Source organism: Paenibacillus sp. FSL H8-0259, from assembly GCF_037963255.1.
GTDB lineage: Bacteria > Bacillota > Bacilli > Paenibacillales > Paenibacillaceae > Paenibacillus_AQ > Paenibacillus_AQ phytohabitans.
In genome coordinates this window covers 3,286,538-3,344,208 of the sequence record NZ_CP150147.1, presented here as the reverse complement: position 1 = coordinate 3,344,208, position 57,671 = coordinate 3,286,538, and the positions used below count along the sequence as shown (strand labels likewise).

49 protein-coding genes and 2 pseudogenes (2 of these 51 running past the window's edge) are annotated in these 57,671 nt (G+C 49.7%); 12 read left to right on the top strand and 39 right to left on the bottom strand.

Translation table 11 applies throughout. The features are described 5' to 3' along the window. The 3 genes from NSU01_RS13915 to NSU01_RS13905 form a co-directional block, all read right to left on the bottom strand. Positions 1–162 carry the start of a hypothetical protein gene (locus NSU01_RS13915; protein ID WP_339303258.1) on the bottom strand. Its footprint begins 648 nt before the window's first position, so only the first 162 of its 810 coding nucleotides appear in the window; the start codon lies at positions 160–162; its stop codon lies off the left edge, out of view. 6 nt (positions 163–168) lie between these two features. Next, positions 169–432 carry a hypothetical protein gene (locus tag NSU01_RS13910; RefSeq protein WP_339303256.1) on the bottom strand — a complete coding sequence of 88 codons (264 nt, stop codon included), beginning with the start codon at positions 430–432 and terminating at the stop codon, positions 169–171. A gap of 83 nt (positions 433–515) precedes the next feature. Next, entirely contained in the window at positions 516–1,094 is a 579-nt protein-coding gene (locus tag NSU01_RS13905) for a hypothetical protein (protein ID WP_076245269.1), read from the bottom strand. Positions 1,095–1,573: 479 nt separating this feature from the next. Between NSU01_RS13905 and NSU01_RS13900 the strand changes: the two genes are divergently transcribed. Further along, positions 1,574–2,140, top strand: a complete 567-nt coding sequence (locus NSU01_RS13900) for a serine hydrolase (protein WP_339303254.1) — start codon at positions 1,574–1,576, stop codon at positions 2,138–2,140. A gap of 747 nt (positions 2,141–2,887) precedes the next feature. Here NSU01_RS13900 and NSU01_RS13895 read toward each other — a convergent pair. From NSU01_RS13895 to NSU01_RS13885, 3 genes and pseudogenes are all read right to left on the bottom strand, one after another. Then, positions 2,888–3,541 carry a YcnI family protein gene (locus NSU01_RS13895; RefSeq protein WP_179093547.1) on the bottom strand — a complete coding sequence of 218 codons (654 nt, stop codon included), beginning with the start codon at positions 3,539–3,541 and terminating at the stop codon, positions 2,888–2,890. Positions 3,542–3,590: 49 nt separating this feature from the next. After that, complete coding sequence (locus NSU01_RS13890; protein ID WP_039297122.1) at positions 3,591–4,256, bottom strand: response regulator transcription factor; 666 nt, start codon at positions 4,254–4,256, stop codon at positions 3,591–3,593. 420 nt (positions 4,257–4,676) lie between these two features. Beyond that, positions 4,677–4,865: pseudogene (locus NSU01_RS13885) on the bottom strand (histidine kinase); the annotation flags it as partial. Between the two features lie 470 nt (positions 4,866–5,335). On the opposite strand from NSU01_RS13885, the gene NSU01_RS13880 reads away from it, so the two are divergent. From NSU01_RS13880 to NSU01_RS13865, 4 genes are all read left to right on the top strand, one after another. Continuing rightward, a complete protein-coding gene (locus tag NSU01_RS13880) occupies positions 5,336–6,031 on the top strand; it encodes a response regulator transcription factor (RefSeq protein WP_076245264.1) in 696 nt (231 codons plus the stop codon). After that, positions 6,024–7,121 carry a HAMP domain-containing sensor histidine kinase gene (locus tag NSU01_RS13875; protein WP_042136201.1) on the top strand — a complete coding sequence of 366 codons (1,098 nt, stop codon included), beginning with the start codon at positions 6,024–6,026 and terminating at the stop codon, positions 7,119–7,121. Before NSU01_RS13880 ends, NSU01_RS13875 begins: the two co-directional genes overlap by 8 nt. Before the next feature lie 89 nt (positions 7,122–7,210). Beyond that, positions 7,211–8,068: a M15 family metallopeptidase gene (locus NSU01_RS13870; protein ID WP_076245262.1), complete on the top strand. Its 858-nt coding sequence runs from the start codon at positions 7,211–7,213 to the stop codon at positions 8,066–8,068. 47 nt (positions 8,069–8,115) lie between these two features. Then, a complete protein-coding gene (locus NSU01_RS13865; protein ID WP_076245259.1) occupies positions 8,116–8,724 on the top strand; it encodes a VanZ family protein in 609 nt (202 codons plus the stop codon). A gap of 39 nt (positions 8,725–8,763) precedes the next feature. On the opposite strand, the gene NSU01_RS13860 is transcribed toward NSU01_RS13865, so the two are convergent. From NSU01_RS13860 to NSU01_RS13850, 3 genes are all read right to left on the bottom strand, one after another. After that, positions 8,764–9,786, bottom strand: coding sequence for a hypothetical protein (locus NSU01_RS13860; protein WP_076245257.1), 1,023 nt, complete (start codon positions 9,784–9,786; stop codon positions 8,764–8,766). Positions 9,787–9,805: 19 nt separating this feature from the next. Continuing rightward, a complete protein-coding gene (cysK, locus tag NSU01_RS13855) occupies positions 9,806–10,729 on the bottom strand; it encodes a cysteine synthase A (protein ID WP_042136199.1) in 924 nt (307 codons plus the stop codon). A gap of 849 nt (positions 10,730–11,578) precedes the next feature. Further along, the gene (locus NSU01_RS13850; protein ID WP_076248984.1) at positions 11,579–15,508 is read right to left on the bottom strand and encodes a discoidin domain-containing protein; all 3,930 of its coding nucleotides are present in this window, start codon (positions 15,506–15,508) and stop codon (positions 11,579–11,581) included. A 511-nt stretch (positions 15,509–16,019) separates the two neighbouring features. Here NSU01_RS13850 and NSU01_RS13845 point away from each other — a divergent pair. Both NSU01_RS13845 and NSU01_RS13840 read left to right on the top strand, forming a co-directional pair. Next, entirely contained in the window at positions 16,020–17,102 is a 1,083-nt protein-coding gene (locus NSU01_RS13845; protein ID WP_076248982.1) for a nucleotidyltransferase domain-containing protein, read from the top strand. A gap of 46 nt (positions 17,103–17,148) precedes the next feature. Next, complete coding sequence (locus tag NSU01_RS13840) at positions 17,149–17,904, top strand: creatininase family protein (RefSeq protein ID WP_076248979.1); 756 nt, start codon at positions 17,149–17,151, stop codon at positions 17,902–17,904. 158 nt (positions 17,905–18,062) lie between these two features. On the opposite strand, the gene NSU01_RS13835 is transcribed toward NSU01_RS13840, so the two are convergent. The 4 genes from NSU01_RS13835 to NSU01_RS13820 all read right to left on the bottom strand — a co-directional run bounded on the left by NSU01_RS13835 (position 18,063) and on the right by NSU01_RS13820 (position 23,551). Further along, positions 18,063–19,769 (bottom strand): methyl-accepting chemotaxis protein, encoded by a 1,707-nt coding sequence (locus NSU01_RS13835; protein WP_083705783.1) that lies wholly within the window; start codon positions 19,767–19,769, stop codon positions 18,063–18,065. Between the two features lie 934 nt (positions 19,770–20,703). Then, positions 20,704–21,402 carry a cyclic nucleotide-binding domain-containing protein gene (locus NSU01_RS13830; protein ID WP_076246586.1) on the bottom strand — a complete coding sequence of 233 codons (699 nt, stop codon included), beginning with the start codon at positions 21,400–21,402 and terminating at the stop codon, positions 20,704–20,706. 81 nt (positions 21,403–21,483) lie between these two features. Further along, entirely contained in the window at positions 21,484–22,017 is a 534-nt protein-coding gene (locus NSU01_RS13825) for a hypothetical protein (protein WP_076246588.1), read from the bottom strand. Between the two features lies 1 nt (position 22,018). Next, positions 22,019–23,551, bottom strand: coding sequence for a DUF4173 domain-containing protein (locus tag NSU01_RS13820; protein WP_083705663.1), 1,533 nt, complete (start codon positions 23,549–23,551; stop codon positions 22,019–22,021). Between the two features lie 114 nt (positions 23,552–23,665). Between NSU01_RS13820 and NSU01_RS13815 the strand changes: the two genes are divergently transcribed. Beyond that, entirely contained in the window at positions 23,666–25,342 is a 1,677-nt protein-coding gene (locus NSU01_RS13815; protein WP_042136189.1) for an ABC transporter substrate-binding protein, read from the top strand. A 115-nt stretch (positions 25,343–25,457) separates the two neighbouring features. Here the strand turns inward: NSU01_RS13815 and NSU01_RS13810 are convergent, their stop codons facing one another. From NSU01_RS13810 to NSU01_RS13740, 15 genes are all read right to left on the bottom strand, one after another. Further along, a complete protein-coding gene (locus NSU01_RS13810) occupies positions 25,458–25,949 on the bottom strand; it encodes a DinB family protein (protein ID WP_042136186.1) in 492 nt (163 codons plus the stop codon). A 63-nt stretch (positions 25,950–26,012) separates the two neighbouring features. Further along, on the bottom strand, positions 26,013–27,089 hold the full coding sequence (locus NSU01_RS13805; protein ID WP_256703973.1) for a DUF1835 domain-containing protein: 1,077 nt from the start codon (positions 27,087–27,089) through the stop codon (positions 26,013–26,015). Between the two features lie 24 nt (positions 27,090–27,113). Beyond that, on the bottom strand, positions 27,114–27,944 hold the full coding sequence (locus tag NSU01_RS13800) for a stalk domain-containing protein (protein ID WP_076246592.1): 831 nt from the start codon (positions 27,942–27,944) through the stop codon (positions 27,114–27,116). Between the two features lie 760 nt (positions 27,945–28,704). Next, entirely contained in the window at positions 28,705–29,529 is an 825-nt protein-coding gene (locus tag NSU01_RS13795; protein ID WP_042136184.1) for a carbohydrate ABC transporter permease, read from the bottom strand. Continuing rightward, positions 29,522–30,418, bottom strand: coding sequence for a sugar ABC transporter permease (locus NSU01_RS13790; RefSeq protein WP_042136182.1), 897 nt, complete (start codon positions 30,416–30,418; stop codon positions 29,522–29,524). Before NSU01_RS13790 ends, NSU01_RS13795 begins: the two co-directional genes overlap by 8 nt. Before the next feature lie 210 nt (positions 30,419–30,628). Further along, positions 30,629–31,969 (bottom strand): extracellular solute-binding protein, encoded by a 1,341-nt coding sequence (locus NSU01_RS13785; RefSeq protein ID WP_039297147.1) that lies wholly within the window; start codon positions 31,967–31,969, stop codon positions 30,629–30,631. 187 nt (positions 31,970–32,156) lie between these two features. Further along, positions 32,157–33,938 carry a sensor histidine kinase gene (locus NSU01_RS13780; protein WP_076246594.1) on the bottom strand — a complete coding sequence of 594 codons (1,782 nt, stop codon included), beginning with the start codon at positions 33,936–33,938 and terminating at the stop codon, positions 32,157–32,159. Between the two features lie 5 nt (positions 33,939–33,943). Then, positions 33,944–35,575, bottom strand: a complete 1,632-nt coding sequence (locus tag NSU01_RS13775; RefSeq protein ID WP_042136179.1) for a response regulator transcription factor — start codon at positions 35,573–35,575, stop codon at positions 33,944–33,946. A gap of 425 nt (positions 35,576–36,000) precedes the next feature. Continuing rightward, positions 36,001–36,876 (bottom strand): alpha/beta hydrolase, encoded by an 876-nt coding sequence (locus NSU01_RS13770; protein ID WP_076246596.1) that lies wholly within the window; start codon positions 36,874–36,876, stop codon positions 36,001–36,003. A gap of 54 nt (positions 36,877–36,930) precedes the next feature. Beyond that, positions 36,931–37,374 (bottom strand): GNAT family N-acetyltransferase, encoded by a 444-nt coding sequence (locus tag NSU01_RS13765; protein WP_076246598.1) that lies wholly within the window; start codon positions 37,372–37,374, stop codon positions 36,931–36,933. Between the two features lie 37 nt (positions 37,375–37,411). After that, positions 37,412–37,981, bottom strand: a complete 570-nt coding sequence (locus NSU01_RS13760) for a histidine phosphatase family protein (protein ID WP_076246600.1) — start codon at positions 37,979–37,981, stop codon at positions 37,412–37,414. 68 nt (positions 37,982–38,049) lie between these two features. Beyond that, positions 38,050–38,499 (bottom strand): hypothetical protein, encoded by a 450-nt coding sequence (locus NSU01_RS13755; RefSeq protein WP_076246602.1) that lies wholly within the window; start codon positions 38,497–38,499, stop codon positions 38,050–38,052. Positions 38,500–38,563: 64 nt separating this feature from the next. Next, positions 38,564–39,097, bottom strand: coding sequence for an AAA family ATPase (locus tag NSU01_RS13750; RefSeq protein ID WP_076246603.1), 534 nt, complete (start codon positions 39,095–39,097; stop codon positions 38,564–38,566). Then, entirely contained in the window at positions 39,094–40,026 is a 933-nt protein-coding gene (locus tag NSU01_RS13745; protein WP_144026158.1) for a hypothetical protein, read from the bottom strand. Before NSU01_RS13745 ends, NSU01_RS13750 begins: the two co-directional genes overlap by 4 nt. 198 nt (positions 40,027–40,224) lie before the next feature. Further along, positions 40,225–41,631 (bottom strand): NAD-dependent malic enzyme, encoded by a 1,407-nt coding sequence (locus tag NSU01_RS13740; RefSeq protein WP_042136165.1) that lies wholly within the window; start codon positions 41,629–41,631, stop codon positions 40,225–40,227. Positions 41,632–41,861: 230 nt separating this feature from the next. On the opposite strand from NSU01_RS13740, the gene NSU01_RS13735 reads away from it, so the two are divergent. After that, complete coding sequence (locus tag NSU01_RS13735; RefSeq protein WP_042136163.1) at positions 41,862–42,806, top strand: tyrosine-type recombinase/integrase; 945 nt, start codon at positions 41,862–41,864, stop codon at positions 42,804–42,806. A 23-nt stretch (positions 42,807–42,829) separates the two neighbouring features. Beyond that, on the top strand, positions 42,830–43,840 hold the full coding sequence (locus NSU01_RS13730) for an ATP-grasp domain-containing protein (RefSeq protein WP_042136161.1): 1,011 nt from the start codon (positions 42,830–42,832) through the stop codon (positions 43,838–43,840). Here NSU01_RS13730 and NSU01_RS13725 read toward each other — a convergent pair. The 3 genes from NSU01_RS13725 to NSU01_RS13715 form a co-directional block, all read right to left on the bottom strand. Further along, positions 43,837–46,236 (bottom strand): hypothetical protein, encoded by a 2,400-nt coding sequence (locus NSU01_RS13725; RefSeq protein WP_042136159.1) that lies wholly within the window; start codon positions 46,234–46,236, stop codon positions 43,837–43,839. The two genes, NSU01_RS13730 and NSU01_RS13725, sit on opposite strands and share 4 nt — an antisense overlap. Before the next feature lie 292 nt (positions 46,237–46,528). Further along, a complete protein-coding gene (locus NSU01_RS13720) occupies positions 46,529–47,020 on the bottom strand; it encodes a hypothetical protein (protein ID WP_144026159.1) in 492 nt (163 codons plus the stop codon). Positions 47,021–47,058: 38 nt separating this feature from the next. Further along, entirely contained in the window at positions 47,059–47,655 is a 597-nt protein-coding gene (locus tag NSU01_RS13715; RefSeq protein WP_042136155.1) for a TetR/AcrR family transcriptional regulator, read from the bottom strand. Between the two features lie 120 nt (positions 47,656–47,775). Between NSU01_RS13715 and NSU01_RS13710 the strand changes: the two genes are divergently transcribed. Further along, a complete protein-coding gene (locus NSU01_RS13710; protein WP_076246605.1) occupies positions 47,776–48,768 on the top strand; it encodes an acryloyl-CoA reductase in 993 nt (330 codons plus the stop codon). A 398-nt stretch (positions 48,769–49,166) separates the two neighbouring features. Here NSU01_RS13710 and NSU01_RS13705 read toward each other — a convergent pair. Continuing rightward, positions 49,167–49,694, bottom strand: a pseudogene (locus NSU01_RS13705) (cupin domain-containing protein); the annotation flags it as partial. Between the two features lie 139 nt (positions 49,695–49,833). After that, positions 49,834–51,426 (bottom strand): sensor domain-containing diguanylate cyclase, encoded by a 1,593-nt coding sequence (locus tag NSU01_RS13700; RefSeq protein WP_076246608.1) that lies wholly within the window; start codon positions 51,424–51,426, stop codon positions 49,834–49,836. A 171-nt stretch (positions 51,427–51,597) separates the two neighbouring features. Between NSU01_RS13700 and NSU01_RS13695 the strand changes: the two genes are divergently transcribed. Further along, on the top strand, positions 51,598–52,455 hold the full coding sequence (locus NSU01_RS13695) for an alpha/beta hydrolase (protein ID WP_076246610.1): 858 nt from the start codon (positions 51,598–51,600) through the stop codon (positions 52,453–52,455). 109 nt (positions 52,456–52,564) lie between these two features. Here the strand turns inward: NSU01_RS13695 and NSU01_RS13690 are convergent, their stop codons facing one another. The 6 genes from NSU01_RS13690 to NSU01_RS13665 form a co-directional block, all read right to left on the bottom strand. Continuing rightward, positions 52,565–53,116, bottom strand: a complete 552-nt coding sequence (locus tag NSU01_RS13690) for a YfiT family bacillithiol transferase (protein WP_042136146.1) — start codon at positions 53,114–53,116, stop codon at positions 52,565–52,567. A gap of 21 nt (positions 53,117–53,137) precedes the next feature. Beyond that, positions 53,138–53,842, bottom strand: a complete 705-nt coding sequence (locus NSU01_RS13685) for an HAD family hydrolase (protein WP_076246612.1) — start codon at positions 53,840–53,842, stop codon at positions 53,138–53,140. A 20-nt stretch (positions 53,843–53,862) separates the two neighbouring features. After that, positions 53,863–55,488 carry a glycoside hydrolase family 9 protein gene (locus NSU01_RS13680; RefSeq protein WP_076246614.1) on the bottom strand — a complete coding sequence of 542 codons (1,626 nt, stop codon included), beginning with the start codon at positions 55,486–55,488 and terminating at the stop codon, positions 53,863–53,865. Next, complete coding sequence (locus tag NSU01_RS13675; protein WP_076246616.1) at positions 55,481–56,146, bottom strand: HAD hydrolase family protein; 666 nt, start codon at positions 56,144–56,146, stop codon at positions 55,481–55,483. The genes NSU01_RS13680 and NSU01_RS13675 overlap by 8 nt, the downstream gene beginning before the upstream one ends. Positions 56,147–56,175: 29 nt before the next feature. After that, a complete protein-coding gene (locus NSU01_RS13670) occupies positions 56,176–56,916 on the bottom strand; it encodes a GTP pyrophosphokinase family protein (protein WP_042136141.1) in 741 nt (246 codons plus the stop codon). A 198-nt stretch (positions 56,917–57,114) separates the two neighbouring features. Beyond that, positions 57,115–57,671: the 3' portion of an HD domain-containing phosphohydrolase gene (locus tag NSU01_RS13665; protein ID WP_042136140.1), read on the bottom strand. Its footprint extends 478 nt past the window's final position; the window shows 557 of its 1,035 coding nt (coding positions 479–1,035); its start codon lies beyond the right edge, outside the window — the gene reads right to left on this strand; the stop codon is at positions 57,115–57,117.

Sequence of the window (57,671 nt, the reverse complement as noted above, 5' to 3'; positions counted from 1 at the left end):
TTTGTAGCTTAATGCTGGAACGATCTCCTTGCTGACCTCTTTTTCATCAGAATGAACCTTAGTTTCGGCACTACATGATATTAATAAAATGACAATCGGTACAATAGTTAATAGCCTGAACTTCACTTCGCTCATCTCCGCTTGAAGCATTTTAGTCATCACTTGTATTCAACCTAAATGTATTGTCCTTTTGATATCTTCACCTATCAGAACATATTCCTCTGGTTTTTCTCCAAAACCATTCCAAAAAATCCATAGCCTATTGCATTCAGGGCACTTAAGAAAACTTTTCATGTCCAAATATAATTCCTCTGCATCAATCTGATCTTGATATTTGTCGTACTCAACATCGGATATGAAGTTATACTCAATACTACACGGAATATCTCCATATCTTAAAATTTCACCACAACTGCATTGTATCTTTGGCATCTTACATCCTCCGATCTTATTGGACAAAATAATTACTTCCACTACACGTAATTAGCTATACTCATATCTCGTATCTGTAGAACTTAAGTCTCTCTATCCCAAATACCAGCAGCTACCCGCGTGTAACCCATAAGATCACGCTCACCTGCACCCTCTTCGGTTCCAATAACCCATCTCACCACATTATGGCTATCAAGATTCATCTTATTAAAATCCTCATCGTAGTCCACAACCACCTCGACACCTAAAGCAGAAACAAGTAAATTATTCACCATTTCAGAAGATAACAATAGGTTCGAAATTTCATCATAGATAGGACGAGTAACATCATTAAGCGTATCGCTGTCTAAGTAATCTATGTATTTTGTATCTAGAGACACTCCTGTTTGATAGATGGTACCGGCCTTACTTAACATCATCACAAACTTATTGGACTGGACTTCACCAAATATTAATATAATTCGGCCTTTCTCAAGAAGCGCGAGGACTTCCGCTATCTCAACATCATGCGGGTGGTTTATTAAGTCGTTGAACTCCCAATTTCCGATAGATTCAATCTGATTAATATTAGCGTTATACCCTCTTTCTTGAGCGGCTTCGAATAGCCAGGTTAAATCAATTATTCTTTTGGTAAAAGTGATTACATTGAAGTTCGCAGCCATATATCCACCTCCTAAGCACGGTCTACGAGATTTATTTCTAAATTGAGATAAACACTCCTCCAATTGATTTCGATATTAGAAACTTCATACCAACGTCACTTACAGTATAATACATATCCAGCTATAGTAAGACTAAGCAAAATCCAAATATACTTAACTTTGTGGCTTACGGAGGCGGAACCATGAACACTGTAATATTATATTAGACGAATTAGTATCTGCGAATGAACAGAACCGGCATATTTTGAACGTGGTGATCAGGCAGAACGACGAGCTAATAGCCAGACATGATTTTGAGGCGGACCAGCCGCACTTATTATATTCTGCAAGCAAAACCTTTATTTCCATGGCCGTCGGGATTGCCGTTCAATACTAAATTTCTGATGAGGGTCACGATCCATGATCTGCTCTGTATGGGGGCTGGGCATGCGGAATGTCGGTGAATAAAGCGGATTGGAGAAGCGGGCAGAAGTGGGATATTGCTGAGCTGTTTTTTTGAGGAGCCGGTTGTCTTTGAGCCTGGGACTCATTTTACCTATGATAATTCCGCCACTTACATGCTCTCCAGAATCATTAGCAGCACTACCGGAACTAGCCTGGACGACTATCTGTATGAGAAAATATTCCAACCGCTTGATATCCCCAGGCCGGAGTGGGACAGATGTCCACTGGGATTACCCCAAGGGTTCTCGGGATTACACTTAACCGCAGAGCATTTATCCAGATTCGGACAGCTGCTCCTGAATAAAGGTGCGTGGAACGGACAACAGCTCATTCCATCCGGTTATGTGAAACAAGCAACTTCCGTCCAGATAAAGACAGATGATTTCACTCCAGACTTCGCAACCGCAGATTATCACCAGGGTTACGGATATCAGCTGTGGATGAACTCCTATCCTAACTCATACCGGCTCGACGGATTGTACGGGCAATATGTTATCGTCATTCCGGATAAGAACGCAGTAGTTACCTATGTTTCCGATGAACGGGATAATATGACTGCGATCATTGAGCTGACCTGGGATACGTTAGTGGATAAGCTGTAAGGCTGCATGTGGAAATTCGTGGAACACACTCGGAATAGGTTTCAGTAACTTATCCGTAAAGATTATTCTCACGTGACCTGTCATTTAGCAGCCGCTTCGCTCGTAGAACCGCCGCACCCGGATAACAGATGGATTTATAACACTTATTGCTCCCGGCTCTGGAGCTTCAGCAAGAACAGTTGGATTTATGTCACTTAATTCTGCCCCTACACCGGGTAATTGCCTGATCCCGCAAAATTAAGTGTTGTTTTTCCAACTACGCCCGGTATGTTAGGGAATTTCCCGGAATTAAGTGTTGTTTTTCCAACTGTTGTTCCCAACCGGCGTGCGTGAGCATCCATAGATAAAGTTAGTTTACAAAAGCGCTGGGCACCAGTCAGCGGGAATGCAACCGATCATCGCATAAGCACATCAGCACATCCTGCACCCTCATCCCTAGCGTTCCAGCATTCCAGCATCCTAGCATCCTAGCATTCGAGCATCCCAGCATCCCAGCATCCCAACATTCCAGCATACTACGCATTCCCACATCCCAGCATTCCCACATCTGAGCATCCCCACATCCCAGCATTCCCTCAAACCACAAAGAACCCCGCGCCAGATGGTGATACTCACCTCAAGCACGGGGTTTCCTTTCCGCCAGAACAACCAATGGGGCCAGTATAGCAGATATGCTTACTATATTCCTCGTACAAATCCCGATTTCATCCTCTTACCTGAACGCCAAGCAGTACCCCGGCTCCAGCCCTACTCCTTCTTCCCCCGCAGCAAAGCAATCGCCGCCAGCAGGAAGGACAGCAGCGAGATGCCGAGCGCAATGTACAGCATCGGTGACACGCTGGAGCTGTTCCCCTCTTCCTCCATAATCGCCTCATGCTCGTCCATGGTCATGGTGCCGTTATCCGCCATGTCCATGGAGCCGTGGGAGTGGGTGCCTCCGCCGGAGGCTTCGGCGATCGCTGTGATGGAATGCGGGGATTCCGAGCCTTCTTCGCCGGACCATTGCACCACGCTGCCGTCGGCATAATGCTGGTAGGCATTCCAGGCGATATCGCCTGCGGCGGCCGGGTTCTGGACAGTGAAGTAGAAGCGCTGGAACTGTCCGGCCAGAATGCCGTCTCCGTTCGCGGTCCAGCTGACCTTGTCGCCATCCACCGTTACGTCCCAGCCGGGAGAAGCCTCATATTGCTTGAATGCAGCACCTGCCGGAATGCGCAGATCGATCTGCACCGTAGCAATATCTTTCTCAGATGGTACTTTGAGCGTGTAAGTCTCCCAGGCACCTGCACTCGATTGTGCAGGGCTGACGGTTACATGCGCACTAGCTACGGCTGCGAATACCATTAGTGCTGCGGCCGCTGGTACGGCCAGGGCTGCTATTTTACGGAAAAGTCTGTTCAATTCGATCTCCCCTTCTCTCTTATGTAGTCTAATCATCCTTCTGCAAGCTCTATCTTTTCCCCGGAAAATCCCGCTCCCGCGAAGCCAGTCCCTGCTCCATGGCATACCGGGTGAGCTGCGTGCGGTTCTGAAGCTGGAGCTTCTGGAGAATGTTTTTGAGGTGGTTTTTGACGGTGTGCTCAGAGATCCCGAGGGTGGCCGCAATCTCCTTATTCGTTGACCCGGAAGATACACAGCCCAGTATTTCCTTCTCCCGCGCCGTTAATGCCTCCCGCTCCTCCTTGACGGAGGTCACGGCGAACTCTTTCAGAATCTGAAAAGCCAGCTCCCGGCTCAGCGGAACCTCCTCACTTACAATTGCCAGCAGATACTCAATCCAGGTAGACGGAGCCAGATTCTTCAGGAGATACCCCTGCGCCCCCTGCTTGAGCGCTTCGAACAGATAGGAGATCTCATCCGATACGGTGACGATGACGATTTTGACATACGGATATTCCAGCTTAATGCGCCGCGTAGTTTCCAGGCCGTCCATTCCCGGCATCTCGATGTCAATCAGAATCAGGTCCGGCATCCATTGCCCCGTCCAGACGATCGCCTCCGCCCCGCTCGCAACAGCGCCGATCACTTCGAAACGTTCATCCAGCGCCACAATTTCACTCATGGCTTCACGCGCATGCGCATGGTCATCTACGATCAGCACCCGGCAGCGTTCCATCCGGCGTCCCCCTTTCGCAATCTCTACCACTGTTCCGGCAGAACCGGATTGTAAGTTAAGCTTCCAGCCCATGCTGCGTGCCCGTTCTCTCATAATCTGCAGACCATAACTTCCGCTCACCGCAAAAGGATCGGCATGCACAAATCCGGCACCGTTATCGGCAACAGCCACGTTCCAATTCAGCCTATCGCCTCGGCCGGAGACGGATACTTTACCTGCGCGCGTATGCTTGCGTACGTTAATAATGGCCTCGCGGATGCAGGACAACAGCTCAGCCTGTTCCGCTGCCGTTAGCGCCTGCTCGTCCAGATGCCAGTCCAGCGACACCTCAATCATCACTTCCCCGGATATTCCGGCAAGCTGCTCTTGAATGGACCGCTCCAGGGAGAAGCTCTCTTTGCCGCTGACCGGCACCTTCAGATTGGCAATGGCCTGGCGCACATAACGGTTGACTTCGTGGACTGTTTTCTTGATCTGGTCTACGCTCTCTCCACTGATCTCACCGTCTTTGCGGTTCTGTTCCAGGCGGTCAATCCGCACGGAGAGCAGAAACAGCGACTGTGCCATCCCGTCATGCAGCTCCTTGGCCAGCAGCTCACGCGCTTCCATCGCCATAGTTGCCGCCCGTTCCCGTTCCAGCTCCCGCTGGCTCCGTTCTAGCATCCGGAAGAGCGGCAGGAGCAGAACGATACTGAACAGAAAGACCAGCGCCGGCGTTAAATAGTTCCCCGTGTCCATAGAGATGTATTCCATCAGGAACTGATGCCGCACAAACTCCCAGATGCCGACCATAAGCGTTGGGATCAGCAGGATGAGCACTTTAATTCGGGTATACGTCGCTGTCGCCTCCCTAATACTGAAGATAACTTTATCATTACCGCGACTTCCCCGGCATGACTCTTTCGGGCTATGCCCGGCAATAAATGTTACAAATATAAGTATTTTAAAAATAATCTTATCTCGTCCGGACTCCATACTTACAATAATAGCAGGTCGCGAAACCATATCCGATAGGGTACACTAGGAACAAAGCACAATCAAGTATGAATTCATGCTGACTATACAGGAGAGACATTGAAATGAAACGTATTACGATTCTTATCGCCGATGATGATGCGGAAATTGCCGAGCTGATCGGACTGCATCTGGAAAAAGAGGGCTATCACCCCATCAAGGTCACAAGCGGCACAGCGGCTGTGCAGGCGGTCCAATCCCAGCATATTGATCTGGCGGTATTGGATATAATGATGCCCGGCATGGACGGGTATGAGGTGACCCGGCAGATCCGGGAGAAGCACGGGCTGCCGATTATTTTTTTGAGCGCGAAGACTTCGGATCTGGATAAAATCACCGGACTTGTCATCGGCGCCGACGATTATATGACCAAGCCCTTCAACCCTATGGAGCTGGTCGCCAGAGTGAATGCGCAGCTTCGCCGGTCCACGCAGCTGAATCAGCCGGTTACGGAGCACAAGGCAGTGCTGGAAACGGGAGGTCTGATCATTGATCCGGACCGCCGGTCAGTCACGCTATACGGACAATCGGTTGAGCTGACGCCGAAGGAGTTCGATATCCTCTATCTGCTGGCCAGCTATCCCAAGAAGGTATTCAGTGCAGAGCATCTCTTCCGGCAGGTCTGGGGCGAAGCTTATTATGAAGGCAGGAACACAGTCATGGTTCATATCCGCACCCTGCGGAAGAAGCTTGGCGAAGAACAGACCAAAAATATGTGGATCAAAACGATCTGGGGGGTAGGGTACACATTCAATGGCTAATCTGTTCCGCAGCTTCCGCTTCAAAATGATCTCCCTGCTCGTTCTGAGCATGATCTGCTCCGGCGCCATTACTTTTGCCCTCTATAAAGGTCTGCAGATGTACTATACCTCACAGGTTAAGCTGGAGGACCCGCTGGCCCGCTTCCGCTGGATGATCGCCAATTTCGGCGACCTCAACTTCTTCCTGATCTTCTTCATCCCGCTGGCGCTGCTGTTCTTCTTCCTGTTCACCAAGCCGTATGCCCGTTATTTCAAAGAGATCTCCCACCATATCCGCCTTCTGGCGAACGGGGATTTCAAAAGCCGCATCAGCATAACTTCCAGCGATGAGTTCGAGGATATTGCCGCCGATTTGAATCTGGCCAAGGATAAGCTGCAGCAGGCGGTAGAACGCGGGGATTTCGCCGAGAACAGCAAGGACAAGCTAGTGCTCAATCTGGCCCATGATCTGCGGACACCGCTGACCTCCGTGCTGGGTTATCTGGATCTGGTGCTGAAGGACGGGCAGTTAAGCGCTGATCAGGTTAAGCATTACACAACGATTGCCTACACCAAATCGCAGCGGCTTGAGAAGCTGATTGATGAGCTGTTTGAGATTACCCGGATGAATTACGGCATGCTGACCGTCCAGAAGCTTCCGCTTGATCTAAGCGAGCTGCTCGTCCAGCTGAACGAAGAGCTATATCCTGTGCTGGAGAACAACGGGCTGACAGCCCGCCTTGCGCTGGCTCCGCAGATGAGAATATCCGGGGACGGCGAGCTGCTGGCCCGGGTGTTCGAGAACCTGCTGACCAATGCCGTGCGTTATGGCAAAGACGGCCAGTATGTCGATATCCGCTGCAACCCGGAGGGGGAGAATGCGCTTGTCCAGGTGATCAACTATGGGGATAGCATCCCCGAAGATGAGCTGCCTTTTCTCTTCGATATGTTCTATACCGGCGACCGGGCACGGACACATCAGGAAGGCAGTACCGGACTGGGCCTGTTCATTGCCAAAAATATCGTCGAGCAGCACCACGGCACGATCTCTGTCCAGAGTGACACGATCCGCACTCTCTTTGAGGTGCGGCTGCCGGGTCTGCTCAAGTAGAGATTTAAGAAAAACTTTATCTTTACCCCACTTCTTTTTAAATTCACTCCCCTATTCTTATAGACATAGAGTCCAAGGAGGAAGATGAAATGAAGAAGTGGGTTTTTTGGGTTGTTCTTGCCGGTCTGCTTGGGTATGAAGGGCTGTACCAAGGCAGAGAAGCTGTTGTCCCCGGACAGGACATCCCAATCGTTCAAGTCCTTACAGACCACGGCTCCAAGAATCTGACGGTTATCCCTAAAAGCAGGGTTCATCAGGGCAATCTGCTGCTCGTCAACAAAGAATACCCTGTACATAAAGCGGGAGTCAGTAAAGATATTGTGAATCTGTCTGAGCATCAGGAGCTGACCGAGGGCTATGGCCTGCTGGACAACAAGACGATGCTCTCCGAACAGGTAGCGGAGCAATTCTCGATTATGATAGGAGCTGCAGCCGGGCAGGGTGTCCAGAATTTCCTGATCAGCAGCGGATACCGGAACAACCCGGAGCAGAAGCAGCTCTATGAGGAGAAGGGAGCCGAATATGCCCTTCCACCCGGCCATAGCGAGCATAATCTGGGCTTGTCACTTGATATCGGCTCCTCGCAGATGGCGATGAGCCAGGCTCCGGAAGGGCAATGGCTTCGTGACAACGCCTGGGATTACGGATTTATCCTGCGCTATCCTGAAGATAAGACGGATATTACCGGCATCCAGTATGAGCCTTGGCATTTCCGTTATGTCGGCCTGCCGCACAGCGTCATTATGAGGGATAAGCATTTCACCCTGGAAGAATACCTGGATTATCTGAAGCAGCAGGAGACGATTACCGCTACCGTTAACGATACAGAATATCAGATTTCCTATATAGCGGTCTCTGGAAATACTCCGGTTCCTACCCCTGAAGGCCGGCATGTGGAGTTCTCGGGCAATAATATCGACGGCGTTATTATGACGGTATATCCATAAGAGCCAAGCCATATAACAATATAACCTAGAGAAGGCGGTGATGCGGAATGAATCCGGCACACAAACTGAGAATATACGGGTTGCAGTCACTTTTCGCCGTATACATCTATGTACTATTCAAAATCATCTTATTCAAGTTTGGTTCGATTAACTTCAGCTTTCTCTGGCAGCAGCTGCAGAAGAGCCCGGATAATATTGCCGGCAGTCTGCGCACAGGAAACTTTGTTCCGCTCGCTACCCTGACCAATACGTATCATCATCTGACAGCTACTACCCTGGTTAATTTCGCGGGAAATATTGCCTTGTTTATCCCTTATGGCATATTCCTTGTGCTACTGTCCCCGAACGGGAAAGGCGGCGGCTCCTTCACCGGTGTCCTGCTGCGTTCTTTGGCGTTAAGTGCAGTGCTTGAATGTTCGCAGGCGGTATTCTACATCGGAACCTTTGATGTGGACGATCTCATTCTGAATACCTTCGGCGGGCTGCTGGGGTATATCCTGTTCCGGCCTGTGATGAAGGCATTTAAGCCAAGCGGAAAAGGCGGTGCCGCCAACAAGGACGACCCTGCACCAGCGGAAAAAAGAAGGATCTTCTATGATACGAAGTCTAATCCTCCTGCTATATCCGGCAAAGGCTCCTCTGTCACCAAAAGGTGACGGGGAGCCTTTGTCATCGCTAAGGATTTATATCCCGCCTTATATCGGAGAAGTGTACCGGCCGTACTGGATCTCCAGTTCTTTGAAGGCATTGCCTTGCTGCAGCAGGAAAAAGGAGTTCACGCCCTCCGCTCCCCACCAGTTCAGGCCAAGCAGTAATCCGTCTGCCGACTGTGCAGCAAACAATAACGAGAACATCTCCGGCCGCATCTCCCCGCCGTCATCGACACGCCAGACCGAATATTCATCGTTCTCAATAACCGCAGGATAATCCATGAAGCTGAGCTTACCGTCTTCATTCAGGACAAGACTGAACAGCATATCCTTATCCTGCCTTATGAACTGGACCAGATACAGCTCCCTATTCAGGGCCAGATCAGCCAGCTTCCAGGCGGACTGAATCTCCCGGTGCTTAACGGCAGCAATGCTCTTGCGCACGGGATCTCCGGCGGCAAGCTGCGGAGCAGCCGGGTCAGCCGGTTGAAGCTCCAGCAAGGCAGCCGGCGGGAAGAGGGCGGAATCAGCCAGATAATAGGTTTCATCCGGTTTCGCTGCGCCACTCTCTACCGTGTAGACAAATCCGGCCAGGTTAGCGAAATTATTCGCCAGCTCCCGTCCATTGCTGTTCTCACTCCCCGCTTGCCGCTTCCCGAACTTCACGGCCAGTACCTGGCCTCCGTTGCCGATAGCGGTATTCAGGGATTCCATCTGCTCCCCGCTTCCCTCTTCCTGCGAGGTCACAAGAATATGACTCCCGGTCTCGTCGGCGAAGCCGAAGACAGGCTGCAGCTTGGCGGGATCGAGGAATGCCGCCAGGGCAGGCGACTCGGTACCCTCGGCGGCTGCAGTAGGGTCCGCCGTTTGCGGGACAGCGGTCTGCTGCGGGACAGGCGACGGACTCTGCGCCACAGGTGATGGCATGGCCGAAGATTCTGCACCGCCTGCATTGTCATTGCCATCTGTCCTTGAACAGCCGGACAAGGCGAAGACTACTGCCGCCATAAGAATAATCAGTCCGGCTGCTTTCAGCCGGTGCCGGGAACTTCTCTTCACGCGATTCATAGGGTCCCCTCCAGTGGAGTTATTCGAATATACCCATACTAAGGTAGCGTTCACCAGTATCGGGAGCAATGCACAGCACCCGCTTGCCGCGGCCAAGGCGCCGGGCTTCCTGCAAGGCTGTCCATACTGCTGCTCCGCCGGAAGGACCAATCAGGATCCCTTCGGTACTGGCCAACCTCCTTACCATATCCAGTGCATCTTCATCGGATACCTGCACAATCTCATTATAGATGCCGGTATTTAGAATCGCCGGCACGAATCCGGGGCTGGTGCCCACCAGCTTATGCGGTCCGGGTTTGCCGCCGGAGAGCACCGGTGACCCTTGCGGCTCCACGACAACCACGCGGAGCTCCGGCAGCTGCTCACGCAGCGCTTCTCCTGTGCCGGTAATCGTGCCGCCTGTTCCGGATGTAGCTACGAATACGTCCAGCCGGCCTTCCATCTGCTCCAGAATTTCCGGAGCGGTGGTAATGCGGTGAATGTCCGGATTCGCCTGATTCTCGAACTGCTGCGGAATGAAGCTCCCGGCAATCTCTTTGCCCAGCTCTACTGCCTTGGCAATAGCGCCCGGCATCCGCTCTGCCGCCGGTGTCAGCACAACCTCCGCTCCGTAGGCCTTCAGGATATTGATCCGTTCCTTCGTCATATTATCCGGCATGATCAGGATTGCCTTATACCCTTTCGCCGCCGCATTCATCGCCAGGCCGATGCCGGTATTGCCGCTCGTCGGCTCGATGATCGTCCCGCCGGGCTGCAGGCGCCCGTCCAGCTCCGCCTGCAGGATCAGATTATATGCAGCCCGGTCCTTAACGCTGCCGCTGGGATTGAACATTTCCAGCTTCACGTACAGCTCCGCATCCTCCGGCCCGGTAATGCGGTTCAAGCGTACAACCGGCGTACCGCCGATCAGCTCTGTAATATTATTGACTACCAGCTTAGTCATATATATACCTCCCCTATTCCTGTCTTAATCTTCATGCACGATGTAACATCCATTGTATCGCTACCGGGTGGCACTTGTCGATTTGGCGGCTTCAGAGGGGCTACTCTTAAGCCAGAAACCCTGCTAATATCCACGGACAGAATACTGAACCGCCTATGCCCGCTTGAATAGTGGAGTCAGAGGGCTTGTATAAGTGTACTTAGTGCTGAACGGCGATCTGTGGGGGGATGTGTAGTACGTGGCGGCAGGGGGATGCGGGGGGTGTGGCGGCGGGGGTGCGGATTGCGGGGGTGTGGCGGCGGGGGCTCCAAGGGCTGCAAGGGCTGCGAGAATAGTAAGGATTAGCGCGGACACAGGACTAACTAGCAGGGATAACACCGGTAATGTGGGACACAACCGGAATTGTTGTACTTTATGCAGGATTTTCAGCAGATGAGCGAGCCAAATTACGGATTGTTGTACAAAATACAATAATTTTCCTCAGATAAGCAAGATAACTCCTTAATTGTTGTAAAACATACAATATTTCCGTCTTTTTAGGCTGGACAGAGCCTGAAATGTTGTAAAATATGCAGGATTTCCGCAGTTAGGCGAGCTTGAGCCTGAAATGTTGTATAACCTGCAGGATTTCCGCAGTTTGGTGGCTGTTTGTACAAACAGTCCTAGACCCGGTTCCAAGATGAACAGGTTCTGCTGTCCAAAGGAGGACAGTTATCCGGTTCAACGGGAAAAACCGCCCCCCGGACACACGGGAGGCGGTTTTTTGCAGCATGCTGAATATCATGCAACTTAGCATAATGCAGCTGAGCAATATTCAGCCATACAATAATCAGCTATACAATTTCAGCCCTACGGATTCACCGTAATCGTAAACGTCGACGTGGTATTTTTAATAGGCGTTACAGTGTTCAGGATCTTCAAGTTATTGAAAACTACGTTACCTACCGCCGGGCCTTGACCTGCTTCAGCCGATTCGTTGGCCCAGATGCCGACTCCGGATTTGGCGTCGAAGGCATCGCCGCTCTTCTGCGCGCCGGAAATCGTAACATTTGTAAAAATCGTGTCCGCTACAGGGAATTGCGGTGAATTGCCGACATAGTTGGTCTGGAACATAATCCCGTGATAGGTCGGATCAATGATATCCACATCACTGACGCGGATGCCCTGGAACACCTTGGAGGCGGAGAATACCCAGATGGCCGGGAAGGTCTGTGAGCCCCAGAAATGTCCGCCGGCCCGGACGACCGAAATGTTCTGGAAATTCGTAGTCGGCGATGCGCCGAAGCCGTTTATGGCATACCCGAAGTCCAGTGAGCTGATCGTAATCCCCGAATAGCAGAGTGTATCCGCAATATAGATGTTGCGGAAGGTGTTGGCATAACCGCCGTAGACGGCTACACCGGCTGCACGCCAGGTCAGGATCGAAGTCAGGTTCTCGTATACATTGTCCTTCATGTCCGAGCCGCCGGAATCGATTGCCGAGAACAGCGCGAAGCTGTCATCTCCGGTCGCCCGTGCTTCATTGTTGGACACGAGGTTGTTCGTGCTGCCGTTGGTCATATTGATGCCGTCGGCGAAGGTGTTGCGGATACGGGAGTTTCGGATCACCATGTAGTCGGTATTCGCCCCCCAGTACATACATACCTGATGTTCGGTCCAGATGTTGTCGATTGTAATGTTCGCTACATTGGAGAAGTCGAACACTTTGCCGGGACCGTCAATGCGTGAGGTATAGTTGCCGAAATAGGCAAATCCCGAGAAGGTGGAGCCGTTCGCTGAATCGGTAGCCCTGAAGCCAACATCCGTATTGGACTGGTTGACCGGTGCATAGAACCGGGTATACCAGGGTCCGGCTCCGACAATTTTAATCGCTTTGCCGTAGACCTGGAACTTGTTCGAGGTTTCATACGATCCGGCTGGAAGATATACACCGGTAAGGTTGCCGGTTGTATCCATACGGACCTTATCAATCGCATTCTGCACGTCCTGGTGCGTGAAGCCGAGCGGAACCGTATATTTGGCCGGGTCCGGATTAGCGATCGGCGCTACCTGCTCCAGGCTGACGAAGTCAATCGCATACTGTGAAGTGTTGGCTGCGTCCTTCTGAAGTCTGATTGTGCTGCCCGCCGGAATGGTGCTGTCGAACATAATATTCGCTTCATCATAGATGTGGCGCGGCGAACCGGCGCTTGGCATATTGCCCGGGCTGATCTCTGAGCCATACAGCCAGGCGTATTTGGAGTTCAGCGTTATGGCTTTGTTGAATACGCCGTTCACATAGATATTAAGTGTAGCGGTTGTTCCGTCACCGCTTGCCGAGTCCGGAATTGAGAACCGGGTAACGAGCGTATTAGTGCTGGCTTTGGTGGTGAACTCAACATAGCTGCCTGTAGTATTCAGCGTGACTGCTCTTCTGCCCGAGGCTTCACCGGCAAGATCACCGATATTGCGGTTCGGATTCAGCTTGACTGCTCCGCCCCCGACAACCCCGTCCTCCGCTTCATACATATCGTAAGGCATATTGGCCCCGCGTCCAATGTACAGCGACTGATTCTGGATGTTGTTGGCCCGTTTCACTGCCAGTTCATTAGCGTCTGCGGCAATTTCAGTTTTTACATTATATTTCCCGTTCACAGCGGTCCAGGTTCCAAGGGCAACCGGAGCCGTTGTGCTTCCGCTGGCAATGACACCGTTATAAGCACCGGTCAGCGTTTTGATTACCGCACCGGTGGTCGCATCAGTCAAGGTCAGTGTGATGTTATGTGCACCACTTGCCGAGGCTGCCGTTCCCTGATTCTTAATAGCGACTGAGAAGCTCACGGGATTCCCGCCAGCCGGATTCCCCGGCGACCAGCTGACCGGAGAAGCAATCAGATCCGAGCTGGATACCGGATTTACGGTAAGCGATGCGGGATTCGAAAAGCTGTTATTCCCTTCATTCAGCTCAATGACGGTGTTGCTCTCGTCGACCTTTGCACTTAAGGCATAGGTTGCGGCATCTTTGGCGCCGATGTTCAGCGATACTGTAGCCGAAGCACCTGCGGCCAGTGCTCCGACTGGTGCTGTCCCGGCAAGCGTGGTACCCAGATAGAAGCTGACGTTTGTTGCTGCCGCTGAAGCAGACCCGGTATTCTTGACGGTAGCATTCAGCGAGATGACATCGGTCTCTACCGGAGCGGAAGGGCTCCAGGACATTGCCGTTACTGTCAGATCCGGATTCGCAGCCGGTGTGCCGATGATCTGAAATTCAGCTACCTGTCCGGCGCTTGAACCGGAGTTCGTGGTGAATTTCAGCTGCAGCTCGCTGGCCGTTGCTGTGACAGGAATGGTCACGGAGTTGCCGCTGGCCGGGTTAAAGGTGTACACCGTGGCCGGAACTAGACTCGTGAAGGTGCCGGTAGACTGGTTATGACCCAGTACCTGAATGGTTTGGGTACGGGTAGCCCAGGCCGCTGCAGGATTCAGCTTCACAACTACCGAGGTCACATTGGCGTTCGCGCCAAGGTTCACAGTCAGTGTGTTCGGGTAGCTTCCGCCCGCTCCTTCCCAGTACGTAGTCACATCTCCGTCATTGGCATTCGCGGGGACAAACGTAAAGACTGAAGATGAGGCATTAACCGCTTTGCCGATTGCCAGGTTCGAGCCAGGACCCGCGCTTGGGGAGGCCGTCGGCGAGGCAGTTGGTGAAGGTGATGGTGTGACAGTTGGGGTTGGAGCAGGCGTTGGGGTTGGTGTGGCCGTCGGGGCTACAGTAGGAGAAGCCGTTGGTGCTACTGTTGCCGTTGGCACTGGTGTGGCTGTCGGCGCTACCGTTGGTGCCACCGTCGGAACGGGGGTTGCTGTAGCCGTCGGGGCCGTTGAGACGGTCAGGACCAGCTGATCCAGATTCACGTTGCCGGAGTTGGACGCATCGTATTTGTAGGCAATCGTGTTATTTCCGGCATTTAACGCCAGGATTTCTGCCTGTGTAGACCAGGTATCCCAGTTGGCCAGGTTAGCAAGTGAGGTCTGCTTGATCTTGGTACCGTTCACGTAGACACTCAGCGTCCTGGTGCTGCCGGAGGCATTGGCATACCGCAGCGCTGCGCTGTAATTGCCAGCAGATGCAGCCGAAACGGTGAACGTTGTCGCTGCTCCTTGGGCAAGATAACCATCAACAAACGCCGACCCGGTATAGCCGGTGTGATCTGTGTTGGTTTTGGCCCCGCCGGACAAGGCGGCAGCTTCCGCTTCATAAGTTCCCGGTGCCGAAACCGCAGTTCCGTACACCTCGAGTTCGGATAACTGCGCAGCAGGCCAGCCGGTGTTGGCCGTGAAGGTTATTTTAATATAACGGGCTGTTGCAGCAGTGAAATTAACAGTGACTGTGTTAGAGCCGCTGGAAGGATTGAAGCTGTAGGCCGCTGATGCAGCCAGGTTGCTGTAAGAAGCATCATCCGTACTGCCTTGAACGGACAATGTCTGTGTTCTTGCTTCCCAGGCTGACGGCAGCTTGAGTACAACCTGATTGACGCTACTGCTGGAGCCTAGATCGACCTTGATCCATTGCGGAAAAGCATTGCTGGCACTCTCCCAATACGTCCCCTGGTTGCTGTCATTGGCGTTCGCTGCCACATACACATCACCGACCGAGCTAGCGGTAATCGTCTTGCCTTGAGCCAGATTGCCTGCCGCTGCCCCCACTGCCGGGAATAACGCCAACTGGCCCACACATAGCGCAAGAATCAGACTGTACAGCAGGAATGTCCTTTTCACAGAAGCCTTGTGTCTGGTAATCATCTGCCAACCACCTCCTATAATTTTATGATGCAGCCTTAAAGTATGCGCTTTCAAAAATGCCCCTTCCCCTTATCCTTATCCTTATACTCCTCGCCTCCTAGATTCCCCTGCCTTCTTGCAGTCCTGAAGATAATTTTGCAATCAGCCAGTTCACTCCTCCCCCCACTGCTTCCCTTACACATTCAAAAGACCGGTCCGCTCCTTGCGTCAATATGCAGAACAGCAAACCGCAAGCGCAAGAGAAACGGCCCGGACCCGGAGTGAGCCTATGAACTAACTAATTATGGTAATAATATAAGATATCACTAGGTTGAGGTCGATGGCGTATTCTATGATTAGTGTGTGCATAAATACGGATTTCATATTTTTATGCAGCACTCCTGAGCGGAGCAGCACTCGATTCCACTGAACAACACCGGGAGAGTTTAAACTTAACTAAAGTCGGCATACCCCCGCAGGCAGGATGCCTATACAATGGATACACAAGGCACGGGCCAAGGGGGAACTACACATGAATGAAGCTGACCAACAGGAACTATTCCTTAAAAACGAGAAACTCATTAACATGGTTATTGAGCGGGCCAAGCGGGATTATCCGGAGGAGATTGCAATGATCGGGCTTACGGGCTCTTTTCGTACCGGAGATTTCCATGACAAAAGCGATCTGGATCTAATTATCATCAATAACAACCATCAGGGCTGGGGCATCTCTTCCTGCTTCATACTGGGGGATGTCGGATACGATATCTATTGCACTCCATGGGAGACCCGGATTGAAGAGCAGGCTGCGCTTGAGAGTCCGATGACCTCCAGTCTGATAGATTTGCAGGTGCTCTATTGTGCCAAACCGGAATATATGGAGAAATTCAATGCGTACAGACAGAGGGCGCTGGACACTTTAGCTAAGCCTATCGGGAGCGAATGCATCGGCAGAGCGAAGAAGTGGATCGACAGTGCCAAGCAGGAGTATGCGAATACCATGCTTGCTGAGGATCTCGGAACCGTCAGGCTGGCTTCATGCGAGGTGGTCTACAATCTGGTCTATGCACTGACAAATTTGAATAATACGTATTTTAAAAGAGGGCTTAAGCGATATCTGGAGGAAATTGCCGCCTACCGGTATATTCCTGAGGATTTTGAAACGATATATATGGATGTGATTCATGCCAAGACTATGGATGACATACGAAGCACCACCTATACCCTTCTAAGAAGCATCCATGATCTGTACAATACCTTGTATCAAAAATATGTAATCCAGCCTGTACCGGCCTACGATAATCTGGCGGGCACCTATGAAGAGCTATGGTGTAATTACCGCCATAAGGTTATTGCAAGCAGCGAAATGAAAGACAAATCCTATGCTTTCTATACCGCAATGGGGGCACAGCAGTTCCTGGATGAAATGACAGAGTCGCGGGGAACCCGGAGGTTTGATCTGCTGCAACACTTCGATGCGGATCAGCTTGATGGATTTAAGGAGCAGTTCCTGCTGGCGATGGATGAATATCTGGAAGAATATAACCGCACCGGCCGGCCGGTCGAACGCTATAGTACCTTTGAGGAGCTGTATAGACAATATATGAAGGTTTAGGTAATTCTACGGGATAATTAAATGGCCATATGATCAGGAGGTTATTATGCTTAGTTATAATAATACAACGACCGAAGTTGCAGCCAGCGGAATTGATACCGTTATTATATCCGTTGGTGCAACCGAGCAATTCGGACCCTTTCTTCCCATGCATTTGGATACATTAATTGCAGAGTTGTATGCTGAATCCTATGGAAAAGCATTAAATGCCTACGTTCTGCCTACCCTCCCGTTTAACACTTCAGAAGAGCATGCCAACTGTAAGGGAACGGTAACGGTCAGCCCGAATATTTTAACTGCAATGTTAGAAGATATTATTATGAATTTAGCAAGACAGGGATTTACCAAGTTTGTAGTATGCAATGGACATGGTGGAGCGTACTGGGAAGCGGCCTTTGTTAAGCATATCAATTACAAGTACCCCGAGCTTCTTTTGATTGCCCCAAATCACAACACTCCTCATGCCTGGACAGAAGCAGCGACGCAAGCCGGTCTGGAAGGTTTAGATGAGATGCATGCCGGGTTATTGTCGGTGTGCACCGCCATGTGGTTATGCCCTGAACGGGTTCAGACGAAGTCTATGGGCTCCAGCATCCCTGCTGACAACCGGTTGTATGCAGATTATATGGGATGGGACAAGCTTACCGAAGATGGCTGCTGGGGGAAATTTGAAGAAGACAGCTACACCGATCAAGAATTAAGTGAGAAAGGCAGGCTGTTCTGGGAGACGTTCATTCATAAACGGAGTGAAGGGTTACTTCAGATTCTTGAGGAAGCCTACCGGAGAAAGATGGCGAAATAGTATATTCGTCCATCGGGCATGAATGATTATGAATGCTTCTACCCGCTGAATGCAAAGACCCCCGCCGTTTCCGGCGAGGGTCTTTGTTATATTCTCTGGGAGAGAATTCTTAATTATTCTGCATGATCAAGCTGAAAATAAGCTGAAGGCCTGTTAATCTACACGTTGAAACGTGCCACGAGACCCTGCAAACCTTGCGCCAGCATACTCAGCGCGCTGGCAGATGAAGCAATTTGTTCTACCGAAGCCATCTGCTCCTGCGAGGCAGCGGATACCTGCTGCGTATTAGCCGCAGTAGTCTCCGAAATCTGCGTAACCGTGCGGATGGAGTCTACGATTTCCTCCGTAGCCGCCGTGATTTCTTCCACGGCCCCGGATACCTCCTGAACCTGTCCGGCCAGCGAATCAATCGAGCTGCGGATTTCATGGAAGGAATGTCCGGCCTCTTCAATGATATTAGTTCCGCTTTGCACTTCGTTCATGCTGTTCTTCATCACCTTCACTGCATGGTCGGCATCGGACTGGATTCCGGCCGCCATCTCGGCAATCAGATTGGCGGATTCAGCTGACTGTTCGGCTAGTCTGCGCACCTGATCGGCCACTACCGCAAATCCTCTGCCCTGCTCTCCGGCCCGCGCCGCTTCGATCGTTGCATTCAGCGCCAGCATATTCGTCTCCGAGGCAATCCCCTTGATCACTCCGACAATGCTGCCAATTTCCTGTGACCGCTTCACGAAGCCCATGACCTGGTGCGAGAGGGACTGAATGGATTCGTTGATGGAATCCATCTGACGGCCGGCGGACTGCAGGGAGTGATCTCCGGCAACCGCATATTCGGCAGAGCGCAGAGAGGCTTCCGAAATATCCTGTACACTGGCAGCAATCTGCTGAATCCCGGCTGACATTTCAATAATCGTATTCATGTTGGTCTGCAGATCATTCATCTGCCGGCCTGTGCCAGTAGCAACTTCGCCCATAATCCCGGCAATCTTCTCAGTCGCTTCAGCAGTCATCCCGCTATCAGCGGTCAGCTTGACCGAAGAAGCGGCGAGGCCGCTGGCAGAAGCATTAACCTGACCGATCATCGCCGCCAGATTATCGGTCATTTTATTGAAATTCAGGGCCAGATCACCGATCTCATCCTTCGTCCGCACACTCAGCTTGCGGGTCAGATCGGCATCGCCGTCTGCAATCTCTTTGAGCTGCTTGTTCACATCACTCAGCGGCTTCAGAATCCGTGCCGACATCACGAACGCGATCAGCACAGCCAGCAGGACAGATAATCCCGTGACTCCCATACTCGTAACCATAGACGAGCTGCGATGGGTAGCCGCCTGACTCTGCTCCTTCGCAATTTCTTCATGCAGCATATTCTCAAATACAAGCTGTGAATCGATAATGGTATCCAGAGAGAGCGTCGTAAACGACTTTTGTGCTTCCGGGAAATTGCCGTCTTTGGCTAATGCAAAAGCTTCCTCCAGCACGGCCAGATAATTGCCCCATTCACTCTCCAGATTCGTAATTCCCGCAAGCTCAGCTTCGTTCAGGCCCGCATCCTTCAGTTCTTCCGCCGCCGCCGTAATCTGCGGGATCATCGCTTCATAAGCAGTCAGGTTGGCCGTTCTTTCCTCATCCGTATTGCTCATGACATACCTCGCCGCCAGCCCATCTGCTGTACGGATATCATCGGTTAACCCCTGCACCAGTGACAGCTTGCTGTAATTACGGTTGATCTGCTCCGTAAGCATGGTTACCTTCCCCTGAAATAATGTGCTGCCCGCGATTGCGATAATGAACACGATAATAACGGCGGCGAACCCCGACATGATTTTGGCACGTATCCCTCTAAGTCTGTTGAACATCATGAATTCCTCCACTCCATATGTAAGCTATACTGCATAACCCCTGCCCTTAGGGGCTTGTACACTATGTATCCTGCGTGTATCCACCTGCATGCACGCTCCATGCGTCTGGTGCTGGCCCGTCCCTCCTTAAGCATGTTGCTAATCTTTTCCTCATGCCTGTATCTTACGTTCCAATCCTTAAACCAATCTGAAATGGAGCTGAGCATTCGCTGAAACAATGCAGAAGCAGCTGATCCGGCTCTAAGGCAATGTATGTTTCAGCAGGAGATTGCGGCAAATATAAGAATCGTGAATTACAGTAACATACCTCCATGGCAGCACATTGTATTCGGTTTTTCGCATACATTTGGCCCGGGTACCTCCATGGCAGCCCATTGTATTCGGTTTTTCGCATACATTTGGCCCGGTTACCTCCATGGCAGCACATTGTGTTCGGTTTTTCGCATACATTTGGCCAGGTTACCTCCAGGGAAGCCCATTGTGTTCGGTTTTTCGCATACATTGGCCCGATTACCTCCATGGCAGCCCATTGTGTTCGGATTTTCGCATACATTTGGCCCGGTTACCTCCATGGCAGCACATTGTATTCGGTTTTTCGCATACATTGGGCCCGGTTACCTCCAGGGAAGCCCATTGTGTTCGGTTTTTCGCATACATTGGCCCGATTACCTCCATGGCAGCACATTGTATTCGGTTTTTCGCATACATTGGCTCTCCTTTGGCCCGGCTTCCGGGGGATTCAGCGGGATTCCTGATGCAAGAGCAAAATCACCCTTTTTGCATAAACAACACAAAAAAACCGCCACCCCGGCCAAAGAAGGCAGGAGATGACGGTTTTTGGAAGAGTACTCTATGCGTTAAACTTCTATAGCTATGTAAGTAGGCTACTGTGATTCACCCAGGTTTGCTCAGTCTCGCTAGAGTTCACTTAGATTCATTCGTACAAATTCCCGTTCGCCAGCATGGCGAGCCTCTCTTCATCCAGCACAATTAGCCGGCCGCGCCTGCGTTCAATGATCCCCTCTTCGATCAGGCGGCGCACCACCCGGTTCAGATGCCGGTAGCTTGTCCCCAGCAGATCGGCAGTCTCTGTCAGGCTGGAGGTACGGATCTCTTCTACCCGCTGAGCGCCGGTGTTGTCCGAGAAGAGTGACATCAGGTAGCTGGCGAAGCGGTTCTCCACCGGATACAGCACATTCATGGCCGAGGTCTGGCCCAGCGTATACAGCTTATGGCTCAGCTCCCCGACGAGGAAGCGCAGCAGCGCCGTATTGTCTTCGAACTCTTTTAGCAGCAGCTTTCTTCCGGCCACCAGCAGCAGGCTGTCCCCCACCGATACCACCTCATTATTGACCGGATACTGGCGCAGCAGCTCCACATCCCCGATCACCGACATCGGCCTGGCGAACCGGACCAGCATTGATTTGCCGTTAGGCAGCAGCGTATGAATCTTCAGCTTGCCCTGCACCAGAATGAACATGCTCTCCAGCCGGTCGCCCACCGAACACACTGCGTCCCCGTCGCTGTAGCGCCGAAGCTCCATTTGGGCAATTGCGCCGCTGCTGAACATTGCCGTAAGATTATTCTGCTCCGCAAGACTGCGTACCGCCTCCGGATTTACTATCGAATTCATGCCGTTCTTCCTCTCCCGCCGTGTAAAGTCAAGCTTATGTTCAAACTGTACCACAGCTCCAGGGCAAAGGGCTAACCGGCCTTACTTCATATCGGCGTCGTCCAGGCGGATTTCAGCTACAGTTGCATCCGGAGAACACCAGAATTCCAAAGTTACCCCTTGTTTGTGATCAATGTATCCGATAATATCTGCGGTCTGCTCATTGTTTTTGTAATATTTGCTTCCATACAGGTCAAGCACACTTTGTTTGCTGTCTCCCAGTCCGATGCCTAAGGCTGTATGGAGCGGATCATCCGAACGGTTATTATCCGTGGCGGTGATCATGATCCGCTTGACCATTCCTTCATCCGGGCCGGAATGGACAGAGGCAGTGACAAGACCGTCCTCCCAATGATAGTAATCATACAGCTCATTATCCTCTTTACTTAACGGGCTGCCTAACTGCTTAAGCAGATGACTGTCATTAATATTGTCATGCAGGTTCACACCGCCGATCGCTTCGCGGGCAAGGTCTGTGGAAGACGTCAGCTTTTCGGAATATGCCGAGAATTGATAGACACCGAAACCCGCAATGATCACAGCAATCAGAATAAATACTATCCGTTTTATCCCCATATTAGTGTGCAACGCCCTTCTCAAAATATTGTTCCAGTTCCCTACGCTCCTGGAATTTGGCTAGATTGAAGGATGGCCAGCTCTTCAGCGGCTCTGACCGGTCAGACAAACGGCTGTGCAGCGCTTCGTCAAGAATACCTTTCTCCTGCCTGCTGAACTCAATCAGCTCCGGAACCACATCCGCGGACAGTCCGGCCAGATAATTGGCATCCAGGGTGCCGCTTGCGGCGTACCGCTGAATATTCTGCCGGGCGATAATATGATCCATCCCGATATAGTTCATCAGCACATAAGACAACAAACCGAGCACGATGTAACACTTAAGCAATGGGAATTCTGCCCGGCTGATCCGCACCGCAGCCAGAACAAGCAGCAGCCCGAGGAAGATCATGAAGGCATGCACCAGGAAGCGGATATAGGTATAACCATACGCTTCTTCATACAATGTCAGCCGGGAGTATGCAGAGTAGAGCATGACCATGGAGCACAGAACCAGAATATAGAGCAGAATCTGAATTACCCGCTTCAGCCCGCCGCCTGCTTTGCGCACCGCCAGCAAGGAGAGCAGCAGAATAGCGAAATTGATCGCTGTCACCAGAATCAGCTCAAAGAATCCGCTCCGCGCATAATCCGCATACGTCTTGCCATCCGGCAGAATGCCTTCCCAGGCCCCGAACAAATACGAGAATTGCACGCTCACAAACAGCATGTATACGGCATTAATTACCGCAAGAACCGTAGTAATGATGATCGGATCATCAACGCCGATGCTTTCCTCTTCCGGTTCGGTCACATCCTGCTCTGTCAGAGCATCCAGCCCGCTCGGCGGATAGGTCCGGATATAGGACTTACTGTCAATAAATCCCCACACAAAGCCGAACATCCCGAGTCCAAGCAGAATAATCCACAACGCCCTGGAGACCCACTCACCAAAAGAGATATTATCAAAGTAACCCGGGAGCTCTGACAGCAGCCGGTTGAATACCCCATCCGCCGTGGAGAGAAGCGAGGTGACGATGAGCAGCAGCGGAAGGGAAATCAGCAGCCCGATCACCACACGGATCAGAACCTGCTTGCGTTCATTAGACACTCCGCCCTGTCTGCGGCGTAACAGCTTCACTGCAGTATTCCAGTGGCGCAGGCTCTGGGGGAAGAAATGCTCCAAAGCCGCTCCGATCAGCCCGAAGCCGCTCCAGGCGGGCAGGCGGTAACTGAACATATAAGTCATATGTAATAGAATCAGCGCCGGAATGACAAGAAAATTAAGCCCGAAGAAAAACCAGTTGCCAAACAGTGCGTACGTCAGCGACAAGAGTAAGACCGAACCCATCCACATATAGCTGAACCAGTTGTGCTTACGCAGCTTCTCCTTGCCGAAATAGAGCATAAAGGCATAGAACAGCACTACAAAAATCGGGTAAGAGATTCCGGGCATCTTGCCGTAGAACAGGTACTGATGCACAAGCGCAAGCAGAAACGCGGCCAACAAAACAACGCGCGCAAACCCCGGTTTGGATACGGTTTGATTGTCCATGGTAAATTCCTCCATCTTTTTACTTTCCTACCCTGATTCTAGCTGATAAAATAAGAAGAAAAAGAGAAATATATTATTATTAATTTCCTATTTTGTGAAAGGAGAACCCTATAAATGAAGCTACACAGTCAATTTCTGAAGCTGCATTCGCATCATGGAGGCCCGGCAGAGGTCCTTGTTACTCTCGATGAGCTGGCCTTGACCCTCGGCTGTACCCACCGCAATGCACTGCATGTGATCCGCAAAATGGTAGAAATGAACTGGATCACCTGGACGCCCAGCCGGGGACGGGGGCGGCGCTCCAAGCTGGTGTTCCTCGCAGCCTCCGAGGATATTGCCCTGGAATCCATGATGCAGGCCATCAGCAGCAAGGATATCAGCAGCGCTCTGGAGGGAATCCGCGGACATGCGCGCACCTCCGCCCTGCAGGATACACTCCAGGGCTGGCTGCTGGCTTACTTCGGGCATCATGCCGAGATGCAGAGCGACAAGCGGATCGATACGCTGCGGCTGCCGGTCACGCAGCAGCTGCATACCTTCGATCCGCTGTATATGAATCTGCTGGCAGAGTCTTTTGTTTCCAGCCATGTCTTCGACGGTCTGGTCGGCCGCAGCGGCGAACGCGGCAAAGTGATCCCCGGTCTGGCCCATGCCTGGGAGACCGACGAAGCCCGTACCGCGTGGACCTTCCATCTGCGCAAAGAAGTCCTGTTCCATCACGGCAAGGTACTGACCGCCGAGGACGTAGTCTACTCGTTTGAACGGATGATGTCTACCTCACAGCGGACGCTGTACAGCTATATTTTCAAGGAAATCCAGGAAGTTAGAGCACTGAATGCCTCCACCGTCCGAATTCTGCTGAAGAAGCCGAACGAGCTCTTCCTCCCGTTCCTCTGCACCAGCCGGGCGGCGATCGTCCCCCGTGACCTGCAGTCCATCGGTGAGAATGTATTTGGACGAAGACCTGCGGGAACCGGGCCTTTCAAGGTAGTAGAGATGAGCGAGGATACTTGCGTGCTGGAGGTGTTCCCTTATTATTTTCAGGGGAGGGCTCATCTGGACCGTGTGGAAATCATCTATGTACCCTGGGGGCTTGCGCCGGGACCCTCCGAGACGGGTTCGGGCTTCCATGTCATTCCGAATCCGCAGGCAGCGGGTACCGGCTCCCTGAGCAAGATTCATTCCGAATCCTCGGTACGCAAATTCGTCACCTGCAACACCAAAAAAAAGGGACCGCTAAGCGATCCCCTTCTCCGTGCCGATATTCTGTCCTGTCTGCATGAAGCTCCCCGTGAACCTTTCACGCATTCAGCCGGTCTTCCGGCGGCAGCACTGCAGATTGCCACCATTCCGCAGTATGCCGGGGACGCTGAATACATTGCAGCAAGGCTGAAGCAGCACGGATATGCCTGTAAGGTGGTCTCCGTATCCCCGGAGGAATTCAAGGGACCGATCCGCCTGCAATCGGATCTGATTGTCTTCTCTCTGCTCCGTGATCAGGATGAACAGCTGCGGCTGTACGATCTGTATCTGACACTATCGCAGCATATTGAGCCGCGCACCCGCGCCGACATTGAAGGCAGACTGCATATGATCTCCCGGGAGCCTGACGCCGCTGCCCGGACAGAGGGCTTCAGGATTATCGAGGACAGCCTGACCCGGGATCATCAGCTGCACATCCTGTACGAGAAGCCTGCCGAGACGGCTTATCTGCCCTCTGTCCGTGGCGTTACCTTCAACAGCCAGGGCTGGGTGGATCTGCGTCACCTTTGGTTTCCGCCGGAGCTGTAAAGCTAATCTAAGCTTCGCCCGCCTTGGATGCGGCCTTTTCAACACTCAGATTTGTATCTTGTTCATGCCTGCTGGCAGTGTAAAATCAAGTCTGAAAGAGGACTAAACGCACCCTTTATTCTCTGCCGGGCAAACTGCCCGCAAGCCCTCTGCCCACCAGATTGGCGGATACCGGCTTCCTGCCCAGCTCCCTGGACCATACAGAGAGCTGGCCGGAATGATGAATCTCATGAGCGATAATATGGCGCATAATCTCACCCCAGGCATCCTCAATTACCCGTCCATCCGCCCGCTCATCCTTCAGTATGTTCTGCTCCAGCCCCTCATGCCACGCCAGCACGAACTGCTCTACCTCCGGCCGGAACCTTGCATCCAGCTCCCTGATCTTCTGCAGAGTGTTATATTCCGGGAAATCTGCCCGAAAATCAGGCTTCCCCTCCATATCCCGGATCCAGCTCAATTCCACATCGATAATATGAACCAGCGTCTTCAGGATTCCGCCCATTCCGCCGGTCCGTTCCTTCAGCAGTTCTTCCTCCGGCAGCTCCTCACACCATTTGTACCATTCCTCGCGGACCATCCAGTTATAACGGAATAATGTTTGCATAGGCTGCCTCCTGAATTGTAATGTAATTTTGAATTTCCGGCATTCAACGTACTGTTTCCATGTTCAGTTTGCTCTCCGTCTGACACTGTAGAATCTCAGCGCTGTCGGAACGCCCTTAATCTCCAGGATACCGCTATAGATCAGTTCTCTTACCCTATATTCGAAAAAAGAGTCCCCGATACACTGGTCGCAATATCCCAGCGCCTCTCCAACTAACCGGGCTGATTTCAGGAATCCGTCATCTCCGGAAGGCGGCTTCAGGTAGTCCAGCTTCTCCAGCAGGTAGCTGTCATAATAATCAGCCGGCACCTCAAGCACAGCATCCTCTTGCCATATCCGCAATACCCGGGACTGTTCTGAGATGTTCTGCCACTCCAGGTCCAGCCGCGTGATATCCGCAGCAGTAAGCCTGTTGCCGTCCTGAATGCGCAGCAGCGCCTCCCGAAGCTTATCGGCCGGAATCTCACCGGAACTACGGTATTTGATGGAGGCATCCGGAGTGTTGTACAGCTCTTCACAAGTTGCACAGGCATCACATACCACAATCCCGCTCTGTCTGCTCCCCAGCAGATGAACAGCAAGACGCAGCCCGGTCTGCTCATTAGCATTACCGCTGGTCCAGATCACGACCTGAGCCTGTTCAGGAATCTGCTCCAGCTTATCCATAAGCTCCGAATACATTTCTTCGCACTCATCAGTGGCGGTAGTGTATCCCACGATATTCTGGAAGAACCATTCACTCCGGGCCTTCCTTCCCTCCGGCGAATCCAGCTGGCCCAGCGGACCTATGGCATAATTCTCCCGCAGTGTAACAAGCTTGTGCGAGTCTGTCCAGCCTAGCCCTGTCAACGCTTGCTTCATGCCTCCGGCGAAGGAATCACCGCACACGATATGCACATGGGTACAATCCGGTGAGGGGTCCCATAATTCCCGCTTTTTGGGAGTATCCATCAGACTGGTGTAGTATCCCAGCAGGCTGGCAACCGGTCCGGCGATATGTTCATCAAGCGGTGCTTCAAGCCGCTCACTCTGTTCCTTTAACCGCTTGATCTGCGCCAGAATCCGCATGAAATACAAGTGTACTTCATCTTCCTTCAAGCCGCTAACAGCGTTTACGATTTCCTGCATATCTTTCATCATCTGATTCCACCTTTGTTCAGGTAATTATATGGGGGAGCGGTCAAGCAGCCTCCCTTTGACAAGCAAATAAAGCGGGGGATAGGGCGATTGCTTCTGAGCGGTAACCAAGGTGAACCCGTCCTTCCCGACAGCCGGTCTTTCCCGTTTCTGCACCGGGAACTGGACTGAATCTTTGAACACCACATATGCTGCCACATCCGCTGCTCCTGCCGGAATATCATTTCCGGTTATATTCTGCGACTTGACAGTAAAGCTGCCCTTTACCTCGTCATACGTGTACGAGACAGGACGGAAAGCATCGTTGCTGATAATCGCCCCCGGCGGTGCTCCAAAGGCGCTTCTCTCCAAATCCTCTATCGCTAATTTAATAATATCCGTCTGCATCAGAGTGTCCCCTGTCAATGTATAGAGATGATTACTCTGATCCCATTTACTCACGATGCCCAAACTGCCCGCCAGTACACTAACCGGGATGAACATCGAATTCTGCTCCAATACCGGAATCGTATCCATGGAGCGAGCAGCCCCGTTAACCGAAACGGACTTCGACCTTATCGTAAACATAACTGTTACATCATCCATCCCGATTGTAGCCGTTTTACTTTTGGCATCGTAGCTGACCTTCGCCCCGAGCAGCTCGCTGATCGAGCGCAATGGAATCATCATTCGTCCCTGTGAATCCACATAAGGCGCCTTCGGTGCCGTATAGACCACATAATAATCGTTGATCTTGAGCAGCACCGGATATTCCTTGGCTGCGGCCTGCACCTTCCCCGCACTACCCCCTATTAATAACGCCAAGCTCATTCCCGCTGCCAGCAGCAACACCACCAGAAGTTTCTTTGTCTGCTTCATAGTATATATCATCCCCACTCCCTACTTTGTTTGGAATGTATCGCTCCAGCTACTGCATTTCTTGTTAAGTTAACGCATGCAACTATTAAACTAGTACCCGTATCAGGTTAAACCTAGTGACAAAACCTTGGTAAATCGCCTGCTGAGGTTTGACATGACCCGATTACGGTATATCCTCCGTTACGCTTAACTGCACTTTGTACAACTAAAACGTCTGATTTACAAACGATTCTCCGTTTAGTTGTATTTCGTACAACTAATGAGTCCATGTATATGGGTTCTCACCCATTCAAGCAAATTTAGTTGTACAAACTACAGTTAAAAAAGGCGAGTCTACCTTTTCACTGTTTTTAATTGTACAGAATACAACTATTGCTGAATTCCGCTTGAGCGAACACCGCTCCAGCCGCCAAATTTGGGTTGAATGTCCGCATTTAAGCAACTCATCTTATCCCTCCCCCCCTAATTTAACCCTCGTCTAGTAAAATAAGCAAGCGAAAGAGGCAAGCAGCATCCTTTCTGCTGCTTGCCTCTTTCGCGATTCTCCCCTGCCACACCCCACATAAATGAACTTAAGAATTTCACAACAGGGCTTGCGTACGGAGGGGGATTTTTGGAACTGTAGGAGCGGTAGCGTCCGCCTTTGTCTCCGGATTTCATCCGCTATAAGCGGCTAGAATCAAGAAATCTGGAGACAACAGCGGCCGGAAGTCCAAAATATCCACCGTAGCTACGCCCCGCCCCAAGTGAACTCTTCTGTTCATTTCACCGACCCGATCATCCCAGCCACAAACTGCTTCTGCATCACAAAGAACACCAGCGCCGTCGGGATCGTGCCGATCACAATTGCGATCATAATCATTCCGTAGTCCGGGGCGTAGCCCGAACCGAGAGTTGAGATCAGGAGTGGCATCGTCTTCGTCTGCGGGGTCTGCAGCACGATCAGCGGCCAGAGATAATTGTTCCAGCTCGACATGAATGTGATGATTGCCCCGGCGGCATAAGTGGTTTTCATGGTCGGAAGATAGATGCGCAGGAAGATGCCCAGCTCGCTGAGACCATCCATCCGTCCAGCCTCCAGCAGCTCCTTCGGGAACATCTTCGTGCTCTGCCGGAAGAAGAAGATCAGGAATGCCGTCGTGACCGTAGGCAGGATGACCGAAGTCATTGTATCAATGCCCATCCACGGGAACACATTGGAGATTTTGCCGAACATCCGGTACAGCGGAATCATCAGCGCGGCGAACGGAATCATCATCGACAGCAGCAGGATGTTGAACACAATATCCTTCGAGCGGCTGCGGAAGACTTCGAAGCCATAACCGGCCAGCGATGCAATCAGCAGCGCCAGCAGGGTGGTGGTTATCGAGATTTTAGCAGAATTGATCAGGGATAACTGCAGGTCTGTGGTGTCCAGCAGCTTCTGGAAATTATCCAGCAGATGTGTTCCGGGCAGCAGCCGTCCGCGGGTGACGTCAACCGACTTGTTCGTGGAGCTGACCACCATCCATAAGAACGGGAAAATCGAGACAATGGCCGCGATGCTTAGGAACAGATACATAAAGAAACGTTTGCTCTTAGCCATTTTTATCACCTGCCACTTTGAACTGGATGACCGACAGCAGCGCAATCATAATCACGATGGAATACGATACAGTGGCTGCATAGCCGAAGTCCGCTGAATATTTGAACGACAAATTATAAATGTACTGGGAGATCGTCTGTGTTGCATTTCCCGGACCGCCCTTCGTAATATTCATGACCTCATCGAACAGCTGCAGGGTACCGATGGTGGATGTGATCGAGGTAAACAGGATGATCGGCTTCAGCAGCGGGACAGTAATTCCGAAGAACTGCCGTGACGCCGAAGCCCCATCAATTCTGGCGGCCTCGTAGATGGAGCTATCAATATTTTGCAGGGCGGACAGATAAAAAATCATATTGTAGCCCGTCCAGCGCCAGGTGATTGCGATAATAATCGTAATTTTGGCCCAGAACGGATCGGTGATCCATTCAATCGGGACACTGACCAGATGCAGCTTCAGCAGCATGGTATTCACCAGCCCGTTGCCGGCGAACAAATACTTGAACACTACCGAATAGGCAACCAGCGAGGTTACACAAGGCAGGAAGATTGCCGTCCGGAAAAACCCTTTGAATTTCAGCTTGCTGTCATTCAGCAGCACTGAGATAAACAGCGCCAGTACAATCATCAGCGGCACTTGAACCAGCAGATAGATGAAGGTGTTCTTCACGGAAGTAAGGAATGTTTTGTCTGAGAGCAGCCGTGTATAGTTATCGAATCCGGTGAAGGTAAGATTGCTGCCGGTTCCTGTCTGGAACGACAGAATCAGCGCCTGGAGCATCGGGTAGAAATAGAAGACGAAGATCAGAATGACCGCAAGCAGGACGAAGGACCATCCGGTCAATACGCTTTTGGTACGGATACTCACGCTCGCATTTGTTTTTTTCACATCGGCCCAGCCCCTTCATGGTATTCAAGTAGAAACGGCTTTGCCGTCCTTTTTTTGGACGGTACCGTTTCAGCGAGAAAGATAAGGATAATTTATGCGCGGAGCATATAAATTCTTATCTTTTAAAATAAACCCCGGACGCTGCCCCGCCCTCCTGAAAGCCCGGAAGCCGCCGGCCACGCCCAAGGTTTACCTGTGTGCAAGACTCAGCTATTTAATCTGTGATTCAGCCTGGGCCTGGGCATCGCTCAGCACACTGTCAATGTCCTTGCCGTTCAGATAGTTCTGCATTTCTACAATGAGGATGTCTTCAATTGCGTAAGTATTGATACCGTAATTGACACTTGGAATCTGCTCTGTCCAGGCGGCGAAATCCGATACAATCTTCTGGCCGCTGAAGAATTCATTGGCCTGGCTGTAAGCTTCTCCGCCCGCTGCCGCTTTGAAGGTACCGATAACACCGATGTCTGTGAGCAGCTTCTGATACATTTCCACATTGGAGCCGAAGGTCTTTGCCATGAAGTCAGCTGCAGTTTCCTTGCCGTCCACATTCATCACATACCATGAGCTTCCGCCGAGATTCGAGGCATGAACCGATTCATTCGCAGTCAGCTTGGGAAGCGGTGCGATCCCCCATTTGCCGGATTGCGTAGCTTCAGCTGTGATCGATGGAGTGATCCAGTTGCCTGTCGGTACCGAAGCGACGTCCCCGCTGTTCAGAGCAGCTACGAACTGGCTCCAGTCCGCATGCACCTTAGCCACATTGGATTCCATAATTTGTTTATAGATTTCAAACGCTTCCTTCAGCGGCGCATTGCCGGCAATATTCGGCGTCTTGCCGTCTTCCTTCAGATACCATTCACCGGCGGATTGAATCATCACACGGATTAGTCCAAGGTCGTTCGGGTCCAGTGTAATCAGCGCCTTGCCGGTCTTCTCTTTCACGGCTTTGCCGATTTCAATATATTTGTTCCAGTCAATATCCTGCAGATCGGCCAGCTTGTAGCCTGCCTGCTCCAGATAATCGGTTCTGACATAGAGTCCGGTTACGCCGGAGTCAAAAGGAATTCCGTACTGCTTGCCGTCCAGGCTGGTCGGACCGCTTTTGTAATCCGCGAAGTCAGAGCCTTTGATCGAGCCGCTCAGGTCGTAGAAGGAATCCTTATACGATTGCAGGAAGCTCTGGGAACGGTAGTCCTCAATCAGCACGATATTCGGCAGGCCTTTGGTTGTTCCAGAGTTCAGCCCAGTGTTCAGCTTCTGGATAATATCAGCCTGTGCATATTCTACAATGTTGATTTTTACATCAGGGTTGGTTTTGGCATATTCCGCTTTGGCCACTTCCAGTGCGGCAATATTGAATGCAGGGTCCCAGGCCCAAATTGTAATTTCTTTTGCCTGAGCAGGTTCTGTGGTTGCTGTGTTTCCGGCTGTTCCGGTGTCCGCAGCTGCATTCCCTGTGTTCTTGGAGCCGGAGTTAGAGTTCGAATTGGAGCTGCAGGCAGTAAGCATAAGCAGGCAAATCAGCAATAACGCAATGCCTTTTTTCATTTGTAATCCTCCCCTTTGATGCGCTTTTATGAGTTCCGCTTCCATGTAAGCGCTTATTTATTACATAAGTAATTTTATCATCCGCGTAAGAGGACCCGTTAGAACTTACTTTATAGGGATTTGTCATTTTATCGCCTTATTGTAAGCGCTACCTATCTGCAATTTGTTCTTTTTTTAGATATTGGTATTATTTTTGTCCCGGGATCAGCGGCAGGCGGATTCTAATGGCTGTCCCCTCACCAGGGACGCTTTTAATAGTAATCCCGTACTCTTCGCCATACATCAGCACAAGCCGGTCATGCACATTCTTGATTCCAATCCCGGTGAATAGCTGGCGCTTGCTCGCAGGCCCGGACATGGAGAGATCGGCTTCTCCGGTATCCATACCGTCTCCATTGTCAACAACCTCACAGAGCAGGGAACCGGCATCCTGGGAGATGAGGATATGAATATACCCGCCGCTTTTCTTCGTAAACGCATGGAAAAAAGCATTCTCAATAAACGGCTGAATGATCAGCTTCGGCAGATGGAAGTCCATACAGTCCGGTGAGATGAAGAAATTCACTCTGATCTGTTCCCCGTAACGTACATGGTTGATAAACACATAGGACTTCAGATTCTCCAGCTCCTGCGTTACCGTGATGCTCTCACTGACGTTACTCAGCGCATTCTGCAGCATCGAGATCAGGGCATGAATCGTGTGAACCGCCTTCTCTTGGCTGCCCTGCTGCACCAGGAAGTTGACCGAGGCCAGCGTATTATACAGAAAATGCGGGTTAATCTGATGCTGCAGGGCAGCCAGTTCTGCATTGCGCTGCTCCTTCTGGGTCTCGACCAGCTTCTCTACATAATCATTCAGCTCATCAAGCATATAGTTATAGGCATGTCCCAGCTCCTGAAATTCAAAGCTGCCGGTTACCGTAATGTAATTATGGAAGCCCCGCTGGGTAATCTTGGACATCTGCCGGGTAAGCAGGGTTAGCGACCGGGTCAGCCTTCTGAAGATCAGGAACACGACGATCAGCGCTACGATGACGATGGCTGAGCAGATCAGCACCACCATTTTACCGTTGACCATCTGGCCGAGAGCCGTCTTTTTATCAATCAGATTCACAATATAGAAATCATATGAAGACAGATAATCCGCAATCAGAATGGAATCCGTGCCGCGGAAATCAACATTTTTGTAATCCAGCTGCTTCTCTTCGATCTCCTTGGCAAACCGCAGTAAATCCTCAGCCTGCTGGCCCATCAGATCACTGCGGTTGCTCGAGACAATGACTCCATCCCTGTTCAGAATCGCCACATCATTCCCGGTACTGACAAAGCTTGCATAGAAGGGGCGGAAGTCCTGCTCATGAATGGTAAAATACAAGGTTCCATAAATATCGCCTGTTGTGCGTTCCATGAGCGCTTTGCTGGCTACGATCACAGCCTCTTTCTGCGGGGAATCCTTGCTGCTCTCCTCATAGAACTGGTACATCAGCCGTTTCGGCTCTGCCAAGGTATTCTTGGTCAGCTCATGCTGCTGCAGCTCCTGGTCACTCATCAGCAGATTGTTCGTATTGGTGGAATAGCTGCGTCCGTTTTTGCCCATGATTTTGATCCCTACCTGGTAGGAGTCCAGAGTAGACTGGATTTTCTTCATCTGGGTCGTCATATTGTAATAGGTCCGCAGCACCCGCAGGGAATTCGAGTCCTCTTCCGTCAGGAAGCTCTTAATGGTGCCGCTCAGCTGTGTGTTGTTGGTTGCAGTAACGATGGAATAATGAAACGATTCGAAGCTCGCCTTAATCTGGCTGATCACCTTGGTATTCGTAATGCTGAAGGTGTTCATGAACAGCTTCTCCGACATGCGGACGGTGGTCCATGATGAAGCGATGGCTACAGCAATAATGCTGATCAGCATCACGATGAATATTTTGATGAACAGGCTGTGGAATTTGAAGCGGTCCCAATATCTGCGCATAGGCTCTACTCCTGTCCGTAATGCTGACGTCTGTAGCCGCTCGGGGACAGGCCGGTGTATTTCTTGAACACTTTGCAAAAATAGCTGTGATCGCCATATCCGACCATGCTGCTAATCTCGGAAATTGGCGCCTCGCCTGCCCGTAGCAATTCTGCCGCCTTGCCCGTACGGATCGTATTGAGATGCTCCTTGAAGCCCTCCTGGTTATAGGTCGTGAACAGACTGGACAGGTAGGAAGGGTTGAAATGAAAATGACGGGCCAGCTCCGTAAGACTCAGCGGCTCGGCGTAGTGCTCCTCCATATACTGGAGCAGCTTGGCCATATTGGCATTGCTCCCTGGTGTCAGTGCTGCCGATGAGGTCAACTCCATGACCCGGGCAAGAAAATGATCCAGAATCCGCACGGCTCCATCCGCAGAGCCCGCCTCATCTATGGCCCGGAACAGCCCGTATTTCCCTTCCTCCAGCTCTCCCAGGTGGCTGAACTGATTCGTCACATTGAAGATAATATTGCCGAGGAAGGACTTGAACTGAAACACATCCCCGTCATATTGCCGGCTTAGCACATCGACATGCTGATGAAGATCGCCGAACGCCTCCTCCAGCTGCTGGCGCTTCAACTGCTCCGTGAACTGGGTCAGGTTAAATTTGGGCAGCTGCGCTTCCCGCTGCGGCAGCTCATCGTGTACCAGCAGTACCTGATCCGGCAAAAAGAAGCGGTACTGCCTCAGCTTCAGAACACTCTCCTGATAGACCGCTGCCATCCCGCTAAGCGAACCAAAGGCCCGGCTGAGGGTCAGGCGCAGCTCAGGCTCTTGTCCCGCCAAGGCGTGGGCCAGCCTATTCACAGCCCGCAAGAGCGCCGGCCACTGCTCTTCTTGCAGGTTGACCAGCAGCAGTGCCGCGTTCGGCTCGCCGCCAGGAATGATGCACTGCACCAATCCTGGAACAGTCCGTTCCAGCTCCCCGGTTACAGCTGCGGTGATGGCTGTTAATGCGTCTGCGTCTGCGGCAACGTTAGCGTTAGTGGCACCAGCTGCGAGTGCAGCGCCATCAGCATCAACAGCACCGGCAGGTCCGGTCCGCCCGGTCTCCCAGCCGAGGAAGCTGAAGCAGTCCTGCGGAAGCTGCTGCTTCACGAACTCCTCGCCTTCGGGCTGCAACCGGTAGCCTGAGATCATACGGCTGAGCAGGGCATCCAGCCGCTGGGGTGCCGCTTCCGGCTGAACTCCAGATGCTGCGGCTCCCAGACCCGGGATACGTTCCCGGGTCTTCCGCAGCACCTGCAGCAGCGACCCGGCTTCCAGCTTCGGCTTCAGAATATAATCGGCCACCCCATTCTGGAAGGTGGAGCGCACATAATGGAACTCGCTGAAGCTGCTAAGCACGATTACCTCCGTAGCCGGATAATCCCGCTTCACTAGGCGTGTTAATTCCTCGCCGTCCATCACCGGCATTACAATATCGGTAATGATGATATGCGGCTGCAGGGTCTGCAGCGAATTCAGCGCTTCCTGCCCGTTGGCCGCTTCCCCTACAATCTGAAATCCTTCGCGTTCCCAGTCCAGCACATATTTAATCCCCTGCCGGACCAGAATTTCATCGTCCACAATCAGCACTTTGCATATTTGATTCACAGTTGTCCCCCGCCTTCTGTAGTCATGACCACTGGTCCGCCACTCATGAAGGGATTATAAAGCGCTGTCATCGGGATGGTCAAACGGTAATTTTGGGGGGAGAGGTGATAATGCGCTCTGGAGAAGAATATTAAGGCTACTACGGGGGATGAAATCTAATACAAAGTATAGCTTAGCGGGATAATTGTATTTCATACAGTTAAAAACGAGGCAAAGCCGGATTTTCCAAGTTTAACTGTATTCAGTACAACTAAAAATAAGAAAAGTGCTCCCTAAGAGAATAAGCAGGTTTTTAGTTGTAGAGAATGCAACTAAATTACATTTGGAAGCCCAATCCTTCTTTTTAGTTGTATCAAATACAATAAAGCTGGAACGTGGACGTCCCAGCTTTACAGAATAATCCATTTATGACTGATTCGAAAGCTTCATCGAACCTTAATCAGAGATGTATTTCCGAGGATCTCAACAATTGAATCAACAACAATCTGCGGGTTCTCAATATGTATGTTATGTCCGCTGCCCGACGCTTCAACCAGCCTCCCGTTGACTGACCAGTTCTTCAGATCATTTGCCGCTTCCAGGAGCTTCGCTCTGATTATTCTCTTCGTATCTTCTGAAGTCCCCGGATAGAATTCATTGACTACACCTGATTTGATGACAATCAAGGGAATATCTGTTGCGGGCAACTCCCTGACTTTCCGGTAACCATCCTGCACGTTGGAGAATTCACTATGCATGGCCGCAATAGTCTTTTTTTGAAACGATGTCTTCCATAAAAGCGTCCGGGTCTGCTTTGAAAAGGGGCTAATGGTTGCAGAGAACCCGGGGAACTTTTTTAAGCTCGAAAGAATCTTCAATACTCCGATCTTAGACAGTACTTTTAATACAGAATAGAACTTAACAGCCATAAGCTGTCCCTTAACATGTTCTTCCGGAAAACGGTCTGTTATTTCATCTTCATGCATGGAATCAACCAGCACAACCCCTGCCACGAGCTGCGGATATTTCCCGGTAAACAGCCTTACATTTAATCCTCCGAAGGAATGACCCACAAAAATAAAAGGCCCCTCAACTCCAGCCTGCAGCAGCAGCTCATAAAGCTCTGATATACACTGCTCATTGGTACGCGGGAACGGCCCTGGTTCACTCCATCCGTAACCTGCGCGATCATATACGATGACTTGTGTAACCTTGGCAACTTCGGGGGCTACAAGCGACCATAACAAGGCAGATGAACCACAGCCATGCTCAAATACCACGGGGGGCAGACCCTTATTGTTACCTTCGATAATGTTATACAATTTATGATTTCCTACGCTTGTGAGCTTCCCTCTACTCGTTTGCACCTTATCCACCTAATGCGAGCTCAAATGCTTACGGTAGCCCTCCACCCGCTCTTCCTTGTAGCCCATCTTCTCATAAAAAACATGCGCTTCCTTCCGCTTCTCTCCCGACACGAAGATAATATAGTAGCAGTCCCGCTCGTGGGCGATGTCTTCGAGGGCGGTCATCAGTTTTTTGCCAATGCCCTGACGGCGTGCTCGCGAAGAGACCACTACATTCTCAATCACCATGAACGGGCGGCAATCCCCAACGAGGTCCTGGCAGACGATCCCCATCATAGAGCCCAGCAATTCCCCGTCTACAAAAGCACCCATTAACACATACCGGCTATCCTCCCGGATGGACCGGAATGCCGTCTCCAGCTTCACCGGATCTGTCGGTCCGCCAATCAGCTCTTCGTACAGCGTGTTTAGCGCCTTAAGCGATTCAATGCCGATTTCTTCGATTGTTACCATAGTCTGTGTGCCCCGCTTTCATATATTTGTGAATCCTTTAGTTCTTCTCATACAGAAATAACTGCCCATTGCGCGGAAAAAACATCCGTTCTGCCTTATATCCCCTGCGCCGGAGTTCCCTGTCCAGTACCTTCATGAACGCTCCATGGCTGACGATCAGCACACGTCCTTCCGGTGCAGCTGCTTCAGCTTCTGCCGCTAGAGAATCTATTACCATATGGGCACGCTGCAGAACAGCCGCTTTGCTCTCCGGTTGAGAGGGATGACCGGCAGTCCAGGACAAACGTGCAAGTACGAGCCAGCAGGAGAGAGGCAGGCGCAGTCCGCTTAGCTTAAGTTCACCTAACTGCAGGGCTGCTATACCAATTTCTCTTAGCTGCTCTGTATATACGAACTCTTGAGCATCAAAATAACTTGCCGTATGTACCGCTCTCGCCTGATCACTGCACAGACAAATATCCCACTTCTGCATATTGCTCTTATGTCCCGGTTGCTGAATTGGGGCTGTCTCATATCCCTGTATCCATAGATTGAACTGCTCTCCAGTCAGCCAGGTCCGCTCCGGCTTGTGCTGCACTCTGAAATGCCTTACCAGCCCTAAGCTCATTCCACCGCAACCCTCTCTTTTTTCATCATGGGCAGCCTCTCCTAATCAGTTCCCCGTGGAATTAGCTCTTAATTGCCCTGCTTATCATTTTTGAGTTCAAACTCCTCACTGTGACCGTCCCATTCCACATTTACTTTAATGACGGAATCCTCCCGCTCAAATGCACCGGTTCCATCCCCTCCTGAATGCAGCATGTCGAGCCTAACGGGTCCTTCCTGAGTCCGGCTGCCACCGCCACTTGTCCCTTTATAGCTGTATTTGAACTGTTTGATCTCTCCGAGGTCTGACTGTTCTCCTTTGTAATGAAGATCAAATGTATACCGTTTGCTGGTTTCGGAATCCTTCACGCGGTCATTTTTGATGATCAGCTTCTGGCTTGCTGTCTGCCCATATACAGCCGACCAGGTTTCACTCTCGCCTTTAAAAGTATAATTGAAATGAGTAGTTTCCGTATTGCAGGACGTAAGCAGCATAAGCATGACTCCGGGAAGCAGCAGCGCACGCACGATCTTCTTCATGTTTAGCCCTCTTTTCCATTGCTTATATTGTGAAAAAACAAGCCTGATCCGGTCATGCCGGGATTTACCGGGACATATGGTGCATTACAGCCGCCACCCGTTCTTCCACTTGCATATCTCCTTCTAAACGTACAACATCACAATTCAGCCCCGCCATCCATTCCTCATGCAGCGCCAGGCTCCGGACCTCCGGTCCAGCCGTATCATAGAGCGCCGCCCACTCCATGAAGGTCTTCACATCCTCATATTTGCTTCCCCCAGGCAGCCCCTCATCGCCATATCGCTCATATTCCCTCGCCCGCAAACGTTCCAGCCGGAGCTGTTCAGGTATCCACAGGAAAATCACCAGATCAAAAGTATCGCGCAGCCCGTCTCCCCATCCGCAGACCGCACCGGATAGAATCCACGGCTCCTGCCGCTCCAAATCGGCCCGCAATCTGCTTAGCCGCGCTGCAACCGGAGTTTGCTTACTATATTTCTGCTCCCAGAAATAATCGTCACTGTCCAGATGAACATGCGGAAGCCTTGCCGCGAGCGCCTTGCCAAGTGTGGTAGTCCCCGCTCCGGAAGCTCCCATAATATGAATTCTGCGGTTCATAGCGCCTCCTGAATAATTGAATAGATGTTTTCAATTGTATATTTTACCATGTTGATGTTGGTCCGAACATAAGAACAGTTATCCAGTATATATTTTTCAAGATCATTTTTGCTATTAATATATGTAATTGGAATATCACAGCTTTCGTATTCAACTACTTCTGAATTCTTCACTTTCATATGTTTTTGCTCTTTTCTCAAATATTCTACAAGCCGATCGAATTCCCCCTTATCTCCACTAGTATTTCTAAAATCGTAATTTAATAAAATGTTAGAATCATTTAATGAATATTTTTTCAGCGCCTGAAAGAAGCTGTTCATGTCTGCAAACTTTGCTGTATTGACAACCGGATCTGAGCTCCAATAGGTGTATAATGAAACGTTGAATTCTTTGTCTCTAAACATTTCAAGATATCCTGTCCATTCGTCAACATACTTTTTCGGTTCTTGCGCTAACGTTGAACTCCCCAAATTGTCTTCATTAAATGAACTCACTGTATAGAAGAACTCATCTCTATTAAAATAATGGGAGATAATCCGGTCGAATCCTCTTTGGACAGGGAGATCATCCCAGTAAAATCGCTCACTTCCCCCTATATAGGCTTTAGTTGAAAATATGATGTCCGGCTCAGCCTCCGACGAGGCCTTCAGCGTTATCATTTGAAGAGGAGTGTTATAATTCACGGTTCCGCGTACTACCTTAAACGCTTCGCCATATTTGCTTTGGAGATACTGAATGGCAAGTTTACTTTCATGTCGATTGCTTACTTTGATCGTATCAATCAGCTGACTCAATCCCAAAATGAGGAATGGCCCAATCATAATAAGCAGTATAATGCTTGCGCAGCCGTATTTTCCGAATCCCGCTTGTTTACCATCTTTAGAAACTCTTCTTTCTCTTACCCGATAGTTATTGTCATCGTGCATCATAGACCTCCATATGCAACAGCCAGCTGATTATTGATTATCAGACGAATGGTACCACAGTAATACCGAGATATTTGTCGAAATTTGTTAATTTAACATAAATATCTCCGCAACCAACACAAAAAAGCCGCAAGCCATAGTGGCCGCAGCTTCATTTGCCTTGCCAGTATTCAAGTCGCTGTCCGGGTAAGCAATCTCCGCTCAGCTAATATCCGGCGGAATACGCCGCGCTATGCCGGTAGCGATGGCTGCCTGGATAACAGCAAGACGTACCTGCTCCACTACCTTTTCGTTAAAAATACTCGGAATAATGTACTGCTCATTCCGCTCATCCGGATGGACAACTGCAGCGATGGCCTGTGCCGCCGCCAGCTTCATCTCCAGATTCACGGTCTTCGCCCGGCAGTCCAGCGCTCCGCGGAAGATCCCCGGGAAACAGAGAACGTTATTAATCTGGTTCGGATAATCGCTTCTTCCGGTAGCCAGCACGCGGACAAAAGGCTCAGCCAGCTCCGGTTCAATCTCCGGGATGGGATTAGCCATAGCAAACACAATGCTGTCCGGCGCCATGGTCTGCAGATGCTTCACTTGAAGAATCCCTCCGCCGGATACGCCGATGAATACATCTGCCCCGCGCATCGCTTCGTCAAGACCTCCGCTCATATTCTCCGGATTCGTAGCCTCAGCCAGCCAGCTCCATTCGGAGTTGGTGTAGGTTACGTCCCGGTTCAGAATCCCTGCCCGGTCCACAGCATATATCTGCTTCGCCCCTGCTGCCAGCAGCAGACGGCAGATCGACACACCAGCCGCGCCGATGCCGACGACAACAATTCTGCAATCGGCTATAGCCTTGTCCACTACCTGGAGTGCATTCAGCAGACCGGCCAGCGCTACCACTGCGGTGCCGTGCTGATCATCATGGAAGACCGGAATGTCCAGCTCGGCTGACAGCCGCCGCTCAATCTCGAAGCAGCGCGGAGAGCTGATATCCTCCAGATTGATTCCGCCGAAGCCGGGAGCAACCGCTTTCACAATCCGGATGATTTCATCCGGGTCCTTCGTGTCCAGACACAGCGGAAAAGCATCAATATCCGCCAGCTGCTTGAACAGCATGGCCTTCCCTTCCATCACCGGCATCGCCGCCTCCGGTCCGATATCGCCAAGCCCGAGCACTGCGGTGCCGTCGGTAACGACAGCTACCGTATTTCTTTTCATCGTCAGCGAATAGGCCTTTGCGGGATCTTCGGCAATCGCCATACAGACACGGGCCACACCAGGTGTGTAGACCAGGGACAGATCCTCCCGGTTCTTGATCGGCATCTTCGGAGTAATCTCAATTTTGCCGCCGAGATGGGCCAGGAAGGTCCGGTCGGAGACGTTAATGACTTTTATACCCGGCATATTCCTAAGCACACTTATTATCTCTTCATTGGCCGCATCCTGCACATTTACTGTAAGATCCCGGGTTGTCACATCTTTACCACCACGGATGACGTCTATCGCCACGATATCGCCGCCCGCAGACGCGAGCCTTGCTGCCACATCCCCGAAAGACGCTTCAGACTTGCGGATCTCCAGCCGGATAATCATCGTTGTTGCAATTGACATAGAATATGCCTCCCTCATCAGACGAATCTAAGTCCAATATACTACAGTTCACAGATTGTACATAATAAAATCCAATCATACATAAGGGATAGGTGACTTATATGCTGTAACATTCACATTCGTCTATTTGATTATATAAATATATATTTCTTATTTCCCCCTTTACCGAAAGGCTTTGTTATACTTTGAACATCCATTTTAAAGATACTTAAACATCAGGAGGAATATCATTGGCAATTTCCGTTTCAGCATTAGATGAATACATTGAAAAATACATATCTTTTCTAATTATCGAAAAAAACCTTTCACCTAAATCTATCAAGGCTTATGTATCAGACTTAAACCGACTTCATAACTGGCTGAAAGAAAATAAAGTAGAGGCAATTACAAGCGATATCCTGCATAGCTACTTTCACAGCTTCAACAGCGCAGGAATCCTTAAGGATTCCACAATTAAGAGAAAATACATAACGTTTAAAGCTTTCTTTTTATTCTTAGTCCAGAAAAGCTGGATTGACCAATCCCCGCTCAACAACTTCGGAAGAAAATTCAAAACTGCAAAACGAATTCCGAAAACACTAGCCGTTGAAGAAATAGAACGATTGTTGCAATCACCTCTGAAGGACAGAGAACATTTTGCATCCCCTTTCCGTACCCGCTTATCTATTCGTAATGATGCCATTATCGATTTGTTATTTTCAACTGGAATCCGGATTGGCGAACTTGCACAAATTCAACTGGAAGATATTGATTTAAAAAATCAAGTAGTTATTATATTCGGAAAGGGACGCAAAGAGAGGTTGTTATATTTATCCAGCACTGAACTCATTGACAAACTCAACAATTGGTTAGCTGTAAGGGAGTTATTCCGTCCACAAAGCGATACTCTTTTTCTTAACAAATATGGTCAAGCTCTATCCATTTATGGTGTTGAAGATATATTTGCTAAGTACAGAAAGCTGGCCTGTATTAATGAAAAATCAACCCCACACTATCTCCGTCATTCATTTGCTACCCAGCTACTGGAGAATGGAGCTGACCTACGAGCTGTCCAGGAAATCTTAGGTCATTCTAGCGTGAGCACCACAGAAATATACACCGAAGTATCAGTAAAACGAAAGAAAGATGTACTTTCTCAATTTAATCCGCGCAACCGGCTTGAGACCTCCAAATAACTACGAATTATTTGGAGGTTATTATGACAGACAACATATTGGAAATTCAAGAATTAATCTCTCTTACAGAAAAGCATCAAGAAAAATTTGTTATAATATTTATTAATGGGGATAAAAAATACACTGAAGCTAATTCTGGATATTTAGAAAAAAAAGAAGCCGAAGAAATTATTAAAAGCTTTGAAATGACCTCCGAATGTTTCTACTTTTATAATAACCCTTCCACTTTTGTAGGCGATATTGTATTAAATAAATTCTTACATTATAAAAACAAATTCATTTTTCTTTATTCGGCTGCTCAAATAGGAGTAGATGTTAATCGTCGTTCTTTTATCCCTAACTTCGCGCAATTACATAATATTTTCAACTTAACTTGTGATAGTTACAGTTTATCTTTACTGCAGAATAAAGCACATTATTATGAGTTGGCAAAAAATTATGTCAATGTTCCAAAAACCTTTCTATTTAATGGAAAGGATCATAGTGTGTTTGAACAACTTACCAATCGTAGATACATTCTTAAACCTAATATCGAATGTTCGGCTAGAGGGGTAAAAGATATCATTTATAGTAATGGTTCCAAGAGTACAGTAATTGACCTGTATTTAGAATTTGTACAACCTATTCTAATTCAAGAATTTAAGGCAGGGATAGAAGTAGAAGTCCCTGTTATTGTAAAAAACGGAAAAGCCTTAGCCTTGCATCCAATAAGGATAAATAAAAAACATGAAATTTTATCTCAGGAAGAAGTGGATTATGAAAAATATTCTTTCGAAATATTATCAAATGAATATAATATCCAAAACATTCAAAGATCTGCTGAGAAAGTGATTACTACTCTGCAGAGCCAAGGACTTTGCCGTGTGGACTTTATTATTGATGAATTTGGAGAACCATGGTTGTTTGATATTGCTGCAATTCCTCTTATAACTGAACATAGTTCTTGCTACACTTCATTTGCTCATTCATTTCCTAATAATAAGCATGCTTTATACAAAGCTTTAATAGGAGCAAAATTGATTCAATTAATCTAATCTGCCCAGTAGGATATATCAGAAAATAAACCTAATCTTAAATAATTATCCACGCATTGCTTGCAATCTATGATTTCGTTAAGATTTAAAACATCCAAAACATGTAGTTGTTCACTTTGATTCTGATAGAGATTTTGTAATAATCTATTTCTCACTTTCAATAATCTGTTGTCAAAATATTTTATTTCACCTCCATCAATTAGAGTTAGACATTCATTTTCAATTTCCAGTGCGATGGTTCTCTCACCGTTCAAATATTTTGCAACCCCTAAATTCGTTTTTAACAGATACATATCATAAGGATCATCCGGGCTATTCTGTAAAGAAAGTTCAAGATATTCTATGGCTTTGTTAATGTTCTCTATAGTGCTAGTTGATAATAAGAAAATCGAATAATTAGAAATGCATATATACTGTTCGTGCATTTTATTCCTTATCCACTCCACTTCCCATACTTCTGAAGTATAGAAATTAACAGCAGATTCATCACCTTTGTTTCTGATGATTCTTAGCATGGTATCCATTTGATAGATAACACCCCAATTCGGGGTTAAATCTTTTTCTTCTATAAAGGCAATAGCTTTTTCTAACACTTGTAAAGCATTATTAAAGGGATCCTTCCAATAATTAGCTCCTGAATAATTACACGCAATTCCAAGGTAATTTTTTGGATACTTATGTTTATACTGTTCTAATATTAAATATGATCTTTGGAGTACAGGTATTAAATCTTGGGTATGTTCACTTTGGACCATTTCAATCTTTGAAAGAAGTACAGCTAATCTGATTTGCCAAAACTCAACGTATTTCGGAGATGTTTCAGATATTTTTTTCTGATATATTTTATATAGTTGATCAAAGATCTTGGTTGGGCTCTCTCGTTCATTAACTTTATTAGAATCTAAGATATCATTAGAAAGTACTAATATAGCCTCTTGTAGTCTAGTTGATAAATCTATATTAATATCATTTAAGGAACCTAATATTTTCTCCAGATGGGTAATATCCGCTTCGAAAATATGACGGTCACCTGTAGTTTTTCGATTTATAGATCTTGCCAGTGATAAAGCTCGAATATAGGAAAGCTCCGCTATAAATTCTACAGAAAAAGCGTAATAATTACCCTGTAAATTTTCTATAAAAGAATCCACAATGTGAAAAGCATTTTGATAGTTATGGTGTACAAACTGAGTAAAGACTTGTTCCAGTATCTCCTTAATTTCAAAACTCCCGGTACTTTCAATAAAACGTAATAATTGATTTGTAGTAGATGTAATCCCTTGTTCTCTCATTAATTGTGAATATGCAAGCATTGCGTTTTTCAGTGCAAGGTCAATATTCCCTATATGTACATAACTTAAATATTTCTCATAATACATAAAAGGAGCATTTCTTTCGAGAAAATCCAAATATATAAATGTACGGTCGTTATCACTTATATTTCTTAATTCTTTAGTTATGTACTCCAAATACTTATTGTGTAAAGAGACGTACTGTTTGTTATTAGACATCTCAATAAAATCAACTTTAATTAATGAATCTAGATTGAATTGAACATCATAAGTATGATTTTGTAATAAATACCCTTGAACATTATCCAATTTGATCCATCTATTTTCTGCGATTTCCCCATATAACAAAATAGTTTTTAGAATCAGTTTCTTATCTGTATCATTAACAATTAGACTATACTTTTTTTCAAAATCATTTTTTCGAAAATCATTAATTGACCGTTCCTCTTGGTTAGCTACAAATTCTCTTATGATTCCAATCGGAACGCCTTTAAAATTAGCAGGTTCAGTTAGATTTAATGTGTAGTAATCCTCATCAGTAAGGTCTTCAATAAGAACAGAATGATAACTGCTTTCTCTAAAAGCAGTCTTGTGTTCTAACGAATTCATCACTAGTAATATTTTTAAATTAGGCATTTTTTTATTAATCACAGAGCTCATAATATATTCGATAAAGGTAATGGACATTTGATCAACTAATTCAATATTATCTATAACGAGCAAAATTCTCCCTTTGTTTAGTCGTTCTAACAAGTAAGTAATATCTGGTGTTTGAATGAGGCCAACTAATCCATCAATTCCTTCTATGAAAGATTCCTGCCCCAAAAAAGAAGTAACAATTGAAGCTACTTCTTTTAAAGGCCCTTTTATCTTTCGCAATTTGGAGTACAAGGACGATTTCCTGAAAAGTTCTAAATCCTCGAATTTATTATCAATTCTTCCTGTAATTACATGTTTTTCATATCCATTCAATTGAAAATTCTCTATAATAGTTGTTCTTCCGCTTAATGAGGTACCTACTAAATTCACAATGCCTTCAATTTGAAATTTTCGCTTTAAAATATCTATTACCTTTATTTGAAATTTATATAATTCGGTTGTCATAGACTATAATAACCTCCAAATAATTCGTAGTTATTTGGTCATAAGTGAGCTGTTTAGGAAGACGTTCTTCAAATCCTTTCTGAACAGCGGATTTATAAGAAACACATAGTCCAAACCAACTTCAAACATGAACCAGACTCATTTTCAAAACTACATATTCGCCACCTCATTCCCACCATCCTCCTCAATTCTTAAAATAATCCATGGAAATACAACAATTACCGACAAAAAATTAACTAATTTGACTTATCTTCACCAATCAGATATTTCAAAACGAGACAACGTATACTGCTCAATCCGGAACCTCCCAGTTCTCCGCAAGCTTCAGCAGCTTATTTTCCGCAGCATCTTCATCTCCACCAAGTAATTTGGCTTCAATATAGTAGGTTACAAGGTTATCCTCCGCATGTTTGCCGGGACGCTGAATACATAGCCAATAATAAATAACCTCAGGAGCAGGAAATACAGCACTCCCTCCCTGTGTGAACTTGATCAGCTGCCCTTCTCCTGCCGGAATCGTGACCGGTTTCTTCCACAATATCTCCGAATGATTATAGATACTGATGTAGCCGTCGGGTTGGCTCTGATGGCCAAGTGACAGCTCCATTTGATCGATAACCACTACCCCGTTTCCCTGCAGATATTGTACAGGTTCACCTTCACTAATCCGCAGTCTGCTGTGACCAGGAGCGAATCCGGTGCCGTATAGCCAATACAACACTCCCCCGCCAAGAACAAGACAGACCACAGCTATTAGTACGATTTTTCGCCATTTTCTCCCCAAATACTATCAACCTTCCCCTGTTTTCTGCATACTCTCATCTACACACTCAGCACCTTCATAATTGCCGTGTAACAGGAATCCTTGAATACCTCATGCAGCTCGTCCCTATCGGCCATCAGCCACTGGATCAGGCAGCCGTCAATAATCGCCCGGATCACCGGGGCAGTCTTGTCTGGCGACAGCTCTTTGGAGAAAATACCTTCCTGCTGCCCGAGTGTCAGCACCTCCGTACTGATTCCCGCACAGCTGTCATAGAAACGCTGATTAATCTCCCGGTACACCGGAATGCGGCTGGCCCGCGCCAGGAAATCCAGGTAGACACGGTAAAAGGCACGGTTCTGCGCCGGACCCGGAAATGCAGACTCAATGTAAGCCGTCAGCTTCCCCGTTGCGGTATGCTGTTCCCCCACAGCGGCCTGCTCCTTGGCAGAGATTCTGCCGGTCAGCCATTCCAGGAGTTCAACCAGCACGGCTTCCTTGCTCTCGAAATAATAATGGACGACACCCTTGCTGACCTCCGCATGATCGGCGATCGTCTGCAGGGTTACAGCATCGTAGCCCCGCTCGGACAATGCCCGAAACGCAGCGTGCAGGATCTGCTTGCGCTTCTCTTCAGATTTCTTGTAACGTACCATAGGACCTCCGCGAAGTAAGAATAATGTGTATTATATCATAGTCAATAAAAAGTTGACCGGTCAGAATAAATATTATATAACAGATGTACAAATAGAGTTCGGTTAAGGAGAATATAAGATATGACTAATCTTTTTCAAGCTTTGGTGGTAGATAAGACTGACACTTTCTCTGTAGAGGTCAAGCCGCTGTCACTCGAAGACCTGCCGGCCGGTGAAGTCCTAATTAAGGTAGCCTATTCCAGTGTAAACTATAAAGATGGACTAGCGGGTATCCCGGATGGCAACATTGTGCGAAATTATCCGTTTGTTCCCGGCATAGATCTGTCTGGGACCGTGGTCTCTTCTGCCGACAGCCGTTTCCAGAAAGGCCAGTCCGTTATTGCCACCAGCTATGGCATCGGCGTATCGCACTTCGGCGGCTTCAGTGAATATGCACGTATTCCTGCAGACTGGGTTGTTCCCATGCCTGAGGGCTTAACCTTGCGGGAAGCGATGATCTACGGAACGGCCGGTTTCACGGCTGCAATGTCTATTGAAGCGCTGGAAGCTCACGGACTAACTCCGGATAACGGAAAAGTACTTGTCACCGGTGCAACTGGCGGTGTCGGAGGTACTGCTGTGGCCATTCTGGCGAAGCAAGGCTACCAGGTAACCGCCAGCACCGGCAGAACAGACGAAGCTGGTTATCTGCAAGCCTTGGGCGCAGCTGAAGTAATCTCGCGCGAGGATGTAGCCGGCAGCACGGTTAAGCCGCTCGACAAGCAGCTGTGGCAGGCTGCTGTAGATTCTGTAGGAGGCACACCGCTAGCGGCTGTGCTGAGCAAAATCGCATACGGCGGCGCAGTTGCCGCAAGCGGCTTAACTGCAGGAACTGCCATTCCAACAACGGTATTGCCGTTCATCCTGCGCGGAGTCAGCCTGCTTGGCATTGATTCCGTCTCCTGCCCTGCGGAGAAACGGGCGAAGCTGTGGCAGCGTATGGCCGGCGACATGAAGCCTGCCGTACTGGAGGAGCTGGTGGACCGCGAGATTACCCTGAAGGAGCTGCCTGCTGCACTCGAGGATATTCTGAAGTCGAATACACGGGGCCGCGTGCTTGTCCGCCTGTCCTAGGTTCCATAATTTCCCGGCGCTGTTCCCTCGTTAATTTTTCAGTTTAATATATATAACAAGACGGCAGTGTATTCTGAATCCTCAGAATTCGCTGCCGTCTTCTTTCATTCCCTTTTCTGCTATTCGATTCCGGTCTCATTCACGGCATTACCCGCATTCGGATTGAACTGGACATATGGATGCTGGCGGTAAGGCTGGGCATACGGCTGGGTATAGTAGCCGTGGACCGGCATAGGCTGGTATCCGAAAGACTGCGGAGCCTGCTGATAACTATAAGGCGCCATATTCGCATTTGCCATCATCGGAGGCATATTGGCATTGTCCATCATAGGCGCCATATTGACGGGAGCCAGCTTCGTACCCTTCATATTCGCAGCAGCCGCCTGCGAGGGATCGCAGCAATCTGCCGGCGGACCAATGAAGGTCTGGGGCTTAACGGGAGCCAGCGCTTCCTTAACCAGTGCTTCATTCAGACAGTACGTATGAGCCAGGACATTGGCAGGTGTCTTGCTCAGAATATCCGAGCCCAGAATGACCTCCGGCGTCGGCGCATTGAATATAGCCAGCAGATGGGTACAATCCACCGTTGCCACTTCATAATGCCACCAGCCCTGCGGCACATTGGCTACCTGGCCCGGTGATATGGGGAAATGCAGCAGCTCATTCGTGAACGGGTTGATCAGCGATACCACCGCACAGCCGGATATACAATACACCAGCTCTGCAGCATTCTGATGATAATGCGGTTCTACCACATTGGATTTACTGAGATAGATATCAAGCAGCGAGGTGTTCTCCAGGGTGTTCAAATTCTTGATACCCAGTACATTGATATAATTGCAGTCATCCTTCTTAAACAATGTGTTGCAATTCATGTCAAACGTAAACTGTGTATTAGGTGACGTGTAATCCATATAAGAGGTCACGCGAATCCTTCCTTTCATCGGGGCCGTTTTTTATCGTTCTGAGGTAGGATATGTATCCGCCCAGGCCCAGGTGACGATTAATTTCAGCTGCAGGAGTGGAACCTAAAAAGCACCTCCATGATGGAGATGCTCCTTTTCCCTATTCGCGGGCAATCACGGTCCGGTTCCGGCCGGTATGCTTCGCAGTATATAAAGCTTCATCCGCCTTCCCCAGCAGCTCTTCGCGCGTACGGCCATTCGTAGGATAATGGGCAATCCCCTGGGAAGAGGTCACTTGCATCGGCAAGGGGACCTTGCTTTTCTCAAGCGTCTGGCGGATCCGTTCGGCCACATTGTAGGCATCCTCGGGTCTGGTCCGCGGAAGCAGCAGCACAAATTCCTCTCCCCCGTAACGGGCACACACATCACCCGGGCGGATATTTGCGGTCAGAACTTCAGCGACCTGCCGCAGTACCTCATCCCCGGCCAGATGGCCGTAAGTATCGTTAACGAATTTGAATTTGTCCACATCCAGAACAATGACGGAAAAAGGTACCCGGGCGGCAATCCATTGGCTCATACTCAGGTCCAGGGATCTGCGGTTCGTAAGTCCTGTCAGCAGGTCCGTCATCGCTTCCTGGGTTAGCTGGTTCGTCTGCTTCTGGATGTCCGTCCAGGCAATGACCACCGCTTTGGTCAGCAGGTCCACCTCCCGGTTCCAATGGGGCTTCAGATCGGGGAGCTCAACATTCTCTTTGCCTATACGGTTCACCAGATCTGCAAGCACCACAAAAGGCTTCGCCAGCCGGTGAGCCAGCACAAATACGCATAGCAGCAGGATAATAAACGGAATCACGGTATACGTTACGATTTTGCGCAAATGGGCCAGCAGCTGATCCTTGATGACTTTGACCGGTGACACCACAACAACACCCCAGCCGTTAGCCGGAACTGCCGAATAACCAGCGAGCATCAACACGCCCTTGGTATTACGCCCCATCATTTCCCCGCTCTTCCCTTGCATCATCAGCTGCACAACCTCGTTGTCACTTACATCCTCGTTCATTCGTGTTTTGTCGGGATGGAAGAGCAGATGCCCTTCCGAGCTGACAATATAGTAATAGGAACCCGATTCATCGACGGTATTGTTCCCGAATATCATGTTCAGGATATTGTAATCCTGGAGATAGACTGTACCCCCGAGCTGACCCAGATATTGTTTGTCCTGGTTATACAGCGGTTCACTCATGAAAAAAAGAATTCTGCCGGTCGTGGACGAAGTATAGGACGGTGACAGGTACTCATTCTTCAACCGCAGCGCTTCCAGCACCGGAGGTGACATAATCTGCTTGCCTATCATTCCAAGGGCAGACGGTGAATTATTCAGCACCTTCCCTCCGGCATCTACCCGGATGATTGAATTAAAGTAATTGCTGCTGTTGCGCATTAAATCAAGATATTCATCTATAGCTTCCGGCCCTGCTGACTCCATGCCGGAGATTTTGTCTGCACCATAAATCAAGCTGCTGCGCATTGAAAGGATAAGCGAATCCACCGTTTTGCTCATTCTGTCTGCATTGGAGTAATTCAGACTAAGCGTGGTAGCCATCAGGGATTTCTTCTTGGATTGGTAAGAGCCAACAAACAGAATCGTTGTTGTGAGCAGAAACACCATGGTCACCAGGGCCATGAGCAGCAATGTTAGACTGAGTTTCCTTTTAGGTTTATGTTCTGCTCCTTTTGGTGTAGGCATTCCTCAACCTCCTTGTCTGCCTGAGCCCATATGGTTTAATTATATACGATTGGGAAATGGAGTACACAACCAGTTTGAGTTCCATTTTCTTCCCTGAAATTACATCTTTACGCTAGGATCCGGGCATCCTGTCTATTAGGTTCGATCACATTGCAGGAGGCCAGAGTCGATATGAATAATCAACGAATCAGAAAAGCGCTAACCGGGAAGGTTGCCCTGCTCTTCCTTCTCGCATTCCTGCCGTTCCACCCTTCACCCGCAGGAGCAGCGGCAAAAGGTACGCCGGGAGATCAGCAAAACTTAACCTTCGTGCTTGTCCACGGTGCATGGGTGGATGCCAGCTTCTGGGATGAAACGGCGGCAGAACTCCGCAAAATGGGCCATACCGTCTATACTCCGGAATATGCGGGTCACGGCGGGGACAAGAATACTATGGTCACGCACGAACAGGTAACGAAGTCCGTAGCGGATTTCATTAAGCAGAAGGATCTGCATGATATTATTTTACTCGGGCACAGCTTTGGCGGTTCTGTTGTTCAGAAGACCGCTGAGCTGGTTCCGGAACGGGTTAAACGGCTTGTGTTCTTTGATGCTTTTGTACCGCTGGACGGGCAGAGTGTGGCCGACCAGTTCCCTGCTCCGGTACAGCTGCTGTTCGAGGGGTTGCGGAAAGCCTCCGGTAACAATACGATCATGCTCCCTTACCCCTTATTCCGTGATGTGTTTGTGAATACAGCTACTACTGAAGAAGCACAGGCTTTGTATAAAAAAGTCATTCCCGAGCCTGCCGGTCCGGCTTTTCAGAAGCTGGATCTGAAGAAGTTCTACAGTCTCGATCTTCCCAAAAGCTATCTGTTCCTGACCGAGGATATGGTCCTGCCGCAGGGAGCTGCAGGAGGCTGGCATCCGGGTCAATCCGGCCACCTGGGTATGTTCCGCTATATAGAGGGAACAGGAGATCATCTGACTACTGTGCATACCAAGCCTGCGGCCATTGCCGGCAAAATCGTTCAAGCCAGCCGGGAGTAGATTTCATTAGGATACCGTATGATGCAGAGATAACGAACAACTGAAAAAGAGCAGATGGAAGGGGCTACCCCATTCCATCTGCTCTTTTTTTGATGAATATGAATATGTTTTACCAGCCGTTCCGCCGGATTAGTGAAGTAATCTGGGCCAGATGATGGCGGCTATGCCAGATGTATCTTTGAATTGCGGCATCCAGCGTCAACGTGCCCAGACCGGCACTTACGAAGCTTCGATCATAATCACCCGGCTTCAGTGAAGTAAGCAGGGTTGCGAATCTCCGGTTAAGCAGCTCCACCAGCTGAAGTGAGGACTCCGCCGGTTCATCCGTATAATCGCTCTGCTCCGCCCAGAGATCCTGTCTGTAGCTTGGTACCTGCGGTGCTTCTTCTGTCAGCCCCCGTTTGAAGCGCAGATAGGCATACATGCCGGTATCCGCCAGATGATGCACGACCTGACACACTGTCCAGCCGCCCGGACGGTAAGGCGTGTCTAACTGCTCCGCCGTTAGCGGCCCTACAGCCTCCCTAAGTTCAGCCGCCAGCTGCTTCATGATCCGTATGGATTCTTGCCGCGCTTCTTCCGTGCGGCTCTCCACAGCTGTAAATTTCCCGATCGGATACTTCAGTAACTCCAGTTCCTGCTCTGTCGGTTTGTGGTTCATTTCCCTCACGGCTCCTCATTATTAATCAATGGATATCGGACTACTCGCTATCGATATAAATTCATAGACCTCTTCCAGGGTTCCCACTGTATAATCCGGCTTCACCCCATGCTTCCAGGCGAGCTGCTCCCGGTTGATCCAGCAGGATTTGATTCCCGCCCGGGCTGCTCCCAGCACATCTGATGCCGAGTCTCCGATATGGAGAATCTGCTCCGGCTCCACACCATAATGGGCGATAACCTCAGTGAACATCCGGTTATGACTGTCATTCTTATAAGACTGGTACCTTTCGGAAGTGAATAAAGAGATAGGATAACTCCGGTAGAAGTCCGGAAGCATAAGCTCATCGGTATCACTGACAATGCAGACCTGATACTCCCCGCAGATCCGCTGTAGGAAGGCATCGGTGTCCGCATACATTGCGGACAGCCGGTGCTGGGCAAACAGGTTATCAACAGCCTGAGAGCAATCATAGTCCAAGCCATACTGCATGAATACTTGCTGAAATCCTCTGCTGTATATTTCCTTGCTGCTGATGAAGCTGCCCGCCTCCCGTGCTTCGGTTGATACAGCGAAATAGTGGCTGAGCAGCTTGCTGCCCAGCTCCCGGGACTTATTTTCGCTGAATTCCTGCTTAAGAATCGGCTTCCAGACTTCTGCCCGCCTCCCCTGAATATTCACCAGAGTCTGGAACATATCCAGACTAATAACCTTGAATGTCTGCATGGACCCGTCTCCTCTTCTGATCAGGAATTGAACCTTGCCGTCACGAACACCGCCGGTGAATTCCAATAAATGGTGACCTCATTCGTCGAGTAGCTGTCTTCATGATCAACGAAACATTGGGCCGCCGGTTTGCCTTGCAAGTGCTCCTGCACATATTCATCATGCAGCCCGCAGTCAGGTCCCCCTGAGACCAGACCCGGAACGGGTTCTGCTATGTTGTCTCCCACGGATGGGCGGTGATGCGGATGCATGACCGCATGTTCACCGAAGCCGGTCACGTAACTGATGCCCAGCACATTGCGGCCGAGCAGATAATGCAGATGATCCAGTGCACAGGCCGCATATTCAGTCTCCCCGCTGAAATGCTCCGCCGCCAGCAGCAGCATGGCATTATTCATGACCAGCATGTTACTGCCCCAGATATAATCCTCTTCCCGCAGCGAGATTCTGTAACCATCCTCCCGGCTCTGCCGGAGGAGGCGCGCGGCTTCAGCCACCAGCCCCTCTTTCAGCTCCGCATACAGAGAAGCCTCAGCTTGCTCTTCCCCGTTCAACAGGTATGCCAGTGTGCCATAGCCGCCCATATCCGCCCAGCCGAGGCTGTATTTCGGGAATGGAAGCTTCGCCAATTCTCTGGCTGCGCTATGGTATTGCTCACCGCCTGTAGTCCGGAACAGCTCCGCCGCTGCCCAGAAGCGCTCGTCGTGATCTTCCTCATCACCGTATTCCCCGGTCGTAATACCCGGCGGATTAGTGAAGCCCGGCTCCGCCGGATGTGCCTCCATCCAGCTCCAGGCAGCCACCGCAGCTTCCAGGCACCGGGCAGCATAGACTTCATCGAACGGCTTATAGACCCGCGCCGCCAACGCCATTACACCGGCGAAGTCACCTGTAGCCGTAGCGGACACCGGGGAGAAATACAACTCCGCCGTATCCTCTTCCGGCATCACATCAAGCCCAGGGAAGTTCTGTGTGGTCAGCTTGTGGTACACAGCACCGCTGCCGCTCTCCTGCATTTTGAACAACCAGTCCAGCTCCACTTTACATTCCAGCAGTACATCCGGCATCACGCCGTCACTCTCCGGCAGTGTACATACACCGGCAAATGCCGCAGGATACAGCTCCCAGGCCAGCAGCAGATCGGCAACGGCCTTGGCTCCGGGCCCTGAATATTTCCCGTAATCACCGGCATCATGCCAGCCTCCGCAGCTGTCCAGCTTCAGCTCCGGCTGGCCGATTACCGTTCCTGCTGCCAGATGACAGGACTCATGTCCCCAGGGTCCGGCGTACTCTCCGCTTAGCTCCACTCCGCAGCGGTAATAATAGAAGGCCTTCAATAAACCCTGCTGCAGCTCCCCGTAAGGCTTGTCTGCAATCATAAACGCAGCCGAAGCCTGTCCATCCTCACCTTCAATCCGGTACTTGCCCGGAGCCGTCACGGCGGAGAATACACCGGTATGTACACGGCTCCCGCTTGCCTTATCCTCCACTCCTTCCCCTGTCTGTCCGCTAAATACAACGCTTCCAGTCTGCAGATCAACTACCCGGAAACGGGACACCTCTCCGGTAAATAGGGCAAGCTTCTCCCCTGCACTGGAATAACCCGCCTGGTTCACTGTAATGGTACGAAGACGCTGTTCACTCACCTGTCATCTCTCCCTTGTTCATAGTTTCTGCCAGAAACACTGCAACACCATTCTCATTGTTGGATGCGGTAATCCGATGTGCGACAGCTTTGAGATCCTCATGGGCATTCTCCACCGCGACACCTGTTCCCGCTGCAGCAAACAGCCCCAGATCATTCAAATGGTCGCCGAAGACAACAACATCCGCTGTATCCAGCCCCATATGCTGTGCCCATAGCTTCAGCCCCTGGCTCTTATTCGCATCCGGATGGCTGAATTCCAGGAAATAATGATCTTTTATGTATATATCCTTCATGAAATGAATATGTACCTCTGAACCGAACCGGTCAAGCACTTTCTGATGCAGCGGGGCCAATTCCTCCTGCCGTCCGATGTTGATGATTTCCCCGGAAATAACGGGGTCCAGCCAGTAACCGGCAATCACTTTGTGCGTCATGCTGTCATAGATAAGTGCCCCATTATAAAGAATAAGCGGATATTTCCAGGAAATATCCGCAGCTACGATGTCTGCACTGATGAACCCTCTAGCTGTAGCGAAGCTGATTATCATTCCTTGTTCCATCGCTTCCGTTATTACCCGCACTGTGTAAGCAGAGAGTTGTTGTTCCGAGTTCAGCAGGGTTCCATCCAGATCTGTAACATAGGCCATTCTGTGCATGAGCCTTCCACCCTTCGACTTCGGAATGGCTATTCCCCTAACAGCTTAATAAAGTTTGCCGGCAGGTTAAACTGCTGATTATTGAGGATAATCTCCCGCAGTCCGGAGAAGGAATCCTCGTCCTCCTGGGCATCCTTGATTTCCTGAATCTCACGGTGCAGCCGTTCCATCTGCAAATCGAGTGCGTTCGCTTTGTCTGCCGCATTCTTGAGTTCACGTGTCAGATGCTCGGGAACCGCCTGGCTGTATTTATAGAAAATTTTATGTTCCAGACTGGCCCAGAAGTCCATGGCAATCGTACGGATCTGCACCTCTACACAGACATGCTCCTGGCAGTCAGACATAAATACCGGAACCTCTACGAGCAGGTGCAGGCTCTGGTAACCATTCGGCTTCGGGTTCTTGATATAATCTTTGACCGCCAGCACCTTGAGATCGTCCTGCTTCTGCAGCATGGCACTGACCTGATAAATATCCGAAATGAACGAGCAGGTGATGCGCAGTCCGGCAATATCCTTGATGCTGGATCTGATCTGTGCGAGTGACAGCTCATTGTTCTTGCGCAGCATTTTATTCATAATGCTCTCCGGGGATTTAATCCGCGACTTGGTATGCTCGATCGGACTGTAGTCGTGGAGCAGCTGAAATTCCTCTTTGAGAATCTCAATCTTGGTCTCCATTTCGGCGAGGGCGAATTTGTAAATCATCATAAACCGGGTAAGCTCATATTTAATCTGCTTGAATTTCTCTAATTGATTGTCGGCATTCATTGTAATTTCTCCTTTATGCTGCTGCACAGAATTGCTATAGTAATCTCTCATTAATCATAGCCAATCTATTCCCGGAATACAAACCGGCAAGCTATACCTTCTTCTAGTTGCGCAAAAAACGGATACACCATCCCGGGGGGACGGTATATCCGTTCATAAGAACCGGGCGCTCTCCAGAGAGGCCGCTTATCCGGCGTATCAATTAAAGACTTCAACTACAGACAGGCTGCGCTCACGGGACAAATCTCTGAAGCCCTCGTCTACCTTTACCAGCGGCTTGAACAGATCCAGCGGGTTATTCATTACAATCATACCCATTTCGCCGTTGCTGAGCTGAACATTCTTACCTACGAAGCTTGGCAGCAAATGTCCGGTAAGTGCCTGTACAACCGTTCCGTTCAACTGGCCGAAGCCCATCTCATGTACCTTGCGCAGTACTGTAACCAGTCCTTGCTTCGGACGGTTCAAGGTTGAAGTGGTCAAGGACATATATATGTTGGCTACGGTAACAATTTGGGTGTAAGGGTGAATATTATTTTTGAGCAGCTGCTTCGGATATCCAGAGCCATCCTCATATTCATGATGCTGCAGCGCCACGAGTGCTGTAACCTCATCCAGCTTGGAGCCGCGGATTAGATCATAACCATAGGAGGTGTGGCGTGCCAGTTCCTCTATTTCAGAACCGGTTAGAATACCCGGTTTGTTCAGGATAGACAGGGGAACCTGGCTTTTGCCGATATCATGAAGGTAGCCCG

What these genes read in the sequence shown, in the direction of transcription:
- NSU01_RS13730 (WP_042136161.1), top strand. Translation starts at nt 42,830, where the DNA reads ATGACAGACAACATATTGGAAATTCAAGAATTAATCTCTCTTACAGAA.
- NSU01_RS13805 (WP_256703973.1), bottom strand. Translation starts at nt 27,089, where the DNA reads ATGATGAAAGATATGCAGGAAATCGTAAACGCTGTTAGCGGCTTGAAG.
- NSU01_RS13785 (WP_039297147.1), bottom strand. Translation starts at nt 31,969, where the DNA reads ATGAAAAAAGGCATTGCGTTATTGCTGATTTGCCTGCTTATGCTTACT.
- NSU01_RS13910 (WP_339303256.1), bottom strand. Translation starts at nt 432, where the DNA reads ATGCCAAAGATACAATGCAGTTGTGGTGAAATTTTAAGATATGGAGAT.
- NSU01_RS13780 (WP_076246594.1), bottom strand. Translation starts at nt 33,938, where the DNA reads ATGCGCAGATATTGGGACCGCTTCAAATTCCACAGCCTGTTCATCAAA.
- NSU01_RS13875 (WP_042136201.1), top strand. Translation starts at nt 6,024, where the DNA reads ATGGCTAATCTGTTCCGCAGCTTCCGCTTCAAAATGATCTCCCTGCTC.
- NSU01_RS13845 (WP_076248982.1), top strand. Translation starts at nt 16,020, where the DNA reads ATGAATGAAGCTGACCAACAGGAACTATTCCTTAAAAACGAGAAACTC.
- NSU01_RS13690 (WP_042136146.1), bottom strand. Translation starts at nt 53,116, where the DNA reads ATGAACCACAAACCGACAGAGCAGGAACTGGAGTTACTGAAGTATCCG.
- NSU01_RS13725 (WP_042136159.1), bottom strand. Translation starts at nt 46,236, where the DNA reads ATGACAACCGAATTATATAAATTTCAAATAAAGGTAATAGATATTTTA.
- NSU01_RS13700 (WP_076246608.1), bottom strand. Translation starts at nt 51,426, where the DNA reads ATGCCTACACCAAAAGGAGCAGAACATAAACCTAAAAGGAAACTCAGT.
- NSU01_RS13760 (WP_076246600.1), bottom strand. Translation starts at nt 37,981, where the DNA reads ATGAGCTTAGGGCTGGTAAGGCATTTCAGAGTGCAGCACAAGCCGGAG.
- NSU01_RS13820 (WP_083705663.1), bottom strand. Translation starts at nt 23,551, where the DNA reads ATGGACAATCAAACCGTATCCAAACCGGGGTTTGCGCGCGTTGTTTTG.
- NSU01_RS13870 (WP_076245262.1), top strand. Translation starts at nt 7,211, where the DNA reads ATGAAGAAGTGGGTTTTTTGGGTTGTTCTTGCCGGTCTGCTTGGGTAT.
- NSU01_RS13710 (WP_076246605.1), top strand. Translation starts at nt 47,776, where the DNA reads ATGACTAATCTTTTTCAAGCTTTGGTGGTAGATAAGACTGACACTTTC.
- NSU01_RS13765 (WP_076246598.1), bottom strand. Translation starts at nt 37,374, where the DNA reads ATGGTAACAATCGAAGAAATCGGCATTGAATCGCTTAAGGCGCTAAAC.
- NSU01_RS13685 (WP_076246612.1), bottom strand. Translation starts at nt 53,842, where the DNA reads ATGCAGACATTCAAGGTTATTAGTCTGGATATGTTCCAGACTCTGGTG.
- NSU01_RS13840 (WP_076248979.1), top strand. Translation starts at nt 17,149, where the DNA reads ATGCTTAGTTATAATAATACAACGACCGAAGTTGCAGCCAGCGGAATT.
- NSU01_RS13795 (WP_042136184.1), bottom strand. Translation starts at nt 29,529, where the DNA reads ATGGCTAAGAGCAAACGTTTCTTTATGTATCTGTTCCTAAGCATCGCG.
- NSU01_RS13715 (WP_042136155.1), bottom strand. Translation starts at nt 47,655, where the DNA reads ATGGTACGTTACAAGAAATCTGAAGAGAAGCGCAAGCAGATCCTGCAC.
- NSU01_RS13865 (WP_076245259.1), top strand. Translation starts at nt 8,116, where the DNA reads ATGAATCCGGCACACAAACTGAGAATATACGGGTTGCAGTCACTTTTC.
- NSU01_RS13740 (WP_042136165.1), bottom strand. Translation starts at nt 41,631, where the DNA reads ATGTCAATTGCAACAACGATGATTATCCGGCTGGAGATCCGCAAGTCT.
- NSU01_RS13835 (WP_083705783.1), bottom strand. Translation starts at nt 19,769, where the DNA reads ATGATGTTCAACAGACTTAGAGGGATACGTGCCAAAATCATGTCGGGG.
- NSU01_RS13905 (WP_076245269.1), bottom strand. Translation starts at nt 1,094, where the DNA reads ATGGCTGCGAACTTCAATGTAATCACTTTTACCAAAAGAATAATTGAT.
- NSU01_RS13880 (WP_076245264.1), top strand. Translation starts at nt 5,336, where the DNA reads ATGAAACGTATTACGATTCTTATCGCCGATGATGATGCGGAAATTGCC.
- NSU01_RS13695 (WP_076246610.1), top strand. Translation starts at nt 51,598, where the DNA reads ATGAATAATCAACGAATCAGAAAAGCGCTAACCGGGAAGGTTGCCCTG.
- NSU01_RS13800 (WP_076246592.1), bottom strand. Translation starts at nt 27,944, where the DNA reads ATGAAGCAGACAAAGAAACTTCTGGTGGTGTTGCTGCTGGCAGCGGGA.
- NSU01_RS13745 (WP_144026158.1), bottom strand. Translation starts at nt 40,026, where the DNA reads ATGATGCACGATGACAATAACTATCGGGTAAGAGAAAGAAGAGTTTCT.
- NSU01_RS13755 (WP_076246602.1), bottom strand. Translation starts at nt 38,499, where the DNA reads ATGAAGAAGATCGTGCGTGCGCTGCTGCTTCCCGGAGTCATGCTTATG.
- NSU01_RS13675 (WP_076246616.1), bottom strand. Translation starts at nt 56,146, where the DNA reads ATGCACAGAATGGCCTATGTTACAGATCTGGATGGAACCCTGCTGAAC.
- NSU01_RS13890 (WP_039297122.1), bottom strand. Translation starts at nt 4,256, where the DNA reads ATGGAACGCTGCCGGGTGCTGATCGTAGATGACCATGCGCATGCGCGT.
- NSU01_RS13860 (WP_076245257.1), bottom strand. Translation starts at nt 9,786, where the DNA reads ATGAATCGCGTGAAGAGAAGTTCCCGGCACCGGCTGAAAGCAGCCGGA.
- NSU01_RS13830 (WP_076246586.1), bottom strand. Translation starts at nt 21,402, where the DNA reads ATGAATTCGATAGTAAATCCGGAGGCGGTACGCAGTCTTGCGGAGCAG.
- NSU01_RS13750 (WP_076246603.1), bottom strand. Translation starts at nt 39,097, where the DNA reads ATGAACCGCAGAATTCATATTATGGGAGCTTCCGGAGCGGGGACTACC.
- NSU01_RS13670 (WP_042136141.1), bottom strand. Translation starts at nt 56,916, where the DNA reads ATGAATGCCGACAATCAATTAGAGAAATTCAAGCAGATTAAATATGAG.
- cysK (WP_042136199.1), bottom strand. Translation starts at nt 10,729, where the DNA reads ATGACTAAGCTGGTAGTCAATAATATTACAGAGCTGATCGGCGGTACG.
- NSU01_RS13815 (WP_042136189.1), top strand. Translation starts at nt 23,666, where the DNA reads ATGAAGCTACACAGTCAATTTCTGAAGCTGCATTCGCATCATGGAGGC.
- NSU01_RS13825 (WP_076246588.1), bottom strand. Translation starts at nt 22,017, where the DNA reads ATGGGGATAAAACGGATAGTATTTATTCTGATTGCTGTGATCATTGCG.
- NSU01_RS13810 (WP_042136186.1), bottom strand. Translation starts at nt 25,949, where the DNA reads ATGCAAACATTATTCCGTTATAACTGGATGGTCCGCGAGGAATGGTAC.
- NSU01_RS13850 (WP_076248984.1), bottom strand. Translation starts at nt 15,508, where the DNA reads ATGATTACCAGACACAAGGCTTCTGTGAAAAGGACATTCCTGCTGTAC.